The 54,390-nt window shown below is 71.7% G+C and carries 58 protein-coding genes and 1 tRNA gene (2 of these 59 cut by a window edge); 25 read left to right on the top strand and 34 right to left on the bottom strand.

All coding sequences use genetic code 11. The features are described 5' to 3' along the window. On the bottom strand, positions 1-235 hold the 5' portion of the coding sequence (locus HQQ88_RS01550) for an ROK family transcriptional regulator (protein WP_173168445.1). It extends 1,046 nt beyond the left edge of the window; 235 of the gene's 1,281 nt are visible here — the first part of the coding sequence; the start codon lies at positions 233-235; the stop codon falls past the left edge of the window. A gap of 254 nt (positions 236-489) precedes the next feature. Between HQQ88_RS01550 and HQQ88_RS01545 the strand changes: the two genes are divergently transcribed. Genes HQQ88_RS01545 through HQQ88_RS01525 form a run of 5 tightly spaced genes read left to right on the top strand, consistent with a single transcriptional unit; the run spans position 490 to position 5,820 of the window. Beyond that, positions 490-1,368: a carbohydrate ABC transporter permease gene (locus tag HQQ88_RS01545; RefSeq protein ID WP_173168444.1), complete on the top strand. Its 879-nt coding sequence runs from the start codon at positions 490-492 to the stop codon at positions 1,366-1,368. Between the two features lie 3 nt (positions 1,369-1,371). Beyond that, on the top strand, positions 1,372-2,316 hold the full coding sequence (locus HQQ88_RS01540) for a carbohydrate ABC transporter permease (protein WP_111085649.1): 945 nt from the start codon (positions 1,372-1,374) through the stop codon (positions 2,314-2,316). Beyond that, positions 2,313-3,704, top strand: coding sequence for an ABC transporter substrate-binding protein (locus tag HQQ88_RS01535; RefSeq protein WP_173168443.1), 1,392 nt, complete (start codon positions 2,313-2,315; stop codon positions 3,702-3,704). The genes HQQ88_RS01540 and HQQ88_RS01535 overlap by 4 nt, the downstream gene beginning before the upstream one ends. A gap of 44 nt (positions 3,705-3,748) precedes the next feature. After that, positions 3,749-4,753 (top strand): Gfo/Idh/MocA family protein, encoded by a 1,005-nt coding sequence (locus HQQ88_RS01530; RefSeq protein ID WP_173168442.1) that lies wholly within the window; start codon positions 3,749-3,751, stop codon positions 4,751-4,753. Positions 4,754-4,797: 44 nt separating this feature from the next. Then, the gene (locus tag HQQ88_RS01525; RefSeq protein WP_173168441.1) at positions 4,798-5,820 is read left to right on the top strand and encodes a Gfo/Idh/MocA family protein; all 1,023 of its coding nucleotides are present in this window, start codon (positions 4,798-4,800) and stop codon (positions 5,818-5,820) included. Positions 5,821-5,932: 112 nt separating this feature from the next. On the opposite strand, the gene HQQ88_RS01520 is transcribed toward HQQ88_RS01525, so the two are convergent. Beyond that, a complete protein-coding gene (locus HQQ88_RS01520; RefSeq protein WP_123938218.1) occupies positions 5,933-6,940 on the bottom strand; it encodes a transporter in 1,008 nt (335 codons plus the stop codon). A 79-nt stretch (positions 6,941-7,019) separates the two neighbouring features. Between HQQ88_RS01520 and HQQ88_RS01515 the strand changes: the two genes are divergently transcribed. Then, positions 7,020-8,246, top strand: coding sequence for a cobalamin-independent methionine synthase II family protein (locus HQQ88_RS01515; RefSeq protein WP_173168440.1), 1,227 nt, complete (start codon positions 7,020-7,022; stop codon positions 8,244-8,246). Positions 8,247-8,449: 203 nt separating this feature from the next. Here HQQ88_RS01515 and HQQ88_RS01510 read toward each other — a convergent pair whose 3' ends face one another. After that, on the bottom strand, positions 8,450-9,409 hold the full coding sequence (locus HQQ88_RS01510) for an SDR family oxidoreductase (protein ID WP_173168439.1): 960 nt from the start codon (positions 9,407-9,409) through the stop codon (positions 8,450-8,452). Positions 9,410-9,485: 76 nt separating this feature from the next. Between HQQ88_RS01510 and HQQ88_RS01505 the strand changes: the two genes are divergently transcribed. Continuing rightward, the gene (locus tag HQQ88_RS01505) at positions 9,486-9,749 is read left to right on the top strand and encodes a hypothetical protein (protein ID WP_123672725.1); all 264 of its coding nucleotides are present in this window, start codon (positions 9,486-9,488) and stop codon (positions 9,747-9,749) included. Between the two features lie 45 nt (positions 9,750-9,794). Here the strand turns inward: HQQ88_RS01505 and HQQ88_RS01500 are convergent, their stop codons facing one another. Further along, a complete protein-coding gene (locus tag HQQ88_RS01500; protein WP_111085656.1) occupies positions 9,795-9,998 on the bottom strand; it encodes a hypothetical protein in 204 nt (67 codons plus the stop codon). A 144-nt stretch (positions 9,999-10,142) separates the two neighbouring features. Here HQQ88_RS01500 and HQQ88_RS01495 point away from each other — a divergent pair, with 144 nt between their 5' ends. After that, positions 10,143-11,141, top strand: a complete 999-nt coding sequence (locus HQQ88_RS01495; RefSeq protein WP_123292630.1) for an alpha/beta fold hydrolase — start codon at positions 10,143-10,145, stop codon at positions 11,139-11,141. On the opposite strand, the gene HQQ88_RS01490 is transcribed toward HQQ88_RS01495, so the two are convergent. Next, the gene (locus HQQ88_RS01490; RefSeq protein WP_173168438.1) at positions 11,135-11,389 is read right to left on the bottom strand and encodes a Rho termination factor N-terminal domain-containing protein; all 255 of its coding nucleotides are present in this window, start codon (positions 11,387-11,389) and stop codon (positions 11,135-11,137) included. The genes HQQ88_RS01495 and HQQ88_RS01490 overlap by 7 nt on opposite strands. 79 nt (positions 11,390-11,468) lie before the next feature. Continuing rightward, positions 11,469-11,810, bottom strand: a complete 342-nt coding sequence (locus HQQ88_RS01485; RefSeq protein ID WP_134193622.1) for a DUF3140 domain-containing protein — start codon at positions 11,808-11,810, stop codon at positions 11,469-11,471. 108 nt (positions 11,811-11,918) lie between these two features. Here HQQ88_RS01485 and HQQ88_RS01480 point away from each other — a divergent pair, with 108 nt between their 5' ends. Next, the gene (locus HQQ88_RS01480) at positions 11,919-12,818 is read left to right on the top strand and encodes an SDR family oxidoreductase (RefSeq protein WP_123938225.1); all 900 of its coding nucleotides are present in this window, start codon (positions 11,919-11,921) and stop codon (positions 12,816-12,818) included. On the opposite strand, the gene HQQ88_RS01475 is transcribed toward HQQ88_RS01480, so the two are convergent. Beyond that, a complete protein-coding gene (locus HQQ88_RS01475; protein WP_173168437.1) occupies positions 12,808-13,551 on the bottom strand; it encodes an alpha/beta fold hydrolase in 744 nt (247 codons plus the stop codon). The genes HQQ88_RS01480 and HQQ88_RS01475 overlap by 11 nt on opposite strands. A 30-nt stretch (positions 13,552-13,581) precedes the next feature. Between HQQ88_RS01475 and HQQ88_RS01470 the strand changes: the two genes are divergently transcribed. After that, positions 13,582-14,547: an isoprenylcysteine carboxylmethyltransferase family protein gene (locus HQQ88_RS01470; protein WP_173168436.1), complete on the top strand. Its 966-nt coding sequence runs from the start codon at positions 13,582-13,584 to the stop codon at positions 14,545-14,547. On the opposite strand, the gene HQQ88_RS01465 is transcribed toward HQQ88_RS01470, so the two are convergent. Further along, positions 14,528-14,944 (bottom strand): VOC family protein, encoded by a 417-nt coding sequence (locus HQQ88_RS01465; protein ID WP_123672882.1) that lies wholly within the window; start codon positions 14,942-14,944, stop codon positions 14,528-14,530. The two genes, HQQ88_RS01470 and HQQ88_RS01465, sit on opposite strands and share 20 nt — an antisense overlap. A 149-nt stretch (positions 14,945-15,093) precedes the next feature. Then, entirely contained in the window at positions 15,094-15,681 is a 588-nt protein-coding gene (locus tag HQQ88_RS01460) for a DapH/DapD/GlmU-related protein (protein ID WP_173168435.1), read from the bottom strand. 200 nt (positions 15,682-15,881) lie between these two features. Here HQQ88_RS01460 and HQQ88_RS01455 point away from each other — a divergent pair, with 200 nt between their 5' ends. The 3 genes from HQQ88_RS01455 to HQQ88_RS01445 all read left to right on the top strand — a co-directional run bounded on the left by HQQ88_RS01455 (position 15,882) and on the right by HQQ88_RS01445 (position 20,889). After that, on the top strand, positions 15,882-16,751 hold the full coding sequence (locus HQQ88_RS01455; protein ID WP_173168434.1) for a mechanosensitive ion channel domain-containing protein: 870 nt from the start codon (positions 15,882-15,884) through the stop codon (positions 16,749-16,751). Positions 16,752-16,880: 129 nt separating this feature from the next. After that, positions 16,881-19,223: an arylsulfatase gene (locus tag HQQ88_RS01450; protein WP_173168433.1), complete on the top strand. Its 2,343-nt coding sequence runs from the start codon at positions 16,881-16,883 to the stop codon at positions 19,221-19,223. A gap of 1 nt (position 19,224) precedes the next feature. Beyond that, positions 19,225-20,889 carry a SulP family inorganic anion transporter gene (locus HQQ88_RS01445; RefSeq protein ID WP_173168432.1) on the top strand — a complete coding sequence of 555 codons (1,665 nt, stop codon included), beginning with the start codon at positions 19,225-19,227 and terminating at the stop codon, positions 20,887-20,889. An 8-nt stretch (positions 20,890-20,897) separates the two neighbouring features. On the opposite strand, the gene HQQ88_RS01440 is transcribed toward HQQ88_RS01445, so the two are convergent. After that, the gene (locus HQQ88_RS01440; protein ID WP_173168431.1) at positions 20,898-21,851 is read right to left on the bottom strand and encodes a formylglycine-generating enzyme family protein; all 954 of its coding nucleotides are present in this window, start codon (positions 21,849-21,851) and stop codon (positions 20,898-20,900) included. Positions 21,852-22,023: 172 nt separating this feature from the next. On the opposite strand from HQQ88_RS01440, the gene HQQ88_RS01435 reads away from it, so the two are divergent. Then, positions 22,024-24,579 (top strand): LuxR C-terminal-related transcriptional regulator, encoded by a 2,556-nt coding sequence (locus HQQ88_RS01435; protein WP_173168430.1) that lies wholly within the window; start codon positions 22,024-22,026, stop codon positions 24,577-24,579. A gap of 144 nt (positions 24,580-24,723) precedes the next feature. Beyond that, complete coding sequence (locus HQQ88_RS01430; RefSeq protein ID WP_123292622.1) at positions 24,724-24,924, top strand: hypothetical protein; 201 nt, start codon at positions 24,724-24,726, stop codon at positions 24,922-24,924. A 67-nt stretch (positions 24,925-24,991) separates the two neighbouring features. On the opposite strand, the gene HQQ88_RS01425 is transcribed toward HQQ88_RS01430, so the two are convergent. From HQQ88_RS01425 to HQQ88_RS01385, 9 genes are all read right to left on the bottom strand, one after another. Then, the gene (locus HQQ88_RS01425) at positions 24,992-26,629 is read right to left on the bottom strand and encodes a SulP family inorganic anion transporter (protein WP_254066819.1); all 1,638 of its coding nucleotides are present in this window, start codon (positions 26,627-26,629) and stop codon (positions 24,992-24,994) included. Further along, positions 26,629-27,306, bottom strand: a complete 678-nt coding sequence (locus HQQ88_RS01420; protein WP_173168429.1) for a GAP family protein — start codon at positions 27,304-27,306, stop codon at positions 26,629-26,631. The genes HQQ88_RS01425 and HQQ88_RS01420 overlap by 1 nt, the downstream gene beginning before the upstream one ends. Continuing rightward, on the bottom strand, positions 27,303-28,460 hold the full coding sequence (locus HQQ88_RS01415; RefSeq protein WP_173168428.1) for an AI-2E family transporter: 1,158 nt from the start codon (positions 28,458-28,460) through the stop codon (positions 27,303-27,305). Before HQQ88_RS01415 ends, HQQ88_RS01420 begins: the two co-directional genes overlap by 4 nt. A gap of 104 nt (positions 28,461-28,564) precedes the next feature. Continuing rightward, a complete protein-coding gene (locus HQQ88_RS01410; protein ID WP_173168427.1) occupies positions 28,565-29,923 on the bottom strand; it encodes a hypothetical protein in 1,359 nt (452 codons plus the stop codon). A 31-nt stretch (positions 29,924-29,954) separates the two neighbouring features. Continuing rightward, positions 29,955-30,674, bottom strand: coding sequence for a GAP family protein (locus tag HQQ88_RS01405; protein ID WP_173168426.1), 720 nt, complete (start codon positions 30,672-30,674; stop codon positions 29,955-29,957). Positions 30,675-30,750: 76 nt separating this feature from the next. Further along, positions 30,751-31,245: a DUF1269 domain-containing protein gene (locus tag HQQ88_RS01400; RefSeq protein WP_123292617.1), complete on the bottom strand. Its 495-nt coding sequence runs from the start codon at positions 31,243-31,245 to the stop codon at positions 30,751-30,753. A gap of 28 nt (positions 31,246-31,273) precedes the next feature. Next, positions 31,274-31,774 (bottom strand): DUF1269 domain-containing protein, encoded by a 501-nt coding sequence (locus HQQ88_RS01395; RefSeq protein WP_173168425.1) that lies wholly within the window; start codon positions 31,772-31,774, stop codon positions 31,274-31,276. 57 nt (positions 31,775-31,831) lie between these two features. Further along, the gene (locus tag HQQ88_RS01390) at positions 31,832-32,134 is read right to left on the bottom strand and encodes an SHOCT domain-containing protein (protein ID WP_173168424.1); all 303 of its coding nucleotides are present in this window, start codon (positions 32,132-32,134) and stop codon (positions 31,832-31,834) included. Positions 32,135-32,142: 8 nt separating this feature from the next. Next, positions 32,143-32,571: a DUF6325 family protein gene (locus tag HQQ88_RS01385; RefSeq protein WP_173168423.1), complete on the bottom strand. Its 429-nt coding sequence runs from the start codon at positions 32,569-32,571 to the stop codon at positions 32,143-32,145. 179 nt (positions 32,572-32,750) lie between these two features. On the opposite strand from HQQ88_RS01385, the gene HQQ88_RS19785 reads away from it, so the two are divergent. Together HQQ88_RS19785 and HQQ88_RS01375 are read left to right on the top strand one after the other, a co-directional pair. Beyond that, complete coding sequence (locus tag HQQ88_RS19785; RefSeq protein WP_123340453.1) at positions 32,751-33,005, top strand: DUF6458 family protein; 255 nt, start codon at positions 32,751-32,753, stop codon at positions 33,003-33,005. Positions 33,006-33,022: 17 nt separating this feature from the next. Next, a complete protein-coding gene (locus HQQ88_RS01375) occupies positions 33,023-33,685 on the top strand; it encodes a GAP family protein (protein ID WP_173168422.1) in 663 nt (220 codons plus the stop codon). 69 nt (positions 33,686-33,754) lie between these two features. Here HQQ88_RS01375 and HQQ88_RS01370 read toward each other — a convergent pair whose 3' ends face one another. Next, a complete protein-coding gene (locus tag HQQ88_RS01370) occupies positions 33,755-34,690 on the bottom strand; it encodes an AraC family transcriptional regulator (RefSeq protein WP_254066867.1) in 936 nt (311 codons plus the stop codon). 104 nt (positions 34,691-34,794) lie between these two features. Between HQQ88_RS01370 and HQQ88_RS01365 the strand changes: the two genes are divergently transcribed. Beyond that, positions 34,795-35,127, top strand: coding sequence for a hypothetical protein (locus HQQ88_RS01365; protein ID WP_123938229.1), 333 nt, complete (start codon positions 34,795-34,797; stop codon positions 35,125-35,127). A gap of 68 nt (positions 35,128-35,195) precedes the next feature. On the opposite strand, the gene HQQ88_RS01360 is transcribed toward HQQ88_RS01365, so the two are convergent. Continuing rightward, the gene (locus HQQ88_RS01360; protein ID WP_123672695.1) at positions 35,196-35,510 is read right to left on the bottom strand and encodes a hypothetical protein; all 315 of its coding nucleotides are present in this window, start codon (positions 35,508-35,510) and stop codon (positions 35,196-35,198) included. 207 nt (positions 35,511-35,717) lie between these two features. Here HQQ88_RS01360 and HQQ88_RS01355 point away from each other — a divergent pair, with 207 nt between their 5' ends. Beyond that, a complete protein-coding gene (locus HQQ88_RS01355) occupies positions 35,718-36,554 on the top strand; it encodes an alpha/beta fold hydrolase (RefSeq protein ID WP_133938270.1) in 837 nt (278 codons plus the stop codon). A gap of 172 nt (positions 36,555-36,726) precedes the next feature. Here HQQ88_RS01355 and HQQ88_RS01350 read toward each other — a convergent pair whose 3' ends face one another. Genes HQQ88_RS01350 through HQQ88_RS01320 form a run of 7 tightly spaced genes read right to left on the bottom strand, consistent with a single transcriptional unit; the run spans position 36,727 to position 45,573 of the window. After that, positions 36,727-38,352 carry an ABC transporter ATP-binding protein gene (locus HQQ88_RS01350; protein ID WP_173168420.1) on the bottom strand — a complete coding sequence of 542 codons (1,626 nt, stop codon included), beginning with the start codon at positions 38,350-38,352 and terminating at the stop codon, positions 36,727-36,729. Beyond that, positions 38,349-39,245, bottom strand: a complete 897-nt coding sequence (locus HQQ88_RS01345; protein ID WP_123938233.1) for an ABC transporter permease — start codon at positions 39,243-39,245, stop codon at positions 38,349-38,351. The genes HQQ88_RS01350 and HQQ88_RS01345 overlap by 4 nt, the downstream gene beginning before the upstream one ends. Then, a complete protein-coding gene (locus HQQ88_RS01340) occupies positions 39,242-40,225 on the bottom strand; it encodes an ABC transporter permease (RefSeq protein ID WP_173168419.1) in 984 nt (327 codons plus the stop codon). The genes HQQ88_RS01345 and HQQ88_RS01340 overlap by 4 nt, the downstream gene beginning before the upstream one ends. Continuing rightward, on the bottom strand, positions 40,222-41,784 hold the full coding sequence (locus HQQ88_RS01335) for an ABC transporter substrate-binding protein (RefSeq protein ID WP_123292605.1): 1,563 nt from the start codon (positions 41,782-41,784) through the stop codon (positions 40,222-40,224). The genes HQQ88_RS01340 and HQQ88_RS01335 overlap by 4 nt, the downstream gene beginning before the upstream one ends. Positions 41,785-41,840: 56 nt before the next feature. Next, positions 41,841-43,163, bottom strand: coding sequence for an NtaA/DmoA family FMN-dependent monooxygenase (locus HQQ88_RS01330; RefSeq protein WP_173168418.1), 1,323 nt, complete (start codon positions 43,161-43,163; stop codon positions 41,841-41,843). After that, the gene (locus HQQ88_RS01325; protein WP_173168417.1) at positions 43,160-44,536 is read right to left on the bottom strand and encodes an LLM class flavin-dependent oxidoreductase; all 1,377 of its coding nucleotides are present in this window, start codon (positions 44,534-44,536) and stop codon (positions 43,160-43,162) included. The genes HQQ88_RS01330 and HQQ88_RS01325 overlap by 4 nt, the downstream gene beginning before the upstream one ends. Further along, positions 44,533-45,573: an LLM class flavin-dependent oxidoreductase gene (locus HQQ88_RS01320; RefSeq protein ID WP_173168416.1), complete on the bottom strand. Its 1,041-nt coding sequence runs from the start codon at positions 45,571-45,573 to the stop codon at positions 44,533-44,535. Before HQQ88_RS01320 ends, HQQ88_RS01325 begins: the two co-directional genes overlap by 4 nt. A gap of 235 nt (positions 45,574-45,808) precedes the next feature. Here HQQ88_RS01320 and HQQ88_RS20035 point away from each other — a divergent pair, with 235 nt between their 5' ends. Next, a complete protein-coding gene (locus HQQ88_RS20035; protein WP_123292601.1) occupies positions 45,809-46,819 on the top strand; it encodes an AraC family transcriptional regulator in 1,011 nt (336 codons plus the stop codon). Positions 46,820-46,937: 118 nt separating this feature from the next. Here the strand turns inward: HQQ88_RS20035 and HQQ88_RS01310 are convergent, their stop codons facing one another. Beyond that, entirely contained in the window at positions 46,938-47,270 is a 333-nt protein-coding gene (locus HQQ88_RS01310; RefSeq protein ID WP_173168415.1) for an ASCH domain-containing protein, read from the bottom strand. Positions 47,271-47,273: 3 nt separating this feature from the next. Then, positions 47,274-48,263, bottom strand: coding sequence for a hypothetical protein (locus HQQ88_RS01305; RefSeq protein WP_132100536.1), 990 nt, complete (start codon positions 48,261-48,263; stop codon positions 47,274-47,276). Positions 48,264-48,393: 130 nt separating this feature from the next. On the opposite strand from HQQ88_RS01305, the gene HQQ88_RS01300 reads away from it, so the two are divergent. Further along, positions 48,394-49,080 (top strand): HAD family hydrolase, encoded by a 687-nt coding sequence (locus HQQ88_RS01300; protein ID WP_173168414.1) that lies wholly within the window; start codon positions 48,394-48,396, stop codon positions 49,078-49,080. 88 nt (positions 49,081-49,168) lie between these two features. Continuing rightward, complete coding sequence (locus HQQ88_RS01295) at positions 49,169-50,335, top strand: N(5)-(carboxyethyl)ornithine synthase (protein ID WP_173168413.1); 1,167 nt, start codon at positions 49,169-49,171, stop codon at positions 50,333-50,335. Between the two features lie 110 nt (positions 50,336-50,445). Here HQQ88_RS01295 and HQQ88_RS01290 read toward each other — a convergent pair whose 3' ends face one another. Continuing rightward, positions 50,446-51,024, bottom strand: a complete 579-nt coding sequence (locus HQQ88_RS01290) for a TetR/AcrR family transcriptional regulator (protein WP_123292596.1) — start codon at positions 51,022-51,024, stop codon at positions 50,446-50,448. Positions 51,025-51,105: 81 nt separating this feature from the next. Here HQQ88_RS01290 and HQQ88_RS01285 point away from each other — a divergent pair, with 81 nt between their 5' ends. After that, a complete protein-coding gene (locus tag HQQ88_RS01285; RefSeq protein WP_173168412.1) occupies positions 51,106-51,987 on the top strand; it encodes an NAD-dependent epimerase/dehydratase family protein in 882 nt (293 codons plus the stop codon). Positions 51,988-52,136: 149 nt separating this feature from the next. On the opposite strand, the gene HQQ88_RS01280 is transcribed toward HQQ88_RS01285, so the two are convergent. Together HQQ88_RS01280 and HQQ88_RS01275 are read right to left on the bottom strand one after the other, a co-directional pair. Continuing rightward, complete coding sequence (locus tag HQQ88_RS01280) at positions 52,137-52,334, bottom strand: hypothetical protein (RefSeq protein ID WP_173168411.1); 198 nt, start codon at positions 52,332-52,334, stop codon at positions 52,137-52,139. 26 nt (positions 52,335-52,360) lie between these two features. Beyond that, a tRNA-Val gene (locus HQQ88_RS01275) sits at positions 52,361-52,433 on the bottom strand. 111 nt (positions 52,434-52,544) lie between these two features. Between HQQ88_RS01275 and HQQ88_RS01270 the strand changes: the two genes are divergently transcribed. Next, on the top strand, positions 52,545-53,189 hold the full coding sequence (locus HQQ88_RS01270) for a SatD family protein (RefSeq protein WP_123292593.1): 645 nt from the start codon (positions 52,545-52,547) through the stop codon (positions 53,187-53,189). Beyond that, a complete protein-coding gene (locus HQQ88_RS01265) occupies positions 53,189-54,046 on the top strand; it encodes a hypothetical protein (protein WP_131878886.1) in 858 nt (285 codons plus the stop codon). The genes HQQ88_RS01270 and HQQ88_RS01265 overlap by 1 nt, the downstream gene beginning before the upstream one ends. Before the next feature lie 192 nt (positions 54,047-54,238). Here HQQ88_RS01265 and HQQ88_RS01260 read toward each other — a convergent pair whose 3' ends face one another. After that, positions 54,239-54,390, bottom strand: partial view of a hypothetical protein gene (locus tag HQQ88_RS01260; protein WP_173168410.1) — the final stretch only. Its footprint extends 748 nt past the window's final position; 152 of the gene's 900 nt are visible here — the last part of the coding sequence; the start codon falls outside the window, past its right edge; it ends in the stop codon at positions 54,239-54,241.

The following is a 54,390-nucleotide window of genomic DNA, read 5'->3' as shown; positions in this document are numbered from 1 at the left end:
CGCCGCCCGGTGCTTCGCGCACGAGTCCCGCTGCCACGAGTCCGGCCGCGATGTTCGACACCGTCTGCGCGCTGAGCCCGGTCGCACGCATCAGCTCGGCGCGGGCGAACGGTCCCCGGCGACGGACGAGATCGAGCACCAGCGCACGGTTCTGGACCCCGACGCGCACGAGGTTCGTGCCGCCCGTTCTGCCCTGCACCACGGTGTCAGGAAGGGGTTGACGCGGCTCGGACATGGTCCCTAGCATCTCTGGTCATACGAATTTGTCAATCAATTGGATTGAAACCGCGACGGTGCGATCGGTTCGCCCGTCCGACGACGGATTCGCCCGTGCCACACCGGCGTGGCACGGGGTCGGAAGGGACGCTCGTGACGACGACCGCACGATCCGGAACCACTGCACCACCACGGACGCGCACGGGCGGTGACGTCGCGGTCCGTCGACGACCACGCGAGAAGCATCCGTGGACCCCGGCCGAGAAGCGCCGGATGCGCGTCGGCATCGCGTTCATCTCGCCGTGGATCCTCGGCGTGCTGGTGTTCATCGCCTACCCCCTGATCTACTCGTTCGCGATCAGCCTGACCCGGTACTCGGGCATGGCCGACATCACCTGGGTCGGGTTCGCCAACTACGTCGCCGCGTTCATCGACCCGCTCGTGCACACCGCGGTCGGCAACACCCTGTTCTACGCCGTCATCGCGGTGCCCGTCGGGATCGTCATCGCCATCGTGATCGCCATCGCGATGAACCAGGACGTCCGCGAGATCGGCTGGTACCGGACGGCCCTCTACATCCCGTCGCTCATCCCGACCTTCGCGCTGGCGTTCATCTTCGTGGTGCTCGTCAACCCGCAGACCGGCCTCGTCAACCAGGTCATGAAGCTCGTCGGGATCCCGGCGACGAACCTGCTCGGCGACCCGACCACGGCGAAGCTCGTCATCGTCGCACTCGCGCAGATGGGTGCCGGCAACGCGGCACTGATCTTCCTCGCCGGGCTGCGCGGGATCCCGAAGACCCTGTACGAAGCCGCTCGCGTGGACGGGGCCGGACCGCTTCGGCAGTTCTTCGCGCTGACGCTGCCGCTGCTCTCCCCCGTGATCCTGTTCAACCTGATCACCGGCATCAGCAACGGCCTGCAGGTCTTCACCGAGGCGTACGTGATCTCGTCCGGCACCGGAGGACTCGGCAGCCCGGACAACGGGACGTTGTTCTACATGCTCTACCTCTACAAGAACGCGTTCAGCTACGCGCAGCTCGGGTTCGCCAGCGCCATGGCCGTGCTGCTGTTCCTGGCCGGCATGATCCTGTCCGGGCTCGTGTACTGGCTGTCCAAGCGCTTCGTCAACTACGACGTGACCGGGGAGTGACCGATGACACTGCGCACTGAACGACACCCGGACCGCGACACCGTCACCTCGTCGATCGAGTCCGTCCGGCCCCGCGGTCGCAAGGGGGCCGACGACCGCTCCCGGAACGCCGACGGCTCGATCCGCTCACCGTGGTCGTCCGTCCTCGCCCGCGTGCTCCTCATCGCGATGAGCCTGCTGTTCCTCATCCCCATCTACTGGATGGTCATCTCGGCATTGAAGGGCAACTCCGAACTCGGTGCCTTCCCGCCCACCTGGTTCCCGCAGTGGCTCGACTGGTCGAACTTCGGCAAGGCGATCGACGCGATGCCGTTCTTCACGTTCTTCCGGAACACGCTCATCATCACGGTCTGCGTGACGCTCTTCTCGATGGTCTCGAACCTCGTGATCGCGTACGGGTTCTCGTGCCTCGAGTGGCGCGGCCGCGACAAGGTGTTCTACGTCGTGCTCGCCACGCTGTTCATCCCGTTCCCCGTCACGCTCATCCCGATGTTCGACCTGTACGCCCGACTCGGCTGGATCAACACCTTCCTGCCCCTCATCGTGCCGAGTCTGTTCGGGTCCGCGTTCTACGTCTTCCTGCTGCGGCAGTTCCTGCTGCAGATCCCGAAGGACCTGCTCAATGCGGCGCGGATGGACGGCGCTTCCGAGTGGGGCATCCTCTGGCGGATCGTCTTCCCGCAGGCCAAGGCGGCGCTCGTCACGGTCGGGATCTTCGCGGCGGTGGGTGCCTGGAACGACTTCCTCGGGCCGCTCATCTACCTGCAGGACGAGAACGTGCAGACGCTGTCCATCGGGCTGCAGATCTTCCGACTCAACAACTCACAGGACTTCCAGTTCAACCAGCTGATGGCGGCATCGGTGCTCATCATCCTGCCGCTCGTGGTCCTGTTCTTCGTGTTCCAGCGGACGTTCATCAAGGGCGTCCAGATCGGGAGCTTCAAGTGAGCAGCGCATTCGACCGACGAACGTTCCTGCGCGGTGCGGCCGCGACCGGCGGTGCGGGGGCGCTCGCGCTCCTCGCCGCATCGTGCGCCTCCGGCTCGAGCGGCCGGAGCAACCCGAACCAGGTCACGATCTGGGGTGTCACCGGTACGTTCGTGCCGTTCCAGACGAAGGTGATCAAGGACTTCAACGAGATCCACCCCGAGGTCGACGTCAAGGTCAACGTCGTGCCGTCGCAGGGCACCGGCGACGCCACGAGCATCATCACCGCCGTGCGCGGCGGCACCGCCCCCGACCTGTGGCTCCTCGACCGGTTCAGCGCGGCGCAGTACGCGGCGATCGGGCTCATCGAACCGATCGACGACATGATCGAGGAGTTCGAGGACCAGCCGAAGGACGAGTTCCTGGCGCAGTGGCTCGGGTTCACGATCGGCGAGGTCAGCTACCAGGGCAAGACCTACGGTCTCCCCCACGACACCGACGCCCGCGGCATGTTCGTGAACCGGAAGATGCTCACCGGCGCCGGGATCGACCCGGACGAGTTCGACTGGGAGCACAACGGCCCGGTGAGCATGGACCGGATGTGGGACGTCAGCGAACGCATCACGAAGAAGTCCGGTGGCAACTACACCCACATGGGACTGCTCCCCTGGTACGGCGAGGGCTGGCCGTTCACGTGGGGGCTCGGCCTCGGTGCGTCGTACTTCGACCAGCAGGACTCGAAGATGACGATGGACTCGAAGAGCGTCCGCAGCATCTTCGAGTTCTACGAGGACTGGGCGAAGCGGTACGGCTACAAGGACGCCGACACCTTCATCGCGACCTACGAGCCGACCGGACACCCGCCGGGACAGACCGCGTTCATGGCGGACCGGATGGCGTTCATGGTCAGCGTCCCCTCGACGATCCAGACGTTCGACAACTACGGGCCGAAGGACCTCGACTGGGGCACCGCGTACCTGCCGACCCAGCAGGACGGCGGCGACAAGTACACGTGGTCCGGTGGCTTCGCGCTGTGCGTGCCGAAGGGCTCGAAGAAGAACAAGGCCGTGTGGGAGCTCATGAAGTACTTCACGAGCAAGCAGGGCCAGGAGACCTACATGGTGCCGGCCACGAGCGTGCCGTCGAACATCGCGGCGCTCAAGGACCCGAAGGGCTCCGCGAAGTCGATCCGCTTCTTCACCGAGTCGATCGGCGCGTCGACCTGCCGCCCACCGCTGCCCGTCGGCGGCGCGTGGTGGGACTCCCTCGCCGACGCGCGGTCGAGCGTCCTGCTCGGCACCGCGAGTCCGCAGGAAGCCGTCGAGCGGGCGCAGAACCGCGTCGACCCGATGATGCAGACCTACTCGCCGTTCAAGTTGCCGAAGGACTACGACAAGGTCCAGATCTGAGCGGGACCGCTCTGGTCGTCCCCCACGAAAGGAACCACCGACACATGCCCTCCACCCCCTTGCGCGTCGCCGTCCTCGGCTTCTGGCACGTCCACGCCGGCGACTACGCACAGCAGACCGTCGACCACCCCGGCACCGAGCTCGTGGCCGTCTGGGACGACGACACCGAGCGCGGCCGAGCCGGCGCCGAACGGTTCGGCGTCGAGTACACCGACGACCTCGATGCGCTGCTCGCCCGCACCGACGTCGACGCCGTCACCATCACGACCTCGACCGACGTCCACCGTGACGTGATCGAGCGCGCGGCAGCGGCCGGCAAGCACGTCTTCACCGAGAAGCTCCTCGCCCCCACCGTCGAGGAGTGCGACGCGGTCATCGCCGCCTGCGATGCCGCCGGGGTCACGCTCGTGGTCTCGCTCCCGCGGCTCTACCACGGCTACACGGCCGCGATCCGGCGCGAGCTCGACGCGGGCCGCCTCGGCGACGTCACGTACACCCGCGTCCGGCTCTCGCACGACGGTGCCGTCGCACCGTGGCTGCCGGAGCGCTTCTTCGACCCGGCGACGGCGATCGGCGGCGCCCTCACCGACCTCGGCTGCCACCCCGTCTACCTGACGCAGCTGTTCCTCGGTGCCCGCCCCGACACCGTCGAGGCCGTCTACCGCTCCTACACCGGCCGCGCGGTCGAGGACCACGCCGTGGTCACCGTCGGCTACGCCTCGCAGGCGATCGGCGTCATCGAGGCCGGCTTCGTTGCGGGCACGCCGTTCACGATCGACGTGGCCGGCACCCGGGGCTGGCTCGCGTACTCCGACCAGGAGGCCCGGCTCACCGCCGGCGGACCGGCCTACGGCGACGAGCCGGTCACCCTCGACGTCCCCGCCGACGCCCAGGACGCCTTCGGTCAGTGGGTGGACCACATCGCCGCCGACACGCGTGCCGACGACAACCTCGCCCGCGCCGTCGAGCTCACCCGCCTGGTGGTCGCCGCGAACGACGCCGCGGGCCAGCCCGCGACGAGCGACGCCCTCGTCGGCGCACCCGCCTGACCGCCCCAGCAGTCCAGCACCTCGAACCAACCACAGGAGTCACCATGTCCAGCGACATCATCCGCGTCGGCCTCATCGGCGGGGGCGGCATCGCGTCCGCGCACATCGCCGGCTACGCCGAGCACCCCGACACGATCCGCATCGCCGCGGTCGCCGACGCATTCGCGGCCACGGCCGAGGAACGCGGGGCGGAGCTCGGCGTCCCGTTCTTCACCGACTACCTCGCCATGCTCGAGCAGGCCGACATCGACGCCGTCGACATCTGTCTGCCGCACCACCTGCACCGCGACGCGATCGTCGCGGCGGCGAAGGCGGGCAAGCACGTGCTGTGCGAGAAGCCGCTGTGCCTGAGCCCCGACGAGGCCGCCGACGTGCAGCGCGCGGTGTCCGAGTCCGGCATCACCCTGATGTGCGCGCACAACCAGCTGTTCATGCCCGCGGTCGCCAAGGCCAAGGAACTCATCGACGGCGGGGCGCTCGGCACCGTCTACGAGGTCCGCACCACCGACTCGTTCCGCAACGAGTTCGACCCGTCGAACATGGGGTGGCGTGCCCACGCGTCGACGAGCGGCGGCGGCGAGCTCATCGACACGGGGTACCACCCGAGCTACCTGCTCATGCACCTGGCCGGTGGCGTCCCGGTGCAGGCCACCGCGATGCTGTCCACGCACCGGCTGGCGTTCATGGAGGGCGAGGACTCGGCGCAGGCCCTGTTCCGCTTCGACAACGGCGCCGTGGGCCAGCTCGTGACGAGCTGGGCGTACGACCCGGCCGCCGGCACCGAGCGGTTCAGCGTCGTCGGCGAACACGGCGCCCTGACGAGCGACGGCACCACGCTGCGGTGGGACCTGCGCGACGGCACGAGCGAGTCGGTCACCTTCGACGAGGTCGACACCTTCGCGGCCGAGGTCGGCGCGTTCGGGGCGTGCCTGCGCGACGGTACGCGGCCGATCCACACGGAGCGCGAGGGCATCGCGGTGCTCGGCATGATCCTGGCGGCGTACGAGGGTGCCCGGACGGGGACCATCGCCCCGGTGCTGACGGCGGACGAGACCGTCAGCGCCTGATCCGCGCGGATCCGTCGCACCGCGCACCCGTTCTGCGACGAACCACGAGTCGTTCGACGCGTGGTTCGTCGCAGAACGGGTGCTGACGCACCGCGCCACCGTCGGCACCACGTCAGTGCGTCGCGGGTGCCGCGTCCTCGTCGTCGGCGGCGTGCAGCACCGACTCGGCCTGCCCGAGCAGGTGCCGCGCGGCCAGGCTCAGCGACCGCACCCCGACCACGACGACGAGCAGGGTGAGCAGCACGAGCAGCACGGTCGTGGGCACCCACGCCACCGGCAGGTCGAGCACCCGGAACCACTCGATCGCCGCCGTCGCGACCGCCGCAGCCGGGAAGACGAACGACCAGAACCCGAGCGAGAACCCGAGCCGGACGTACCGGGGCAGCAGGGCGAGCTGCACGAGGAGCATGAGGACCCCGAGGCCCGCGATGGCCTGCACGGGCAGGGTTCGGGCGTCGTCCGTGAGCGCGAACAGGGACACCGTCGCCACCGCGGGCGGAGCCACGAGGATCGCCATCGTGGGGACGAGCGGGTCGGGCAGTGCAGGGCGGAACGACAGCCGGATGAGGAGCAGCCCGGTCATCACGCCCCAGAAGAACACGCCGACGCCGAAGCACGCCCAGGACAGCCAGCCCACACCGACCTCGTGCGTGGCGACGGCGGCGACGAGGGCCGCGGCGACCGTCGGCAGCAGGTAGCCGCCGTGCACGGCCTCCAGGGTCAGGCGCCCCTCGAACCACGTGCTCAGCAACCACGCCGCGAACCCGGCAGCGACCGCCACCGCGAGCAGCACGAGGACCTGCCCCCCGATCTCCCAGAACCGCGCGAGGTCGACGCCGAGGAGCATCGCCGTCGCGGGGACCAGGGCGGCGATCGGGCCCTGCGCCGGATGGCGGAGCTGGTCGACCAGGCGTTCGTCGACCCGGACGCCCCGCAGGACGTGCGCGCCGAGCAGCCACGACCACGCCACCGCCGCGACCACCCAGAACACCTGCGGGACGACGGCCGGCACTCCGAGGACGGGCGCCGCGTACGACCAGGTCTCCGCGAAGCCGGCCAGGCCGAACGGTGCGGCGAGGGTGTTGAGCGGGATGCGGGAGGTCGGACGTGCGCTGGGCATAGGGGTTCCATTCTCCCCGGCTCGCGTCGCGCCGCGTAACGCCCCGGCCACCGTGCCGCCACAGTGGCAGATTGGGCCGATGCCCTTCGAGAACAGCGACCACGTCCAGGCCACCACCGCCGGGTCCCTCCCGCGCACGCCGGAGCTCATCGCCGCGAACGCCGCTCGCCCCGTGGGCGCCGACGGCTTCACCCTCGAGACCACCGACGAGGTCCGCGCGATGACGAGCGCGGCCGTCGACGACGTCGTCGCCCGCCAGACCTCCCTCGGCATCACGCAGCCGGGTGACGGCGAGTTCGGCAAGGCGATGTCGAACAGCGTCGACTACGGCGCGTGGTGGGGCTACTCGTTCCAGCGCGTCAGCGGACTCTCGCTCACGGACGCCGACATCTTCACGCAGGAGCCGGTCCGCTCGAGCCCGGGCAACGTCCAGCTGACCAGCTTCCCGGACCGTCGCGACTGGACGATCTTCCGCGAGGCCTACACCGACCCGGCGTCGGGCATCGGCACCGGCAAGAACGCCACCGCCTTCCCCACCACGACCGGCCCGATCGCCTACACCGGGCACGAGGCCGCACGCACCGACGCCCACAACCTCAAGCACGCGGTCGAGGCGGCCGGTGCCGAGAACGGCTTCATCACCGCGCTCTCCCCCGGCTCCGCGGCCCGGGTCGCGAACGAGTACTACGCCACCGACGAAGAGCACATCTGGGCCTGGGCCGACGCCCTGCGCGAGGAGTACCGGATCATCCTCGACGCGGGCCTCGTGCTGCAGATCGACGACCCCTCGATCGCCGAGAACTGGGACCAGATCAACCCGGAACCGAGCCTCGAGGACTACCGCGCCTTCACCCGCATCCGCGTCGAGGCGCTCAACCACGCGCTCGAGGGGCTCGACACCAGCCGCGTCCGCTTCCACCTGTGCTGGGGCTCGTGGCACGGCCCGCACACCACCGACATCGAGCTCCGCCACATCGTCGACCTCATGCTCGACATCGACGCCGGCGCGTACTCGTTCGAGGCCGCGAACGCCCGCCACGAACACGAGTGGACCGTGTGGCAGGACGTCACGCTGCCCGACGGGAAGGTGATCGTCCCCGGCGTCGTCGGCCACGCCACGAACGTCGTCGAGCACCCCGACCTGGTCGCGCAGCGCATCGAGCGGTTCGCCTCGGTCGTCGGGCGCGAGCGCGTCATCGCCGGCACCGACTGCGGCCTGGGCGGCCGCATCCACCCGCAGATCGCCGCCGCGAAGCTCGAGTCGCTCGGCGAGGGTGCACGCCGCGCGAGCGCGAAGCTCTTCTGAGCCGCACGTTCCTTCCCAGAACGGCTGCGGTAGCAAGCGAGAACGGGCATACCTGCCACGAAGATCACGGCAGGTACGCCCGTTCTAGCGAGGTACGCCCGTTTCGTGCAGGTACGCCCGGTCTGGGGAGGTACGCCCGGCTGTGCACCCACGCACGGGCGGACGGGAGGCACGGCACGGGCTGGCACCGCGCCTCCAGGCCGTCAGCGGCGTCGGCCCAGGGCGACGGCCGCGATCGCCACGAGCGCTCCGGCCCACAGCACGGGACGCGTGACGCGCCGTCGCTTCGCGACCCAGCCGCCGTTCGTGGCGTTGCCGGCGTCCGCCGGGGCGTAGAGGTTGCCGTCGGTCGGGTCGCCCTTCCCGCGCAGCGCGAAAGTCTCGACCATCGGCTTCGTGATCTTGTGGAACAGCCCCGGGAACACGTACTGCAGCGGGACGAGCGACGCCTGGATGCGGCCGACGTAGCGGTACCGCTTCGGGTGCGTGGCGGCGGTCACGACGGCACGACCCGCGCGCTCGACCGAGACCGTCGGCGGCAGCGGGTGCGAGTTCTTGCCGGTGTAGTTGGCGCCGTTCTGGTAGATCGGCGTGTCGATCGTCGACGGCAGCAGCGTGGTGAAGCGGATGCCGGTGTGCGCGAACTCGTCACCGAGGACGTCGACCAGGCCGAGCGCCGCGTGCTTGCTCGTGACGTAGGCCGACTGGTAGGGCGCCGACAGCAGCGACTGGATCGAGCCGACGAGCACGTAGGTGCCCGTGCCGCGCTGCTTCCAGTGCGGGAGCAGGTGCGTGATCGCGTTGAGGTGGCCGTAGAGGTTCGTGTCGACGACCCGCTTGAACGCCTCGGTGGGGGTCTGCTCGAACAGGCCGTAGACGAACAGGGCCGCGTTGCCGACGAAGACGTCGATCCGCCCGTGCCGACTCGTCACCGTGCCGATGAGGTCCTCGACCTGGTGCTCGTCGGCGACGTCCGTCGGGATCGCGACCGCATCGGCCCCGAGTGCACGGCACTCGGCGGCGGCGGCCTCCAGGGAGTCGTGGCCGCGTGCGGCGAGCACGAGCGTGGCACCCTGTCGGGCGAACTCGTGCGCCGCGGCCCTCCCGATGCCGCTCGATGCTCCGGTGACGACGACGATCTTCCCGCGGTACCGATGTCCCATGCGTCCTTGGTACGCGCCTGCTGGTCCGTTCCCGCACAGACGGGCCGTACCCCTCGCCCCGGTGCGAGGATGGAGCATGCGCAAGGACGACCTGACCGTCGACGAAGCCACGGTCATCGCCGAACACGCCCGGTCCGGTGCCCTCGAGCTGGACGACCCCGAGGTCCGCAAGGTCGTCGAGCAGGCGAACCGGGTGCTGGTCCGTGCACAGATGTGGGGCGAGGAGCGGAGTCCGAAGCTGCGTCGTCGCCGTCGGTTCATCGCGATCGGTGCGCTCGTGATGGTCCTCGTCTGGGTGGCCGGACTGCTCGTGCCGCTGGCGCTGCGCTTCGGCGTGTAGCCGGAGCCGAGCCGAGACCGGAGACGAAGCGTCGGCCCCCTCGGTTCAGCGGCCGGTGCGGGCGTTCCGGGCGAGGAGCCAGAGGTACGTGCTGTGCCCGACGAGCGCCAGGCCGAAGAAGATCGCGGCGACGGCGTAGACGCGGTCGAGCTTCCCCTGCCCGATGACGAGCATCACGATGCAGAACGCCACGGCGATCGCCAGCACGCCGACCTGCACGGTCGACCAGATCCGTCGGAAGCGCGGCATGCCCGTCTCGTTCACCCGGCCATTCTCCCCCATGCCGCGCCCGCCGTGCGGTCGCCCGACGTCAGCCCGCGGTACGACGCGGGCGAGGCACGTCGGTACCGTGCTCCGATGTGCTGCCCCGCAGGCCGGACCTAGCGTGCAGGCATGGACACGCACCACCCCACGGCCACCCCCACCAGCACTCCGGCCCGCCCTGCACGCCGACGCCGTCGCCCGCTCCGGATCATCGGCTTCTCGCTCGTCGGGCTCGTCGGCCTCGGCGCCCTCACGCTCGGCGGCACGGCCACCTACGACGCGATCGCGACGGCGGCGGAACGGGACGACATCCGCCCGTACGGCGAACTCGTCCCCGTCACCGGCGGCCGGGTCAACGTCGCCGTCACCGGGTCCGGGGCGTCGACCGTCGTGCTGCTGCCAGGCTTCGGCACGGCATCCCCCGTGATCGACTTCGCCCCGCTCGTCGACCGGCTGCAGGACACGCACCGGGTGGTGGTCGTCGAGCCGCTCGGGTACGGCCTGAGCGACGGCACCGACCGGCCCCGGACCAGCGCGAACATCGTCGACGAGGTGCACCAGGCACTGTCGACCCTCGGCATCGACCGCTACGTGCTCGCGGGGCACTCGGTCGCCGGGATCTACGCGCTCGAGTACACGAACGCGTACCCGGACGAGGTGCAGGCGTTCGTCGGCATCGACAGCAGTGTGCCGACACAGCCCGGCATCGACGAAGCCGTCGGGTCCGGCCTGTTCCGCTTCGTGAAGGCCACCGGGCTCGCCCGTGTGCTCACGGCCGTGTCCGGCGACGCGTACGCCGGGTTGCCCTACACCGATGCGCAGAAGGAGCAGATGACCCTGCTGTCACACCGCACCAGCATGCGCGCGACGTACCTGGACGAGTACGAGCACCTCGGCGCGAACTTCCGACACGCCCGCAGCCTCGCGTTCCCCGCCGATCTGCCGGTCCGCCTGTTCGTCGTGGGCGACGACCCGGAGGTGCCGGGGTGGGAGCGCCTGCACCGTGAGCAGGCGGCGTCGGTGACCGACGGCCAGGTCGTCCTGCTCGATGGCGGGCACTACCTGCACCACACGCACGCGGCGGAGATCGCCGAGGGCATCGACGCGGTCGCCGACCTCGGTCAGTGATCCCGCAGCGCCCCGACGAGCTCGGCCTTGCGCTTCGACGAGTACCCGGTCAGTCCGAGCTCCTTCGCCCGCTTCCGGAGGTCCGCGACGGTCCAGTCGTCGTACGAGCCGGACTCGCCGCCCTTCCTCCCGACGGCCTCCTCGCCGCGGGCCGCTGCGGCGTTGCTGATCCGCGCGGCCTTCTCCTTCGAGTTGCCCTCCTTGCGGAGCTCCTCGTACATGTCCGGCTTCTTGAGTTGGTTCGGCATGGTGCGTCACGGTACGCGCGCCGGCCCGGCGTCGTTCCGAGCCGGCGGCGGCCCGGCGTCGTTCCGCGCCGCCGGCGACTCAGCGCTTCTCGGGGTCGTGGCCCCAGTTCATCAAGGACCACCGCCACGGGGTGTCGTGCACGTCACCGTCCGGCCGCTGTTCCGAGTGCCGGGCGACGTAGCCGACCACCTTCCGCATGTGGGCGTGGTCGTCGTCGGTCCGGTCCGCCTTGTGCTTCTCGAGGATCCGGATGACGTGCCGCCCGCTCTCGTGCCCGGTCGACTCACCGCCGCCCGGGGGCTTCTGCCCGACGTGCTTCGACTCGTCGGTGTCGAGCCACTCGCGGAGCTCCGACGGGGTCATGTTCACCGCGTCGGCGAAGTCGCGCTCGGTCTGCTGGTCGTCGTCGTCGTCACTCATGGCCCCGAGGCAACCCCGCCGTCCTGGACGGGTGCGCAGGGCGGATGGCGCTCCGCCGCCGTCCAGCCGGGACGCGTTCCGTGGAGGCACGAGCAGGAAGGAACTCGCATGCCCACCGACCAGTACGAACACGGCGACCCGCGCACCCGCTACCCCGACGTCAAGCCGGAGCCGCAGACGCAGGACGAGCCGGGCCTCCAGTCCGCCATGGACCCGGTCCCCGACCTGGGCGAGACGAGCTACCGGGGCACCGGCCGGCTCGCCGGCCGCAAGGCCCTGATCACCGGCGGTGACTCCGGCATCGGCGGCGCCGTCGCGATCGCGTTCGCCCGCGAGGGCGCCGACGTCGCGATCGCCTACCTGCCGGAGGAGCAGTCCGACGCCGACCACGTGCTCGAGCAGATCCGTGCCGCCGGACGCACCGCCGTGGCGATCCCCGGCGACCTGCGTGACAAGGCGTACGCGCAGGAGCTCGTCGACCAGGCGGTCGCCGGACTCGGCGGTCTCGACGCCCTGGTGAGCGTCGCCGGCAAGCAGCGCTGGCAGCCGGACGTGCTCGACATCACCGACGACCAGTTCGAGGCCACGTTCGACGTGAACGTCTTCGGGCTGTTCCGCCTCGTGAAGGCGGCGCTGCCGCACCTGGAGCCCGGTGCGACGATCACCACGACGGCGTCCATGGAGGCGTACAAGCCGGCACCCGACCGCCTCGACTACGCAGCGTCGAAGGGCGCGATCAACAACCTGTCGAAGGGACTGTCGCAGCTGCTCGTCGAGCGCGGCATCCGCGTCAACGTCGTCGCTCCCGGGCCGACGTGGACGGTCCTGCAGCCGAGCGGCGGCGTCGACCCGTCGACGCTGCCCGAGTTCGGCAGCAGCGAGTCGCCGATGGGCCGCGCCGGACAGCCAGCCGAACTCGCACCGGCCTACGTCTTCCTGGCGTCGGACGAGTCGAGCTACGTCGTCGGCGAGACGCTCAACGTGAACGGCGGCATGGTCACGCCCTGACCTGCGGATCCCGCCTCCGTGGTGCGACGCCGTCCGTCTTGTCCGCCACGTGGAAGTCGCGCAGGAGCGCTGCGACGAGTGCGGGCTTCTCGACGATGAGGCCGTGGGTGGCCCGCGGGACCACGGCGAGCTCGGCGTCGGGCAGCACGTGGAGTGCGGCGGTGACGTGGTCGATCCGGACCTCGTCGTCGTCGCCGTACAGCAGCAGCACGGGGACCGCGAGCTCGGCGAGCTCGCGCTTCCCGAACGCGGGCTCGGTCTCGTGCAGCGCCCGCGACTTCTCGGTGACCTCCGCCCAGTGCGCGGCTCCGTCCGGCGACACCTCGGCGTACGCGTCGGCCATGAACTGCGGCGGCACGCCGTCGAGCACACCCGGGTGCCACCCCGTCACGTCGAACGGTGCACCGCCGTGCACCAGCGTCCGCACCAGGTCGGGTCGGGAGAGCGCCAGGCGCAGTCCGACGAGTGCGCCGTCGCTCCAGCCGAACACGTGGACCGGACCGACACCGAGCGTCTCGATCACCACGGCCATCTCGGCCGCCGCGTCCGCGAGGTGCCAGGGGCCCTCGACGTCGGCGGTCCGACCGTGCCCGGCGCGGTCGGCGAGCACGACCCGGTAGTCGGACAGCGCGTCAGCGAGCGGCTCCATCGCCCGCGAGTCGGTCCCGCCGGGGTGCAGCAGGAGCAGGACGGGGCCGGTTCCCCCGCGGTCGGACGTCCAGGTGTGTCCCATGCGTGAGTCTCCCACTGCTAGCGTGCAGACGTGTCCTGGGGCCGGCTCTACTTCGCACTGCAGGCCGTCGGCGGCACCGCCTGGTGGATCACCGTCGCGACCGTCCCCGCCGTCCGGACGCTCACGCTCGGCTCGCTGGACCCGCTGGTCGTCGCCGCCCTCGACGTCCCGCTCTTCGTCGTGGCCTCGGCGCTCGCGGCGGTCTCCGCTGGCACGGTCGGACGGATCGCGGCGACCGTCGCCACCGTGTGGACCGCGCTCGTCCTCGCCGGACTCGCCGTCTGGGCGACCCTCTCCGGCGAGGCCGGCTGGGGTGTCGTCGTCATGACCGCGGCAACCGTCGGCTCCGTGCTGGCCCTCGCCCTCGTCCTGCTCGGCCGGGTACCGACCGAGTGGTTGACGTCCGGTCCGCTGCGGTTCCGCACGGCCGACCCGGGTGCCGCGACGTCACGGCACGTGGTCGCGACGACCGTGCAGATCGTCGTCTTCTGGGGGCTGTTCCTCGGGGTGTTCCCCGTGGCCATCGCCGTCGCCGAACACCGCTGGCGGCTGCACCCCGCACTGCCCGGACCGGTCGTGACCGCGCTGCTGGTGGTCGGGCTCGTCGTCCTCGCGCTCGCCAGCGCGCTCGGCATCGCGTCGGCCGCGGCGATGTCGACCAAGGGCGCTGGCACCCCGCTGCCGTCCGCCAGTGCGAACCGGTTGGTCGTCGCCGGACCGTACCGCTCGGTGCGCAACCCGATGGCGCTCGCCGGCATCACGCAGGGCGTCGCGGTCGGGCTGCTGCTCGGCTCGTGGATGGTCGTCGTCTACGCACTCGCCGGGTCGATCGTGTGGAACTGCGTCGTCCGGCCGCTCGAGGAAGCCGACCTCGAGGCCCGCTTCGGCGACGACTTCCGCCGCTACGCCGCCCGGGTCCGGTGCTGGGTGCCGCGGTGGCCGATCGCGGCGAGCGTCGGCGGGGTCCCCGTCTCCGTCAGCTCGCCGCGCCGGTGATGTTCACGAGCCACGTGACCCGGAACCGGTCGGTGAGCATCCCGAAGGTGTCGCCCCACGGGGCCGTCGTGAGCGGTTCGATGATCGACGCGCCCTCGGCGAGCCCGTTCCAGTAGCGGGTCAGGGCCTCGTGATCGTCGCCGCTGAGCGACAACGAGATCGTGCTCTCCGACGGCGTCTCCATGCCCGTCGGCGCGTCCGAGGCCATCAGCAGCAGGCCGTTCTCGCCCTCGAGCTGCCCGTGCATGACCTTGTCGGCGTCGGCGGGGTCCTGGCTCATGCCGGCTTCGCCGAAGGTGCCGATCGTGAGCTCGCCGTGGAACACCGAGTGGTAGAAGTCGAGGGCTTCGCGGGCCCCCGAGCGGAAGCCGAGGTACGGGTTGAGACGCACGGACATGGTGGACTCCTCACGACGGGCGGGCGTCGTCGCCCGCTGCGCGCCCATCGTCGCAGACGCGACGTGCCCGCGGAAGGGCACCGCGCCTTGGACGGGCGTGCGATGCGGCCTGGAGGCCCGTGGCGGCGCCGCCCCGCGCCTCCAGGCCGTCAGGCGGTCGCTCTGCGGTCCGTGGCCGGGTCTGCCCCGGCCAGGTCACGGATGCGCTTCGCCGGCACGCCGGCGTAGACGCCGTGCGCCAGCAGGCGCCCGGTGACGACCGCGCCGGCCGCGACGACCACGTCGTGCTCGATGTGCGCGCCGGGCAGGATCGTCGCACGGCCGCCGATCCACACGCGGTCCTCGATGACGACCGGACGGCCGGTCGCGGTGTCGCTCCACCGGCCGTCGGCGTCGATCGCGTGGTGGCTCGTCATGATGAGGACCTGCATGCCGATCGCGGCGTTCGCACCGATGCTGACGGGGGCGATGGCCTCGATGGTCGTCGCGCGGTTGAAGTAGACGCCCCGCGCGACCGACAGGTTGCGCGGGTCGCCCGTGAGCGAGAAGCCGACGCCGGGGGCCGACTCGGCGTGCGCGCCCGCGGCGTTCAGCAGCAGCCGTCGCACGACCCGCGGCAGGAACGGCGAGCCGAGCAGGGCTGTGAGCAGGACGTGCTCCCGGGCGTGCGCGACGTCCTCGCGGAGGCGTCGGGAGAACGTGGAGGGGACGGGGACGGGGACGGCTGGCGTGGCCATGCGGCCTCCTGGGTTCGGGGGACGGTGCGGGGTCGCACAGCCGAAACGTAGGCGCTGCAGGGCCGCTCGACAACGGACGCACTGGTGGTTGCGCGATCCTTGCGGTATCGCCCGCCGGCCGGCACGACGGCGATCTCACCCGGTCGGTGCGATCCGCGCAGCGCCCGTGCACGCCTACCGTGCTGCGGCTGGGAGGCGACATGCAGGAATTCGTGAGCGGTCTGGTGCAGAACTCGTCCTTCGGCGCCTGGGACGTGGTCCTCGCCGTCGTCGTCCTGGTCGTCGGGTGGTTCGTGTCCGTGTGGGCCCGGCGGGGCGTCGTCGTGGCGCTGGCGAAGTGGAGCGGACTCGGGCCGAGCGGGACGAACCTCGCGGCGCGTCTCGTGCGCTACTCGGTCCTCCTGCTCACGATCGGCATCGTCCTCACCGTGCTCGGAGCGCCGTTGCAGCCGGTGCTCGCCGCGGTGATCATCATCAGTGCGGTCGCGTTCCTGGCCCTGCGCGGGATCGCGGCCAACTTCGGCGCGGGGCTGGTCATCCAGGCCCGACGACCGGTGCGGATCGGCGACTCGATCGAGGTCGAGGGCGTGGCCGGCCGCATCGTCGAGTTGACGGGGCGTTCCGTCCTGCTGGCTACCTCGGACGGCAGGACGATCCGGATCCCGAACACCATGCTGCTCGAGAACCCGCTCTGGAACGCCAGCGAGTCGGGGGCGGTCCGGAGCGAGGTCCGGGCGCGGCTGCACGGGTCACCGGACCTCGACCGGGTCTGCCCGGTGCTGCTGGACGCGGTGGCTTCGGTGTCCTCGGTGGCTTCGGTGGCTTCGGTGGCTTCGGTGGCTTCGGGGTCCTCGGTGTCGTCGAAGGATCCCGAGGTCTTCCTGCACACGATCACGCCGGCCTGGGCGGACATCACCATCCGGTTCTGGTCCGCGTACGACGACCGCGAGGCCGCCCGGTCGTCGGTGGTGCGCGCGGTCGCGGTGGCGCTCGGCGGGGCCGGCCTGACCTGCTCGGTGTCGTCGGACGGACCGCGGTTCCTGACCGCGCTCGTCGACGCCGTGGACTGACGGTTCTGCCGGGTCGTGCGGGGTCATGCGGGATCGTGCGGGGTCGTGCGATCTCACCCGTTCCGGGCGTGCACGTCGACGCGCCGGGCGGTGAGGCTCGTCGCGCAGACCAACGAACAGGAGCGGACCATGGCCAAGCAGTTCTCCGGCAAGATCGAACTCGACGTGCGCGACTCCGTCGCCGACTGGGACGCGTTCATCCCGTCGAAGGCGCCGACGGGATCCCCGAACGTCCTCGTCGTGCTCTACGACGACACCGGGCAGGCAGCGTGGTCACCGTACGGCGGCCGGATCCAGATGCCCACGATGGAGCGGCTCGCCGCAAACGGCCTCACCTACTCGCAGTGGCACACCACGGCGCTCTGCTCCCCCACGCGGTCGACGTTCCTGACCGGCCGGAACCACCACGCGAACGGGTTCGCGTCGATCTCGGAGTCGTCGACCGGGTTCCCCGGCTACAGCTCGCACATCCCGCCCGAGAACGCGACGATGGCGAACGTGCTCCGTGACGCCGGGTGGTCGACGTTCTGGGTCGGCAAGAACCACAACGTCCCCATCGACGAGTGGACGGCCGGCGCCTCCAAGAAGAACTGGCCGCTCGCGCAGGGCTACGACCGGTTCTACGGCTTCATCGGCGGTGAGACGAACAACTGGTACCCCTCGCTCGCCGAGGACAACCACTACATCGACCAGCCGTCGCTGCCCGAGGACGGCTACCACCTGTCGAAGGACCTCGCCGACCAGGCGCTGAAGATGATCCGCGACACGAAGCAGACCGAGCCGGACAAGCCCTGGTACCTGTGGTTCTGCCCGGGCGCGAACCACGCGCCGCACCACGCCCCGCAGGAGTACATCGACAAGTACAAGGGACAGTTCGACGACGGCTACGAGGCCTACCGTGAGTGGGTGCTCCCCCGGATGATCGAACGCGGCATCCTCCCGGAGGGCACCGAACTCACGGAGCTCAACCCGATGACCCCCGGCACGTTCTCGGACTCCGACGTCGTGCGTCCGTGGGACGAACTCGACGCCGAGGAACGCGCGATGTTCAGCCGGATGGCCGAGGTCTACGCCGGGTTCTCCGAGTACACCGACGCGCAGGTCGGCCGCATCGTGGACTACCTCGAGGAGTCCGGGCAGCTCGACAACACCATCGTCGTCTACTGCGCGGACAACGGCGCGTCGGGCGAGGGCAGCCCGAACGGTTCGGTCAACGAGGGCAAGATCTTCGGCGGCTACCCCGACGACCTCGCGCAGAACCTGACGATGGTCGACGAGCTCGGCAGCCCGGACACCTACAACCACTACCCGACCGGATGGGCGGCGGCGTTCTCGACCCCGTACCGGATGTTCAAGCGGTACGTGTACCAGGGCGGGATCTGCGACCCGCTGGTGATCTCGTGGCCGGCCGGCATCGCCTCCCGCGGCGAGGTCCGGAACCAGTACCACCACTCGACCGACATCGTGCCGACCATCCTCGACGCCTGCGGCGTGACGTTCCCGGACACGTACGCCGGCGTGGAACAGCGACCACTCGACGGGGTCTCGATGCGGTCGTCCTTCGACGCAGCCGACGAGCCGACGTCGAAGCACACGCAGTACTACGAGATGTTCGGCAACCGCGGCATCTGGCACGAGGGCTGGAAGGCGGTGACCGAGCACGGACCGGGAGCCGGGACGAGCGGTTTCGACAGCGACCGGTGGCAGCTGTTCCACACCGACGTCGACCGCTCCGAGGCGCACGACCTCGCCGCGGAGCACCCGGACAAGGTCGAGGAACTCGTGGCGCGCTGGTTCGCGGAGGCGAAGGCCAACAACGTGCTGCCCCTGAACGACCTGCAGATCCTGGGGAACCCCGAGGACTTCGAGACCTTCATCACGATGGAGTTCAAGGTCCCCGTCCCGCCGAGCGGGCAGTACACGTACTACCCGGGCACCACCGAGGTGCCGGAGCGTTCCGCGGCCAACGTGCACGGGGTGTCGTACAAGATCGTCGCGGACGTCGACTTCACGCCGGACACCGAGGGCGTCGTGTTCGCGCACGGATCCCGGTTCGGCGGCCACGCCCTGTACGTCAAGGACGGGGAGCTGTCCTACGTGTACAACTTCCTCGGCATCCCGCCCGAGAACGTCGTCTCCACCCCGGCTCCCACCTCCGGGCGGCACCTCGTCGGGGTCTCCTTCACGAAGGAGGGCACCGGGGAGTACCGCGAGGCCACCGGACCGCTCGCGCTCTTCGTCGACGACGAGCAGGTCGCCGAGACGCCGATCAGGACCGTGCTCGGGCACTTCTCGCTCTGCGGCGAGGGACTCTGCATCGGCTACGACAGCGGCGACGCCGTCACGCAGGCCTACGCGGGCGAGCGGTTCGAGTTCCACGACGGCACGATCCACAAGGTCGTGTTCGACATCGCCGACGACGCCTACGTCGACCTCGAGGCGCACCTCGCCGCCGCGATGTCGCGCGACTGAGATGGCGACCCGGCAGGTGGGGGCGGCACCGGCGCGCAGCCGGACGTGGTTCGCCCCCACCCTCCGGGGCTACGACCGCCGGTGGCTCGGGCGCGACGTCCTCGCCGGCCTGAGCGCCGGCGCGGTCGTCGTCCCCCAGGCCATGGCCTACGCGAGCATCGCGGAGCTGCCAGCACAGGTCGGGCTCTACACGTGCATGGCGCCGATGGCCGTCTACGCCCTGCTGGGCGGGTCGCGCGCGATGAGCGTGTCGACGACGTCGACGATCGCGACGCTCAGCGCCACGACGTTCGTCTCCGCGGGCGTCGCGGTCTCGTCCGACGACGCGCTCCGCGCACTGTCGACCCTCACCCTGCTCGTCGGCGTCGTCCTCGTCGTCGCCCGGCTGCTCACCCTGGGCTCGCTCGTCGAGAACATCAACAAGTCGACGCTGATCGGCGTCCAGATCGGGGTCGGCGCGACCGTCGCGGTCGGGCAGATGCCGAAGCTGCTCGGGCTCACCGACGACCCGACCGGCACAGGGTTCATCCGCTCCGTGGTGGCGGTCGTCGAGGCGCTCCCCCGTGCGCACGGCCCGACGGTCGCGCTGTCCGTCGCCTCGGTCGCCGTGCTCCTGCTGCTGCGCCGCTTCGTGCCCGCGGTGCCGGGTCCGCTCGTCGTGGTCGCCGGCGGCATCGCGGCCTCGGCCGTCCTGCACCTGACCGACCTCGGCGTCGAGGTGATCGACCCCGTCCCGAGCGGTCTCCCAGTACCCGTGCTGCCCGACCTGACCCTCGTGCCGGCGATGCTCCCCGGTGCCCTCGGCATCGCGATGATGGCGTTCCTCGAGTCCGCAGCGGTGGCACGTGGGATCCGACAGCCGAGCGAGCCGCCGATCGACAGCGACCGCGAGCTGCTCGCGGCCGCCGCGGCGAACCTCGCCGGGTCCCTGACCCAGACGCTGCCGGCCGCCGGCGGGTTCTCGCAGAGCGCGGTCAACCAGCGGGCCGGCGCACGCACCCAGGTGTCGACCCTGGTGACCGTCGCGCTCGCGGTGTTGGTCGCGCTCGTCCTCGGACCGGTCCTGGCCCTGATGCCCACGGCGACCCTCGCCGCGCTCGTCGTCACCGCCGTCGTCGGACTCATCGACGTCCCCGCGCTCCGGAGGCTGGCCCGCATCAGCCGACGCGACTTCTGGCTCGCCGTGGTGACCGCGGCGGTCGGACTGACCGCCGGACTGCTGGCAGCCGTCGTCGCCGGGGTCGCCGGGACGTACTTCCTGGTCCTCCGCGAACTGCAGCGCGTCCGGCTGGCCCCGGGCCCCGTCGTCGGCACGACGATCAGCGCACGGATCGAGGGCGCCGTGTACACCGCGAACGTGCTGGCGTACGAGAACGCCGTCCTCCGGCTCGCCGACGACGAGGACGGGGCCGACGCCGTCGTCCTCGACCTGTCGCGGATGCACGAGGCGACCGTCACCGTCCTCGACGGCCTCGCCGACCTCGATCACGAGCTCGCACAACGCGGCGTCGTGCTCCTGCTCGTGGGCCTCCCCGGGTCGGCTACGGCGACGGCGACGCGGACCGCGTGGTTCCGCGGGCTCGTCGACGACGGCAGGGTGCTGCCGACGGTCGACGCCGCGATGGCCGCGCGGACGACTCAGGCTGCGGCTGCCGACCCGGGCTGAGGCCGGGATCAGCCGTCCCAGACCACCCGGAAGCCGATGTGGGTGGCGGCGGAGTCGCTGGTCTGCGGCGAGCGAGCCGCCGGCCGGTACCGCAGGCAGTACTCCGGCGCGCACAGGTGCGACCCGCCCTTGAGGACCCGCGTGACGGTCGACGGCGTCTCCGGGGCGGCGTCGTGGTGGGTGTCCGTCGGGCCGCAGCCGCAGTGCGCGGACGACTCGGTCGCCCGCGCCTCGGCCGGCGGCGTCGGGGTCGTCGACGGATCGTGCCGCTCGGTGTACCGCGAATCGGTCCACTCCCACACGTTGCCGATCATGTCCACCAGACCGAGCGCGTTCGCGGGGAACGAGCCCACGGGCGACGTCCCCGTCCACCCGGCAGCCCCGGTGTTGCGGTACGGGAACGCCCCGTGCCACGTGTTGGCCATCGTCCGCCCGCCCGGGTGCGCCTCCATCCCCCAGGCGAACGGCCACGACGGGTCACCGCCGGCGCGCGCCGCGTACTCCCACTCGGCCTCGCTCGGCAGTCGCCCACCGACCCACGCCGCGTACGCCGCCGCATCGCCGTGCGAGACCTGGACCACCGGGTGCTCCTCGCGTCCGTCCACCGACGACGTCGGCCCGGCCGGGTGCCGCCAGTCAGCACCCGGACACCAGGTCCACCAGGCCCGCCAGTCGCCGAGGTCCACCGGTCCGGTCGTGGGCGCGAACACCAGTGACCCCGGAGCCCGGTCGGCCGGCGCGAGGTCGGGGTACTGCACGGGGTCGAGCGCGCGCTCGGCCTCGGTCGTCCACCCGGTCGCCGCCACGAAGGCGGCGAACTCGGCGTTCGTGACGGGGTGCGCGGCGATCCGGAACGCGGCGACCGTGCGTTCGTGCACCGGCCCCTCGTCGGGGTAGTAGCGGTCCGAACCCATCAGGAACGCACCGCCCGCGACGTCCACGGCCTCGAGCAGGGTCTGCATGCACCCGATCTTCGGGCGTCGGGACCGCGGGCCGCCTCACCCGGAGCGGATGAGGCGGCCCGCCCTCACCCGGATGGGGTGAATGTCCTCAACGCGCACGACGATCCCTCGCCTCAACCGCCCGCCGCACCTATCGTGAGCAACGCAAGCCTTTTCAGGGAAAGGCCTCCACATGCACACCTTCCAACAGACCAGGAGCAGCGGACAGCGCACCGGCACGGGGACGCCGGTCGGGTCGGATCCGACCACGACGGTCCCACCCACCGATGCGTTGGAGCGACCGCGGCTGCTCGACCACCTCCGACGGTTCCGCCGCTCCGACCGACGCCTGCTCACCATGTGGGCGCCGGGCGGTGCCGGCAAGTCCACCGCGCTCGCCGCGTGGGCGGAGCTCCTCACGGCGGACGACGTCGTCGTGCGGTGGCTTGACGCGGACACACTGCTGCAGGAGGACCCGCCGCAGACCGTGCACGACGACACCGAGCAGTGGCTGTTCCTCGACGACGTCGACCGTCTGCTCGGCGGGCTCGGTGTCCCGCCGCTCATCCGGCTCCTGCGCGCGTGCGGTCCCCGGACCCGCGTCGTCGTCGCCGGACGCTTCGAGCCGAGCGGGTTCGCCGCCGTCACGCAGGCGGCAGGCGGGCGGCTCGTCGTCCCGACGCAGGACCTCGCGTTCAGCGTCGAGGACACGCTGGCCCTCGCGCTCCGCTTCGACCTGGTGCTGCCGATCCAGGATGCCGAGACGCTCACCCACCGGACGGCGGGGTGGGCTGCGGGGCTCGCGCTGGCGATGCCGTACCTGCTCGAGCAGTCCGACCGCGGCGCAGCGGTCCGCCACTTCGGCGGCGACCAGCACCAGGTCGCCGACTACCTGGTGGCACGGGTCCTCGACACGCTGGACGACGACCACCGCGACGTCCTGATGCGGACGGCCGTCGGGTCCGAGGTCCCGCTCGCCCTCGCCGTCGAGCTCACCGGGCGTGCCGACGTCGGCACGGTGCTGCAGCGGCTGAGCGCCCGGAACGTGCTCGTGACCACGAGTGCCGACCAGGACGGCTTCCGGTTCCACCCGATCCTCGCCGGCTTCATGCGCGCCGAGTTCCGTCGCCGCGACGAGTGCGGCGCGGTCCGCAACCACGTCGCGGCGGCCGGGTGGTACGAGTCCAGGGGCCTGCACGTCCTCGCGCTCGAACAGGCACTGCTCGCGCGCGACCAGTCGGCGGTGCGCGGGCAGCTGGAGCGGTCCGGCGGTGTCCTGCTCATGGAGGGCCGCGCGGCCATCGTGGCGACGGCTCTGCGAGCGCTCCCACCGAGCCAGGACTCACTGGCCACGCTCACGATCCGCATCGGTATGGACGCCCCGTCGTTCGCGGACCGCATCGGCACCGAGGAACGGTTCGCCCAGGCGGCCGCGCAGCTCGCTGCAGCCGCACCCGAGGACGCACGGGTGTGGCGGCCGGTCATCGAAGCGCTCCGGTCGTTCACCGTCGAGGACCCCGACGACGCCTCGGCGCGGTTGCAGGAACTCGGCGCGTACCTGCGGCAGACGCCCGTCGAGTCGCTCGACGTCGCGCTGCTGCTCCGGGCTGCGGTCGCCTGGTGCCTCGTCGTCGCCGGCCGCCGGCGCGACGCCGACCAACTGCTCCGGTCGATCCAGGCGGCCGCTGCGCACGCCGGGTTCTCGTGGGTCTTCCTCATCGCCTGCGACACCGCCGCGACGCTCGCCGTCCGCACCGGCGACTGGCGGACGGCCTGCGAGTACGAGGCGCGGATGGGCGCACTGCCGTTCGACACCGCGCCGCCCTACAACCGCGCGACCGCCCGCGCGCTGCTGCTCGCGACATCACGCTCCTACCTGCGCTGCGAACCGGTGTCGTTCACCTCGTTGCACCGCATCGACCAGGCCGACCCGACCGGCAGCGAGCTCGGGCTGCTCTTCCAGGTGCGCGCGCTGCTCCTCGTCGCGGCGATCGACGCCTCGTCGGCCCCGCGCGAGGCCCTCGCCCGGCTCGTGCAGCTCGTCCGCTTCGACGGCCGTGACCACCCGCGGGTGGTCGCCGGGGCCGCGACGCGCCTGCACGCCTGGTCGAGCACGCTCCACGGCGCACCCGCAGCGGCCGAAGTCCGCCGCATCGTCGCCGACGTCCTCGGCACCGACTCCCTCGAGGTGAACACGCTCCGGCTGCTGGCCGGCGGGCGGACCGACCACCTCGTCGAACGCGACCTGGCCGCAGCGGTCGACGGCGACGACGCGGCGTGGTCCGGCACGAGCATCGTGAACGCCCACCTCGCCCTCGCCGAGCACGCGTGCACGCACGGCCGGCCCGCCGAGGCAGCCGAGCGGGTCCGCCGCGCGCTCGCCGTCAGCGAGGAGTTCGGCTACGCCCGCGAGTTCCTCGCGTGCCGGGGTGCGGGCGCGCAGCTGGTGTTCCGGCACCACGGGTCGTACGGGGCGCTCGAGCCGTACGCCGACCACGTCCTCGCGCTGGCCGAGCACGAGCGGATCGGCGTCGGACTGGAACGTCCGGAGGCCACGGTCCCGCTGACCCCCAAGGAGCAGGAGCTGTTGCTCGAGCTTCCGGCGCACCAGACCGTCGCCGAGATCGCGGCGAAGCACCACCTCAGCGTGAACACGATCAAGACCCACCTGCGGAGCATCTACGGCAAGCTCTCCGCCGCGGGGCGCACCGAGGCGGTCCAGGCTGCTCGTCGGCGCGGCCTGCTCTGAGGCGGTCCGGCCGCGGACCCGGCGTGCTCGGGCCGGACCCCCGGCGTGCTGCGGACACGACGGAGACCTCACCCGGATCAGGGGAACCCCGCACCGGCCCCCGCGCGGGATGATCGTGGCTCCACGACGAGCAGGAGGCCGACGATGAGCCGCTACGAGGTCCGTCTTCCCTACGCGATGTCGGAGACCCTCGTCGCCGCGTTCCCGGAGTTCTCGCTGGTGCAGATCGGCCCCGGCGAGACGCTGCTCGTCGGCGACCTGTCCGACCAGACCCAGCTGCACGGGCTGCTGGCCCGGATCGCCGACCTCGGGCTCGACATCGCCGAGCTCCGGCAGCTGCGCTGACCGCCGGCGGGCACGCGCGGCTTCGAAGGCCTCGGAGGCTTCGGTGGACTCAGCGGCCTCAATGGCCTCAGCGGCCGAGTTCGGCGACGGCCGCCCGGTTGCTCGGGAAGAAGCGACTGCCCCCGACCAGGTCGAAGTGCTCGAGGTCGGCCCGCGTCGCGGCCCGCGCCCGCGAGAAGCCGACCTCGACCCCGTTGGCGCGGGCCCAGTCGAGCGCCTCGCCCGCGACGTCCGCCGCGGTCGTGTCGATCCCGGTGACCGCGCTGCAGTCGAGCACCAGGGCGTGCACCGGGACGGCCGGGTCGCCGGGGGCGAGCACGGAGCGGACCGCCGATGCGAAGCGCTGGGCGTTGCCGAAGAAGAGCGGTCCGGAGAACCGGAGGACCACGACGCCGGGTGCCGACGAGACGCTGCCGTCTCGGGCGGCCCGGAACACGTCGACCGGGTCGCCGCTCGGCACCAGGACGTCGGCGGGCGGGTTCGCGGCGGACCGGATGACGTTGACGAGCGACAGGACGAAGGCGATCGCGATGCCGATGATCGGACCGAGCAGCAGCACCCCGAGGAAGCAGACGGCGGCGACGGCGAACTCGAACCGTCGGAGCCGCCAGAGCCGGGCGAAGTCGCGGAGGCCCAGGAGCGGCACGACCGCGACGGCGACGATCGCGCCGATCGCCGGCGAGGGGATGTCCTGCAGCAGCTCGGTGCCGAAGCAGACGACGAGCAGGGTGAGCACCGCGGCGATCAGCGACGGCAGCTGGGTCCTGGACCCGCTCTGGTCCATGGCCGCCGTCCGCGAGGCCGACGAACCGACCGTGAACCCGCCGGTGAGGCCGGAGCCGAGGTTCGCAGCACCGAACGCCCAGAGGTCGCGGTTCGCCCGGTCCGTGTAGTCGTGCGCTTCGGCGTACCGGCGGGCCACGAGCAACCCCTCGGCCATCGCGACGAGGGTCAGCGCGACGGCGCTCGGGATGACCTGGACCCACTGGTGCCACGAGATCTGCGGCCACGTCAGGGTCGGGGGTCCGGCCGGCACCTCGCCGAGCACGGCCACGCCGGCGTCGTCCAGCCGGAACACGACCAGCACGACGGTCGTCAGGACGAGGACGACGAGTGCCCACGGGATCGCTCGGAACCGGCGGCCGATGACCAGGACGGCCACCGACCCGACGGACAGGCACACCGACCACACGTTGAGGTGTCCGAGCCCGGTGACGAGTTCCCCGAACCGTGGCAGGAACTCGTCGCCGCTGTTCACCTTGACCCCGAGCATCTTCGCCACCTGGCTGAGCAGGATGTCGAGCGCGAGACCGCCCACGAACCCGACCAGGATGGGCGCGGACAGGAAGTTCGCCAGGAACCCCAGCTTCAGGACGGCGCACAGGGCGAACACGACGGCGCCGACGACTGCCTGCGCCAATGCGAGCTGGACGTACGACGCGCTGCCCGTCGCCGCGAGCCCGGCGAGCGAGGATCCGACGAGCGCGGCCGCTGCGGCGTCCGGCGACGCCACCAGCTGCCGACTCGAAGCGAGCAGGGCGAACAGCACCGCCGGCACGATCAGGGAGTACAGCCCGGCGGTCGGTGGCAGACCGGCGATCTGCGCGTACCCGATGTTCAGCGGGATGGCGATCGCCGCGAGGGTCACGCCGGAGAGTGCCTCCGTGCGCCACGAGTGACGGTCGAGCCCGGCCAGGATGCGCATCAGAACGCACCGATGCCCTTGCCGATGGTCGTCACACCGATGACGAGCAGCAGGACGGCCATGATCGTGGCGTTGTTGGCGGTGAGCCAGTCGCGCAGCGCCCCGAGTGCTCCCTGCACCCGGGTGCTGGCGAGCAGGTAGCCGACCACGGGGACGGCGATGCTCAGCGACGCGAGGACGACGAACACGACGAGCGCCCAGACGACCGACCCGGTGTCCGCGCCGCTGGTGCCGACGGTGACGCCGGCCGCCACGGCCATCATGAGGTTCTTCGGGTTGACGGTGGCGAGCAGGAAGGCCAGTCCGGCGGCGCGCACCGGTGTCATCGAGTCGATCGCGGACATCCACTTCGGGGGCGTCGCGGTGGTTCCAGGGGCTGGCCGGGCCCGCCACTGCCGCACGGCGAGCAGCACGAGCAGCACGCCGAGCACCAGCTTCACGACCCCGGCGACGGGTTGTGACGCGTCGGGGTCACCGGCCGGGATCAGGGACGACAACAGGGTGACGACCACGACGGCCACCGCGATGCCGGAGACCCAGCCGACCAGGAACGCCGTCGCGACCGACCTGGCGCGCGGCGCGAGCAGCATCAGGATCGCGGCGATGATCGGGATCGGGCTGATCGCGATGGTCACGGCCTGCGGCAGGAGCTCGCCGATGAGCGGAGCGGTGTTCACGGGGTGCCCTTCGTCGTCGTGGTGCCGCCGGGAGCGGTCGGTGTGCGGCGGTCCGTCCGCCGAGTTGGGGGCCCGAGGCCGGTCACGTCGCCGAGCACCGGGCGCATCCACCGCGCGTCCGGGTTCGCGTCGACCAGGACCGCGCGGACCAGCAGGGTCAGCGGGATGGCGAGGACGGCGCCCATCGGCCCGAGCACGGCCGACCAGAAGACGACGGACAGGAACGCGATGGTCTGGTTGAGGGACACCGCCGACCCGACGATGTGCGGCTGCAGGCCGGACTGGATGACCCCGTTGATCACGGCGTAGACGACGATGACGACGATCGCGTTCTGCCAGCCGTTCGCGAGCAGGGCGAGGACCACGGGCGGGATGATGCCGATCCAGTACCCGATGTTCGGGATGAAGCCGGTGATGAAGGCCAGCAGGCCCCAGAGCGCCGCACCGGGGACCCCGAGCAGGACCAGCGCGAGGGCGTCGAGCGCGGAGACCGCGGCGCCGAGGACGGCCGTGACGACCATGTACCGGCGGACACTGACGGTGAAGCCGGTGAGCGCCTCGACGAGCTGGGGACGGACCGGCCGGAGCCGGTCGGCGATGAGTCGCCCCCACCCGGCGTCGAGGGTCATGAAGACGATCAGCGCGAGGACGACGACCAGGCCGACGCCGAGGCCGAAGACGCTGCCGACCAGGTCCGACACCGCGCCGATGACGGTGCCGGGGCTGAGCCCCGCCAGCAGTCTCTGCACCTCCTGCTGCCCGACGCCGAGCGACGTCAACCACTGCCCGAGCTGGTCCTCCACCGCGTGCATCTGGTCGGCGTACTGCGGGAACAGCGTGGCGAACTGCGCGACCGAGACCACGAGCGCCAGCGAGAACCCCACCAGCAGCACCAGGATCACCACGATGACGACCGCCGAGGCGAGGCTCCGGGCGAAGCCGAGTCGTTCGAGGAACACCCGGGCCGGCTGGACGCAGATGGTGACGACGAGGGCGAGCGCCGTGGGAGCGATGATGCCGGCGAACCGGGAGCAGCCGACGGCGACGACGACCGCTGCGGCGAGACCGAGCATGATGCGCAGCCCGCGACCGGACCCGACCGCGGCCGCCGGTGCGGCGTCGTGCCCGGCGTCGGGCGCGGCGGCGCTCGGCATCGTCGGATCGTCGGGTCGGCGCGGTCGGCGCGGTCGGCGCTTCCAGAGTGACATCGGGCCTCGTCTCCCTCGCGGCCCCGGTCCCCGGATGCCGTGCTCGGACGCTAGTGCGCCGCGGAACCGACGGGATCGTCAGTTCCGGGTGAGACCCCGGCGTCGCCGCGAGCCCCCTCCGGACGCTGGAGGACCTCGAGCACGGCGACGAGGACGAGCGCGCCGACCAGGGTCCACACGACGAGCGCCGGTTCGAGCGGGCGGCCGAGCACGATGACGGTGGCCGCACCGAGCGCGATGAGGGCGCGGATGACGACCCTGCCCCGGTACAGCTGCACCCCGACCCGTCCGGTGCCGATGCCGAGGGCGTCGCCGCGGCGGCGGAGTGCCCCGGCACCGCGGACGGCGAGGCTCCGCAGGCGTCGGGCCGTGTCGGACGAGCCAGCGAACCACGCGACGATGGCCACGCACGCCGCGAGGACCGCGCCGGCCACGGCGGCGTGCGCGGCGAAGGCCACCACGGTGTCGTAGACGGCTCGAGCTGCGTTGCGGGGCATGAGGTCCGGCGCCAGCGCCCGCACCGCGAACACCCGTCCGATCCCGATCCCGGCGAGCGTGGCGAGCATGGCGAGGGCGACGCCGACCGCGGCGAGGGTGAGCGCCCGGGCCCGGCGTCTGGCCATGACGACGCCGACGGCGATGCAGGCGACCAGGAGCCACGGCAGCCACACGGCGGACACCTGCAGCAGGGTGTACCCGGTCTGCGCCCGGACCGCTGCGTCGGACGTCGCGATGACGATGGTCCGGTCGACCGCGGGGATCCGTTCGGCGAAGATGAGCCCCCGGTCGACGAGCCGCTCCTTGACCTCGGCCACCACCGGCCCGAGCTGGATGCCGATCGACCCGTCCGCTCCGATCGCGACCGCTGCCCGTCGGTCGCCGCTGAGCGACGCCACCATCTGGGTGTGCCCGGTGCGGAGCAGCTGCTTCCACAGGTCGGCGAACTGGTCGGACGCCACGAACCGGTTCACGGTGCCGGAGACCAGGTCCTGGATGCCGGCGGTCGCCGGTGCCTCGAGCGCCGAGAGCGCGGTCTTCGCCCGGGGTGGCAGGTCCAGCCCGCGGATGCCATCGAAGAGCGCCCCGGTCAGCCCGGCGACGTCCAGCTGGTCCTCGATCGCGCCGACCGTGCGGTCCGCGACCAGCGTCTGGACCGCCCGGTCGCGGGCGAGCGGCGCGAACGTCGCCACGAAGGCCTCGGTCGAGGTGACCTCGCGCTGTGCCCAGGTGGTGATCACCACCACCGGTGCGAGCAGCGCCCCGACGACGATCAGTGCGGCGGACGGGATCGCCCAGCCCCACCCGCGGCGGCGGACCGGGGTGTCGTCAGCGGTCTGCCCGGCGAGCCGGAGGCGCAGGTGCTCGTTTTCGGCGCGGAGTGCGGCGAGTTCGTCCTCGGTGGTGGTCATGGGCTGCGGTCCTTCCCGGGAGCGGCGAACGTCAGGAGATCAGGGCGGAGACGGCCTTCTGCAGCTGCAGCACACCGATGACCAGGATGAGCGCCGCGTTCAGCACGTTGGTGTGGCCGGCGATCCAGGTGCGCAGGCGCTCGAGGAGCGGTGCCGCAGCGTCCCCACGCGCGAGCACGAAGAACACCGGGACGGCGATCGGTGCGACCCCGACGACCACGAAGGCGATCGCCACGGCGGCGCCCTGCCCGGCGGTCACCGGGGCGCCGGCGATGTCGAGGCCGGCGATGATCGCGCACGAGGCGTCGACGGGGTTCACGGCGAAGATGCCGAACCCGAGCGCGAGGGACCGCGCCGGCGTGAACTCGCTGACCTTCTGCAGCCAGCCGGGCAGCTGTGGTGCGGCTGCCGCGACCTGCTCGGGCGTCGACGCCTCGGACATCTTCCGCAGGTCACGGCCGCCCCGTCGGAACACCCAGACCGCGGCCGCGAGCAGCCCGAGGGCGATGACCAGCCGGACCACGGCCGTCCAGAGCGGGGTGTCGGTCCGAGGGTGGAAGTCGATCGCGCTGAACACCGCGACGGAGACCCCCACGACGACCACGGTGGCGAGCAGCCAGCCGACGAAGAACGCGAGGCCGTTGGCGCGGTACCGCCGCGAGAGCAGTTCGGCCACCAGGGCCATGATCGCCAGCGGGCTGAGCAGGATCCCGAGCGCCGGCGCGATGAGGCCGACGATGAGCGCACCCATGAGCCCGGTCCTTCCGCTGGGGTGGCGACGCGCCGCCGACGTCAGGTGTCGGCGGCGCGTCACCGGGGGCGCACGCTCAGCGCGCGCCGGTCATGTCGTGCGCGAGCTCGTGTTCGTCGTCCGCCGACAACGAGGTCTGCACGATGGTCCCGCCGAAGCGGGAGAGGGCTGCACCGAACTTGTCCTCGGTGATCTTCGTGGCGTAGATGACGACCGCGGAACGACCGTCCGCGACGGCGCTCTTCACCCGGTCGCGGAACTCGGCGTTCAGCCCGGTCTTGTCGAGCCCGGCGAACAGCGCGCCGAGCGCACCGCCGATCACCAGTCCGAAGAACGGCACGAAGAACAGGAGTCCGAGGAGGGTGCCGAACAGGGCACCTCCGGCGGCACCGGCCCCGACGTTGCCCGCCGGACCGGGGGTCTCGACGTGCGTCTTGCCCTTGTCGTCGACGCGGACGAGCGCGAGGCCGGACAGCTCGACGACGAGGTCGCTCTGCAGCTGCTGGACTTCCTCGTAGGCGGCGACGGCACTGGCGTCGTCGTCGAACGAGATCACGATGAGGTCTGCCATGATCGTTTCCTTCCGTTGGTGGTGGTCGTCACTCGGAGTAGCGGCTGACCCGGACCGGGCCGGCACCGTCGAGGAGGCGGTGGGCGGCGTCGACGGCCTGGCCGTCGCCGTGCACGATCACGAGGTACCGGTCGGCCTTCAGGTCGTCCTCGTACTGCGGGATCTCGTCCTCGGGGACGGCCAGGCCGATGAGTGCGCCGAGACCCGCACCGATGCCGGCTCCGACGAGCGTGCTGGCCAGCCACCCGGCGGCAGCGACCCACCCGATGCCCGGGAGCCAGACGAACCCGAGCAGCAGCCAACCGGTGAGCGCGCCCCACAGGGCACCCCACCCGCCGAACGTGCCGGCCTCGTTGCCGACCGGGATCCAGCCGTGCACCTTCTTGTCGTCCTTGACGCCCTTGCCGACGATCGAGACGACGTCGTCGCCGTACCCGGCGTCCTTGAGTGCCTTGGCGGCGCCGAGGGCCTCGTCACTCGTGGCGAAGACACCGACGGTCGAGTCGGTGGCGGTGGTCGTGGTGGCCATGGGGGTTCCCTTTCCTCGTGGTTGTCGAACGGTCGTACTGCAGGTGGTCGGTGCCCGTCACCCGCCGATGAGGCGCTGCTTGGCGGCGGCGAACTCGTCGTCGGACAGGAGGCCCTGCTGCCGGAGCCGACCGAGTCGCTCGAGCTCGCTCAGCAGGTCGGGAGCAGCGGGGACGTCCGCCACGACGCGTTCCGCTGCGGCGCGTTCCGCTGTCATCCGCTCCTCTGCGGCGCGGTCCTCCGCCACACGCTCCTCGTGCCCGCGCACCGCACCGCCGACCGCCGACGCGGTCCCGGCCACGACCGCGGTCCGTGCAGCGAGCCCGAGCAGTCCGGGTCGGCCGAATCGTCGGAACGGCATGGTGTCTCCTAACCGATGTGCGCCGAGGCGGCGAGGTCGTTGAGTTCCGGTGCGGGGACGCGTGCGCTCCAGAGCAGCTGGCCCCCGCTGTCGGCGAACCGCTCCGCCAGGTCCTTGGCCCAGAGCTGCTCGATCACGACGATCGCGGCCGAGGTCCCGGGCGCGAGCGTGTCCGCGACCTGGTCGACGTCGTCGTTGGCGGCCAGGCCGCGGGCTTCGAGGGCGACCGAGCCCGATGTGCCGGTCCTGGTCACGTCGTCGAGCTCGCGGACGTGGACGGTGCCGTCCTCGGCCCGGCTGATGAGCAGCAGGTCGAGGACCCGGACCGTCTCGGCGTCCGTCAGGTCGACGAGCGCGTCGAGCACGGCGTCGTCGGGCAGCTCGCCCCGGAACGCGACGACGAACACCTCGGCCGGGCCGTACGTGAAGGTGGTCACGGTGCCTCCCCTGTGGTCATGGCACCAGGTGTAGCCGCGGCGGAACCGGTCGGGCACCACCCTGAGCGGGTGATCTGGCACGCCTCCGCAGATCACCCGGGGCGGGTGATGCACCGCCGGCACCGGTCGTCGATCGTTGCGTCCATGAACCCCGTGACAGCACGACCCGCGGTGACGCCGTGAGCATCGGCGGTGGGATCTTCCTGCTCGTCGTCGGCGCGATCATGGCGTTCGCGTTCGACTTCACGGTCGTCGGCATCGACATCCAGCTCATCGGCTACATCCTGATGGTCGCCGGCTTCCTGGTCCTCGTGCTGGGGATCGTCCTCCGGCTCCGGCCGCGCCGTGCCACGACGAGCGTCGTCACCGAGATCGACCCCGTGACCGGACAGCGTGTCGTCCGCCGGGTCGACGAGGACGACCGAGGGGTCTGACCGGCACCGTGCTCGCCGTGATCGGCCAGCTGCTGCCCCTCGCCATCGCCGGTGCGCTGAGCTCCGTCCCCATCGCCGCGGTGCTCACCCTGCTGCTCGGTGGTCGCGGCCTCGGTCCGGCCGTCCTGTTCGCCGTCGGCTCGGTGACCGGGGTCTTCGTCGTCACGGTCGCCGCGACCGCGCTGCTCGGCCGTGTCCTCGTGGTGGACCTGCCGGCGACGGCGTCACCGGGCCTCGGCCTGGGCGAATGCCTGCTCGGGGTCGTCGCGGTCCTCGCCGCGGGGGTCGTGTTCCGGCGCCCCGCCGCAGCGGGACCGAGCCGGACGAGCGCACTCCTGACGACGGCGGTCGGCACCGTCCGACCCGCCGTCGCGCTCGCAGTGGGGGCGGCGCTCGCGCTGCGCCCGAAGGCCCTGCTGCTGGCGTCCGGCGTCGGCATCGTGCTCGCCCCGGCTGAGCTGCCGGCGGTGCCGTCGACCGTCCTCGTCGGGGCGAGCACCTTGCTGATGACGGCCACGGTGACGGGGCCGATCGTCTTCGCGCTGGTCGGCGGGGAACCGGCCCGCGCGGACCTGGAGCGGTTCCGCACCTGGCTGCGGCACAACTCGCGCGCCGTGACCGTCGTCGTCCTCGTGCTCGTCGGCGCGGTCCTGGTCGGCGACGGCCTCGGACGGCTCTGACGCCCCACGCACGAGCCGTCGGGCGACCGACGACGACGACCGACCGACCGACGACCGACCGCCGACTCGCTACTCCCGCGCCGCCAGCGCCGTCTGCCGCGGCAGCTCCCCGAACTCCTGCCGGTAGCTCCCCGCGAACCGGCCCAGGTGCGCGAACCCCGTCGCCCGGGCGATCTCGGCGACGCTGCGGTCGTCGCCGGCCTCGAGCTGCTCCCGGGCGAGCAGGAGCCGGATCCGGCGCAGGTACATCGTCGGCGTGATGCCGTGGTGCCGCTGGAACGCCGCCTGCACCCCGCGGACACTCAGCCCCGCGGCCTCGGCGACGTCGTTGACGGTGATCTGCTCGGTCGCGTGGTCGAGCAGGAACGTCTCGGCACGGGCGAAGCGCGCGGTCGACGCCATCACCGGCTCGTGCTGCCCCACCGGCCAGTGCGGGATCGCGGTCAGCAAGCCGCCGGCCGCGAACCGGGCGAGTTCGCGCTCCCGCTCGAGCGGCACGTCCGTCGGACCCTGCAGGACCTCCTGCGCGACCGACCGGACCATGAGCCACCAGGCGGCGAGCGGCGCACCCTCTGGCACGTGTCGGGGACGAAACTCCAGCGGACCCGGCGCCCAGTCACCGCGCTCGGCGGCGACCTGCTCGACGATCGTCCGGTCGATGCGCAGCACGTCGTGCTGGAAGTCCACCCACCGGAACCGCTGCGGGTCCTGTCGGTAGAGCACGGGGCGGCCGATCTGCACCGGGTTGTCGTCGACCTGCGCCGAACCGGCCTTCACCCAGACGATCATCATCGCCCGCCCGGGCTCGACCGCGCCGCTCAGGGCACCCGTGCACCGCGTCGACTCGAGGGAGAGCAGGGCGGTGCCCCGCACGCGTTCCTCGAAGACGAAGCCCTCTCCGGTCGCCTCCACGGTGAGTCCGTGGGTCACGTGGGTCACCGACAGCGCCTCGGCCGCGACCGACGGCTCGTCTGTCCTGATCTCCCGCTGCGTGCGGTGCATCATCTCGGGCACGTGATGATCCTCGCGACATGTCGGCATCCGCGCAACGCACGACGCGCCGGGTTTCCTGGACGACGACCAGCATCCGCGCGTTTGACTGATGCGACATGAAGTACATCCAGTACGACCGCTCCACGTTCCTGACGAGCGACGACGTCGCCGACGCCGTGATCGAGTACGCCGCGGCGCTCGCCGGCGGCAGTCGCGCCGACGCGATCGCGGTCCCGACGGTGGCGGAGGACGGCACGATGACGACCACGAAGATCCTCATCGGCCCGTCGAGCGAGATCGTCGTCGCCGACGCGGACGAGGACGAGCTCGAGGTCGAGAACGGTGAGTTCGTGGAACGCCTGCGTGCTGCAGCGCAGACGTTCGACCACCCTGAGACGATCCACGCCGACACCCGCTCGGACCTGACGGGCGACGGACCGGTCGCCTGACCGCAGCGCGGTCGGAGCGACACGCACCGCGCGCACAGCGCCCACCGCGCTCACCGCGCGCACCGCGCTCACCGCCCGAGGTCGGTCGGGAACCTGCTGGCGTCGACCGCCAGGACCGCCTCGGTCCGTCGGCTCAGCTCGGCCAGGAACGCCCCACTCTCGGGTTCCAGGTCGTCGTCCGGCGCCGGCTCCAGGGCGACCGCCACCGCTGGTGCGAGGAGCAGCTCCACCGTGCTGGCCGCGCCGAAGTCGTCGGTCGTCGGGACCGACACGACGTCGCTCAACCGGCTCTGGTGCAGGGCGGCCGCGTACCGGATCACCGCGTCGGCGACCGTGTCACCGGTCAGGACCCGGACGGTCCCCGCGTAGTTGACGTACTTCATCGGTGCTCCCTCGTGACGAGGGGCATCCGCCGCGGTGACGGTTCCCTGATCCTGCTGGACAGTAGGCCGTGGTCCCCGCGTGCGTCACAGACACCGAGGCCGACGCCGACGCCGAGGGGTCTGTCCACTCCGCGCTGTCGCTCGGGATCCCGCTGGTAGCAACGAGGTGCGTGCCGCCTCCCGTGCGGCGCGGGAAGGAAGCGACTCTTGACCGAGATCACCGCCCACCACGGGCTCTTCAAGGACACGAACCTGCACGTCGACGACACCGGCGGCTCCGGCCGCACCGTCGTCCTGATCCACGGCTGGCCGCTGTCCGGCGAGTCCTGGAGCAAGCAGGTCCCGGCGTTCGTCGACGCCGGACACCGCGTCGTCACCTACGACCGTCGCGGCTTCGGTCGCAGCGACAAGCCGAAGACCGGCTACGACTACGACCACCTCACCGAGGACCTGCACACGATCCTCACCGAGCTCGACCTGCGAGACGTCACCCTCGTCGGCTTCTCGATGGGCGGCGGCGAGGTCGCCCGCTACTTCTCGAAGTACGGCACCGAGCGGCTGCACAGCGTCGTCTTCGCCTCGGCCGTGCCGCCGTACCTGCTGCAGACTTCGGACAACCCGGACGGCCCGCTGCCGAAGGAGCAGGCGGCCGAGATGACCGCGGGCCTGACGAAGGACGAGGACGCGTTCTACGACCAGTTCACGACCGACTTCTTCTCGGTGGACGGCACCCTGGTCGTCTCCGAGGAGGACCGGCAGCAGGCACTCACGCTCGCGAAGCAGGCATCGAAGACCGCCGCGCTCGAGGCGATGGCGTCCTTCGCGAACACCGACTTCCGTGACGACCTGCCGAAGGTCACCGTGCCGACGCTCGTCATCCACGGTGACGGCGACGCGACCGTGCCGTTCGACGGCTCGGGTGCCCGCACGCACGCCGCGATCGCCGGCTCCGAGCTGCACGTCGTGGCCGGCGGCCCGCACGGCGTCAACGTCAGCCACCCGGACGAGTGGAACCGCGTGGTGCTGGCGTTCCTCGCGAAGTAGCGCGGAACGCTCAGCGTCCGCGGCACGGAACGCGACCGACAGGCGGACGGGAGGCCCGTGGCAGACCCGCCACCCCTCCCTCGCAGGCTCGGTCGGCGCGGCCCGCGTGCCGCTGGCGCGTCACGCTGATCGGCCCGCGCCCGTCCTCCTGTGCGCAGGTCCAGGGCCCCACTCAGGCCGCGGGAGCCACCAGACCGGCGCGCCGGCGCAGGTCGAGCGCGGCCGCGACGAGCTCGCGGGTGCGCGGGTGCGCGCCCGCGTCGAACAGCCGCTCCGCGGGGCCCACGTCGACGACACGACCGCCGTCGAAGACCGCGATGCGGTCGGCGACCCGGCGCACGACGGCGAGGTCGTGCGAGATGAACACGCAGGTCGTGCCGGTGGTGCGCTGCAGGTCGAGCACCAGGTCGAGGATCCGCGCCTGCACCGAGACGTCGAGGGCCGACGTGGGTTCGTCGCACACCACCAGCGGCACCGGTCCGGCGAACGCCCGGGCGATGGCGACGCGCTGCTTCTGCCCGCCGGACAGCTGGGCCGGCCGGCGGTCGAGGACGTCGGCGGGCAGCCCGACCCGCGCCGCGAGCTGCTCGGCGGTGCCGTCGCCGTGCAGCAGCCGGATCGCCCGTCCGAGCACCTGTCGGACCGTCCGTCGCGGGTTGAGCGAGGCGTCCGCGTTCTGGAACACGACCTGCACGGGTGGGGTGCCGGTCGGCGTCCGGTCGCCGGCGTCCAGCGTGATCGTGCCGTCGTGTCGGACCAGTCCGGCGAGTGCTCGGCCGAAGGTCGTCTTGCCGGAGCCGGACTCCCCCACGACGCCCAGCACCTCACCGCGGCGCAGCTCGAGGTCGATGCCGTCGAGGGCGACGGCGCCGTCGTACTCCTTGCGGAGGCCCCTGATCGTCGCGAGGACGTCGTGCTGCGCGGTCTCGGCGGTCGTGCCCGTCGTTCCCGCCTTGCCCGTCGTTCCCGCCTTGCCCGTCGTGATGTCGGGCAGGGCGTCGACGAGCTGCTTCGTGTACGGCTCCGTGGGGTGGAGCAGCACCTGGGTCGCGGTGCCCTCCTCGACGAGTACCCCGTGGCGGAGCACCCCGACCCGTCCGCAGTGCGCCGCGACCAGCGGCAGGTTGTGGCTGATGAGCAGGGTCGCGAAGCCGATCTCGGTCCGGAGCTCGTCGATGAGCGCCATGATGCCCGCCTCGACCGTGCTGTCCAGGCCGGTGGTGGGTTCGTCGAGCACGAGCAGGCGCGGACGGGCCACCAGGGCCATCGCGATCGCGACGCGCTGCTGCTGACCGCCGGACAGCTCGTGCGGGTACCGGACCCCGATCGTCGTCGGCGACGGCAGCCCGACCCGGGTGAACGCCTCGATCGTCGCGGTGTCCGCAGTCGCGCGGCCGGAGCCCGTGGCGCGCAGGACCTCGGCGACCTGGCGTCCGACCGTCATCGTCGGGTTGAGGGCGAGGCCGGGTTCCTGGTGGACGACCGCCACGACGTCGCGCCGGAACCGCCGGAGGCGCTCACCGCGCAGGGACGCGACGTCGACGCCGTCGACGACCAGCGCCGACGACCCGACGGCGGCGTCCGGGCCGAGCGACGCCGTCAGCGTGCCGGCGACGGTGCTCTTGCCGGAGCCGGACTCGCCCACGAGCCCGTACGAGCCACCGGGCTCGATCACGAACGCGACGTCGTCGACCACCCGGGTGCCGCGGTACGACACGGTGAGCCCCTCGACGCGGACCAGTGCGTCGGTCGTGCCGGTGGTCCGGGACTGCTGGCTCGTGCCGGTCTGCTCGGTCACTCGGAGACCTCCTTGAGGTTGTCGGCGATCAGGTTCGCGGACACGACGATCGACGCCACGGCGACACCCGGGAACACGACCGTCCACCACGCGGCCTGCAGGTAGGCGCGGTTCGCGTTGATGTCGAGCCCCCAGTCGGCGGCCGGTGGTTGCGAACCGAGCCCGAGGAACGACAGCGACGCGGTGATGAAGATCGCGGCACCGAGGCTCAGGACCGCCTGGATCACGAAGACCCCGATCACGTTCGGCAGCAACTCGGTGACCATCGCCCGGACGGCGCTCTCGCCCTGCAGCCGTGCGGCCTGGACGTAGGACTTGCCCATCTCGACGAGCACCGCGGCCCGGACGATCCGCGCGATGCCCGGCGCGAAGAGCACGCCGACGATGAGGACGAGCGCGGGCGTCGACACCCCGAACGCACCGACGAGCACGACCAGGAAGATCAGGCTGGGCAACGCGAGCAGCACGTCGAAGAACCGCATCAGGGCGGTGTCGACCCAGCCGCGGTGGTAGCCGGCGAGCAGGCCCAGGGTGCCACCGACGACGGTCGCCAGCGCCGCGCCGAACGGGCCGATGACGAGCGCCGGCCGGGCCCCGGCGGCGACGCGGGCGAAGACGTCGCGGCCGAGCGAGTCGGTGCCGAACCAGTGCGCAGCGCTCGGCGCCTGCAGGAGCTCACCGGTGCGGGCGAAGGGCTGCAGGCCGAGCAGGTGCCAGCCCACGGCCAGGACGACCCACCAGAGCAGGATCGCCACGGAGACCAGGAACGTGGGACGCCGGAGGAGTCCGCGCCACCCGCGGCGGGTGACCCGTGCGGTGCCCGTGGTGGTCGACGCCGACGGCCGACCGGCGAGGGCGTCGGTCTCGACGGCGCCGGGGACGACGGCGGTCATGCGGTGGCCACCCGTTCGAAGCGGATCCGGGGATCGACCACCACGAACAGCAGGTCGGTGAGCAGGAGCGCGCCGAGCGAGAGCGCTCCGGCGAGCATCACCCCGCTCTCGAGCAGCAGGGCGTCCTTGCGTTCGGCGGCCGACACGAGCAGCGCGCCGAGGCCCGGGTAGGAGAACAGGGTCTCGACGATGACGCTGCCGCCGAGCAGGGTGCCGAGGTAGATGCCGAGCACCGAGAACGTCGGGATGAGCGCGTTGCGGACGACGTGCCGGCGGACGACCTGGCCGGTGGTCAGGCCCTTGAGCACGGCGGTGCGGTGGAACTGCGACCGGATCGTCTCGATCGTCCCCGCACGCACCATCCGGGTCAGGACGGCGAGGTACGCCAGGGCGAGCACCACGGCGGGCAGCGTGAGCACCCGGAGCCGCTCGCCGAACCCGGCGTCGAGCGCACCGGATGCCTGCACGGGCACCACCCGCAGCCAGACCGAGAAGACGAGCAGCAGCACGATCCCGACGACGAACTCCGGCACCGCCGAGATCGTCAGCAGCCCGACCGTGACGGCACGGTCGGAGCGGCGACCCTGCCGGTACGCCTGCACGGCGCCGAGCGTGATCGCGACCGGCACCATGATGACGAACGCGTACGCGCCGAGCAGCAGGGAGTTGCCGAGACGGCCGAGCACCAGGTCGCGGACCGGCTCGGAGTAGACGAAGCTCGTGCCCCAGTCCCCCGTGACGAACCCGCCGATCCAGTGCAGGTACCGGCTGACGAGGGGCCCGTCGAGCCCGTGGTCGACGTTCCACGCGCGCACCTGCGCCGCCGTCGCGTACTGCCCGAGGGCGTTCCGGCCCGGGTCCCCCGGCACGACCTGGACGAGCCAGAACGTCAGGACGGAGACCACGACCAGGACGAGCGGGATCTGGACGACCCGTTGCCCGACCAGGGTCAGCAGACGACGGCGGCGCGCGGTGCTCATGACGCGGTGACCCCGATGCCCCGGAAGTCGAACCCGCCCGGGAAGTCCTGCCCCGACCGGAAGGTGCCCGTGACGCGCTTCTGCAGCAGGATGCTGCTCGACGCGAACGCGGGGACGATCACGGGCAGGTCGGTCCACTCGATCTCGGCGATCTGGTTCGCCAGGTCCTGCCGCTCCGACTCGTCGGTCGTCGACTCGTACCGGTCGGTCAGCTGCTCGAGCTCCGGGCTCGAGTACTTCGAGGCGTTCCAGACGGCGCCGTCGCGGTAGATCAGGTCGACGTACTGCGCGGGCAGGCGCTGCGCCCAGTTGGTGATCGTCACCGGGGCGTTCAGCCACGGGGTGTCGTCGCCGTCGGCGTAGTACTGCGCGCTCGTCAGCACCTTGAGGGTGACGTCGAACCCGCCGACCGCCTCGAGCTGCTGCTGCACCACCTGGGCGAGGGCCTTCTCGGCGTCGAGCGTCGTGATCTCGAAGGAGACCGTCCTGCCGCCGAGCAGGTCCGCGACCTTCGCCTTGTCCTGCTCGCGCTGCTCGAGTCCCTTCGGTTGGATCGCCGAACTCGGGAAGAACGTGGTGTCGTTGCCGACCTCGGCTGCGCCGCCGTAGACCGTCTTGACGATCTCCTCACGGTCGAGCGCGAGGGCGAAGGCCTCACGGACCTTCGGGTCGTCGAAGGGCGCCTTGGTGACGTCGAGGAAGATGCCGTCGAACTTGTTGAAGTACGGCTCGGTCTCGGTGTAGTCCGAGGCCTGCAGCGTCGACGTCGCGGTGGGGCTGGCGGCGATCTGGTCGATCTCCCCGCTCTGGAACGCGAGCAGCTGGGCCTGGTCGTCGGCGTAGAACTTCACGTCGACCTGCTGCAGCTCCACGTCCTTCGCGTCCCAGTAGTCCGGGTTCTTCGTGAACGTGGCGCCCTGGCCGGCCGAGTACTTCGTCAGCACGAACTGTCCGGCGCCGACGGGCTGCTTGGCCCAGTTCGCGCCGGCGTCGAAGCCGGCCGGCTGGATGGTCGTGTTCGAGCCCGTGAGCAGGTAGGGGAAGTCGGCGTACGGCTTGGCGAGCGTGAAGTCGATGGTCGAGGCACCGTCGGCGGCGACCGACTGCAGGATGCCGTCGAAGCTCGACTTGCCGGGCGACTGGCTGTCCTTGCCGATGATCGAGTCGAACGTCGCGACGACGTCCTTGCTCGTGAGCGCGGCACCGTCGGAGAACTGCAGGTCGTCGCGGAGCTGCACCGTCCAGGTGCGTCCGTCGGACGACGCCTTCCACGAGTCGGCCAGACGGCCCTCGAGCTTGCCCTTCGCGTCCTGGCTGAGCAGGCCCTCGGACGCCAACCCCACGATGAACATCGCGTTGTAGTCCGAGGTGGTGAGCGGGTTGATCGTGCTGTCGGGCTCCTGGAGTCCGAGCGTGTAGGTGCCGGTGTCCGAGGACGATCCGGGCGAGGCATCGCCGCCGGACGAGCACGCGGCGAGCGTGAGGGCGAGGGCGGACGCGGTGGCCGCGAGGGCGAGGCGCTTGAGGCGACGCCGCCGCGACGTGAGGTCGACGGTCACGGATGACTCCTAGGGGTTCGGGTTGCAGGGGTGCGGTGCTGGGAGGGGTGGTGCGGTCAGCGGTGCGCGCGGTCCGGCACCCGGGGGTGTCCGAAGCGCTCGCGCAGGGTGAGGTCGTCGTACGCCGTGGCGGTCCGGCCGCGGCGCTGCAGTTCCGGCACGACGTGGTCGACGAACCGGTCGATCCCGCCGGGCAGGTACGGGAACTGCACGATGAAGCCGTCGGCGCCACCGTCGTCGGCGAGCTCCTCGAACCGGTCGGCGATCTCCGGTCCGGTTCCCGTCAGCAGGCTGCGGCGGTACGACCACGCGTAGACGTCGCGGGGCGTCGCGGGGCCGTCGGCGAGCAGCCGGTCGACCGCGGGCTTCGGCGAGCGGGTCTCGTTCGAGGTGTCGAACTCCTCGGCGTAGTCGAACGGCACGTCGACGTCGCGGCCGGACAGGTCCTGCCCGATCTGGTGCGACACGTCCTCGAGGATGAGGGCGTCCGGCGTCAGGGCGAGGATCGCGTCCGCCTCGGCTCGGGCGTCGGCGGCGGTCTCCCCCACGACCGGCATCACCGACGGCATGATCTTCACCGCGTCGGCGGAGCGGCCGTGCCGGACGGCGCGGGCGCGCAGGTCGTCGACGAAGCGTCGGACGTCCGCGGTGGAACCGCCACGGGTGAACACCGCGTCGGCCGTGTCGGCGGCGAGTTCCAGCCCGGACTCGGACCCGCCGGCCTGGAACAGCAGCGGGTGGCCCTGCGGCGGCCGGGCGATGTTGAGCGGCCCGCGCACCCGGAAGAACTCGCCCTCGTGGTCGAGACGGTGCAGGCCGTCGCGGCGCGCGAAGACCCCGGACGCCGGGTCGGCCACGATCGCGTCGTCGTCCCAGCTGTCCAGCAGCCCGTTCACGACGTCGACGAACTCGCGACCGCGCTCGTACCGTCGGGAGTGGTCGATGTGGGCGTCACCACCGAAGTTGCGGGCCTCTTCGTCGTAGCGGCTCGTGACGAGGTTCCACGCGGCTCGCCCACCGCTGAGGTGGTCGAGCGAGGCGAGGGTCCTGGCCACGTGGTACGGCTCGTTGTACGTCGTCGACACGGTCGCGGCGAGGCCGATCCGCGACGTCACCTGGGACAGCGCGGCGAGCAGCGTGAACGGTTCGGGCCGCAGCGCACCGTAGTGGTCGACGCCCGACGGGTACCGGTCCCAGAAGTACAGGCCGTCGGCGAGGAAGAGCGTGTCGAACACGCCGCGCTCGGCGGTCTGCGCGATGCGCCGGTGGTGCCGGATGCTCAGGTGCTCGGCGGGACGCGAGGACGGGTGCCGCCACCCGGTGACGTGCGCGCCGCCCGGGTGGAAGGCGAAGGCGCCCAACAGGATGCGGTCGCTCATGCGGACGCCTCCTGGTCGACGGCCGCTGGCGCGGGCGCGGCTGCCGAACCGTCGTACCGGCTCGCCGGTCGCGCCAACCCGAGGTGCTCCCGCAGGGTGTCGCCGCGGTACGTGCGGTCGTACACGCCACGACGTTCGAGCTCCGGCACGACCTGGTCGACGAACCGGTCGACGCTCACCGGGATCGACGAGAACGCGAGCATGTAGCCGTCGGCGGCGTCCTGCTGGTAGCGCTCGGCCAGCCAGTCGGCGATCTGCTCGGGCGTGCCCGGCAGGAACCGACGGCGCAGGATCGTCCGGTAGACCTCGCGCAGCGTGGTGGCCTCGGCGGCGATGCGGCGGATCGACTCGTAGACGGACTTCGACTGGTTGATCGCCGTCTCGTCGAAGACGTGCTCGAACGGTGCGTCGAGCGGCCGGTCGGACAGGTCGGTCTGCAGGTAGTGGGACAGCAGGTCGAGCGAGACGCGGTCCGGTGTCAGTTCCTCGATCTCGTCGAGCTGCCGCAGCGCGTCGGCCTCGGTGTCGCCGATCACCGGCGACACCGCCGGCAGGATCAGCATCGACGACGCGTCACGTCCGTGCTCGACGGCGCGGCGCTTGTAGTCGGCGTACAGGGCCTGCGCGTCGGCGAGGTCGTCCTGCCAGAGGGTGAAGACGCCCTCGGCCTTCGCCCCGGCCAGCGCGCGGCCGGCCTCGGACGCCCCGGCCTGGAACAGCACCGGGTGGGCCTGCGGCGGCCGGGCGATGTTGAGCGGCCCGCGCACGCGGAAGAACTCGCCCTCGTGGTCGAGCACGTGCAGTCCGTCGCGCTTCGCGAAGTACCCGGACTCCTGGTCGTACAGGAACGCGTCGTCGTCCCAGCTGTCCCAGAGGCCCTGCACGACGTCGACGAACTCGGCACCCCGGCGGTAGCGGACGGCGTGGTCGAGGTTCGCGTCGCGACCGAAGTTCCAGGCCTCTTCGTCCGAGGCGCTCGTGACGAGGTTCCAGGCGGCCCGGCCCTCGCTCAGGTGGTCGATCGACGCCAGCTTCCGGGCCACGTGGTACGGCTCGTTGTAGGTGGTCGAGACCGTCGCGGCGAGCCCGATGTGCTCGGTCCGCTGCGACAGGGCACCGAGCAGGGTGAAGGGCTCGGTGCGGATGTTCACGGCGTGGTCGATGCCCGACGCGAAGCGGTCCCAGACGTACAGCTCGTCGGCGATGAACAGCGTCGCGAACCCACCGCGCTCGAGCGTCTGCGCGAACCGGACGTAGTACTCGACGTCCAGGTAGGCGTCCGGTTCGCTGCCCGGCAGGCGCCAGCTCGTGACGTGCTCGCCGCCGGGGTAGAACACCATCCCGCCGAGCACCAGGCCGCCGTCGCGGGTCATGCCGTCACCGCCTCGTGGGCCAGGACGGCGCCGAGCTGCGGGGCCACCTGTTCGGCGAACAGCGCGAGGGCGTCCGTCCGTGCACCGACGTCGGAGTAGCCGTCGTCGACCTGCACGTTGAGCTGCGTCGCGTACCGGGAGTACGGCTTCGACGCGATCGACTCCGCGATGTCGTCGGCCGTGCCGTAGTGCAGGTTGAGCGACGCGGCCTTCTCGGCCAGGGTCGTCGCCGGCGGCAGGAACGACTCGCCCCACGCGTACTTCGCCTCGATGCCCGCACGCGCCTCGCGCAGCGCGGTCTCGCGGTCCGGGGCCGGGTAGATCGCCGTCGAGAGCGCGACGCGGGCAACAGCGCCGTCCGGCAGTGCGGCGTGGTAGGCGTCCGCGGTGACCTCGGCCGGCACGGTCTGCGTGGTGCCGATCAGCACCCCGTGCCCCCGACGGGCGGCGATGGCGGCGCTCTCGGCGCTGAGCGTGGCGTCCCAGATCCGGTCGAGCAGCCCGCTGCCGTCCGGGTTCAGGCGTGCGGTCCCCGTGCCGAGTGACGCACCACGCAGCGCGTCGAGCAGCCGTGCGAGCTGCTCGTCGAACGCGGCACGACGGGTGTCGTGGTCGGCCCCGACCAGACCGGGTGCGAAGACGTCGAGGGTCTCCGGGCCGCCACCGTTGGCGACGCCGAGTTCCACGCGTCCGTCGCTGATCGCGTCGAGGACGGCGGCGTCCTCGGCGACCCGAACCGGGTCCTCGTGCGGCAGCGTGACCGCTCCGAGCCCGAGCCGCAGGGTGGACGTCCGCTCGGCGAGGGCCGCGAAGAACACGAACGGTGACGGCAGTCCGCCGCGCGCCGGTGCGTCGTCGTGTCGGAAGTGGAACTGGCGGACCCAGGCCCCGTCGTACCCGAGGCGTTCCGCCGCGGTGAAGAGCTCGAGCTCCTCGCGGTAGGCCCGGGTCGCCGGCGGCGCCTCGGTGCCGTGCGAGAACACCGCGATCCGCAACGGCACCGTGGCCGCGCGGGCGGTGCGTTCGACGTGCGTCATGCAACACTCCCTCGTCAGTGGAGCGATGCAAACACGAGCGAGCGACGCGCACGAGCGTCGACGTAACGGGACGCAGTGATTCGTCACGGAACGTAGGAGAGCGCGCACCGCGCGGAACAGGAGCATCATCGCCGCCCTTGTGCCCGGAGCAGGACCGACGTAGCTTGGCGGCAGCTGCCCCGGACCCCGGTCGCCGGAACTCCTGTGTTCCTCGAGACGATCAGGGAGTGTCACCGTGCCGCAAGAATCCGTCGACGAGACGTCATCCGCGACCACCACCACCGAACTGAGCACCGCCACCGCCGCCGCACCGGTCCGCCTGGAGGCCTCGGCGTCCTCGCCCGAGCAGGCCCTCGAGCAGTTGCCGGGCCTCGTCACGGGCACCTCCTGGCAGACCCGTCCGACCACCGGGGCGTACTCGTTCCGGTACCTGGCCGTCGGTGACGGCAACGTGACGCTGCGCCGATCGCAGATGCGCGGCTACGTCCGCGGCACCGTGGCCCCCGACGACGCGTACATCGTCGTCTTGGTGCTCGGCGGCGTCGTCACGCTCGACCTCCTGCGCGGCGGCGGGCCGGTCGACAACGGCGTGCCGGCGCTGATGCCCACCGAACGACGCGCCGTCGTCGAGGCCAGCAACCACGACGCCGTCATGGTGCACCTCACCCGCGCGTTCGTGCGGTCCGTCGCCGAGGAGCGCCACGGCCTGCCCTCGGGCGGCCTGCACCTCGACGAGCGCGCGGTCCCCGCAGCGGACGCCGTCGTGCGCTGGCGGCAGGTCCTCGAGTCCGCTCGTCGGGTCCTCGCGGCGCAGGGCGTGGCCTCCACCGCCTGGTCGGACGCCACCCGAGCCGTCGCCGTCGCCTTCCTCGCCCTGTACCCACCGAAGGCCGCCGAACCGTCGAGCGCCCTGTGGGCACCCCGGAACGCCCGGATCCGGCGAGCGGTCGACCACGTGCACGAGCACGCGGCGGAACCCATCGCCGTGTCGGACCTCGCCGCGGTGTCCGGCTTGAGCGTCCGTGCCGTGCAGGAGTCGTTCCAGCGGCTGTTCGGGATGCCGCCGTCGGCCTACGTCCGCTCCGTCCGGCTCCAGCGCGTCCGGGGCGACCTGCTGCGACTCGACACCGCGACCACCTCGGTGAGCGAGGTCGCCCGCAGCTGGGGGTTCGCCCACCTCGGCCGGTTCTCGGCGGAGTACACGAGCCGCTACGGCGAGTACCCGAAGGCCACGCTGCACCGGTAACCGGTCGAGCGCGCGCCACGCGCCCTGGGCAGAGCCGACGGGCGGACGGGAGGCGCGGGGCGGGCCCGGACCGCGCCTCCCGTCCGTCAGGTCGTCCCGTCCACCGCCCTGACGGACGTCACGCGGACGGCGTCGCGTCGAGCGCGATGACCGCGACCTGGACCACCGCGTCGTCCGGCATGTCCGGGTAGTAGTTGGCGCGCAGCTGCCGGGCGAAGTCGACCATGTCGGTGTCGGCCGGCTGGTGCGCCGCCCGAGGGGTGAGCTCCCTCAGGCGGTGGTCGGTCACCTCGGTGACCTGGCCGGCCAACGGCGTCGCCGAGGGGTGCTCGTCGAAGACGAACACCGCGGGGCCGGTGCGGACGTCCTCGTGCCAGCGCACCGTCGTGACCTTCTCGCCGCGCTGGACGGCGTCGTGGTGCTTCTGGTGGAAGTGGATCGTCTGGGACACGGATCAAGTCTGGTCGATGTCGACCAGGTCCGCGTGCCGCGCGGCGTAGGCCGTCGCACGGCGGATCCGGCGGAGCGTCAGCGGGACGATCCAGACGAGCACCGCCACCATGAGCGCGAGGAACACCGGCGGCAGGATCCCGAGGTCGCCGCGGATCCACGTCGACACCATCTGGAACGCGAGCGCTGTGTAGAGCAGCCCGATGTACGCGAGCTGGAACCGCAGCGCGAGTGGGACCACCGTGGCGTACCGGACGGCGCCGACCTGCTCAGCCGGGTCGAGCGGCAGGTCCGCGCCGCGGGCCACGATCTTCGCGAAGCGACGGAGTCGACCGAGGTCGTGGCCGGCGGACGCCCGCAAGAGCCCGTTCAACGGCAGCGACTGGAGCAGGGCCGCGAACGCGGTCGCAGTGAAGACCAGCTGGCCGGCGAGGAAGGCCGCCTGGGTGAGTCCAGCGGGGTCGTCCCCGGTGAGGGCGGCCAGGACCACCACGCCGATCGTCACGACGACGATGGACACGCCGAAGGTCACCGCGATCACCACGATCGTGTGGCGGAGTTCGGCCGGTCCGAACCGGTAGCCGACCGGGTACGCCGACGGCGACGGCTCCGTGCGCCGGAACAGCGCACCGAGTGGACGCGCGATCACCAGCAGCGCCGCCGCTCCCCCGATCAGCACGACCGGCACCCAGACCGGCGCACCGGCCGAGACCGACGCGAGCACGATGACCACCGCACCCGCCACGTCCACGGCGACCACGCCCAGCAGCCACCACCGCAGGTACCGGGAGCTGTCCGTGGACGACCGGTGGTCCCAGTAGCCCGCCAACGACCCGACCACCGCAGGTCCGACGACGAACATCGGGATGCTGACGCTCACCGCGATGATCAGGACGTCCGAAACGTCGCTGAGTTCGAACACCGCCAGCAGGGTGCCCCCGAGGGTGAGCGCCGTGATCAGCACGATGAGCAGGACGTAGCTCAGGACCCGCATGGGGTGACTCCTCTTCCGGCAGGACGACACCTCCCAGTGCATCCTGGCCGAGCTCCGACGGGCCGGCCCACTTCGTGCGGAGAACCGCATCACGTCAGGTCGTCGAGGCGGCCGTCCCTACGCTGAGGACATGGCGCAGCTGCGAGCGGTCGGGTTCGACCTCGACGGGACGCTGTTCGACCACCGTGGCGCAGCGACCACCGGTGCCGCCCGGTTCCTCGAGTCACTCGGCATCCCGGTCTCGGCGTCCGCCATCGGCCGCTGGTTCGATGCCGAAACCGAGCAGTTCGAGCGGTGGCGAGCCGGGCAGATCAGCTTCCCCGAGCAGCGGCGCGAACGGCTGCGGGTCGTCCTGCCCGCGCTCGGCGTGCCGACGCCCACCGACGACCGGAGGCTCGACGAGCTCTTCGACGCGTACCGGCACCAGTACGAGGCATCGTGGCGTGCGTACCCGGGGAGCCTGCCGCTGCTGCGGACGCTCCGTGTGCAGGGGTACCGCATCGGCGTGCTGACGAACGGCACCGAGACGCAGCAGGTCGACAAGCTGCGCCGCACCGGCTTGCTCGACGCGGTCGACGTCGTGTGCACCTCGGAGCGGATCGGGGTGCAGAAGCCAGACCGTCGCGCGTTCGAGACCCTGTCCGCCGAACTCGGCGTCGAGTCGAGCGGCTGCTTGTTCGTCGGGGACAGTGTCGCGCACGACGTCGAGGCGGCCCGGGCCGCCGGGATGCACGCTCTGTTGATCGACCACGGGGCCCAGGACGGCCCCGACATGGAGACCATGGTGCTCACGGCGCTCGCCGACCGCCGCGGGTGACGTGGCCGCTTGGTTGCTCGGCCGCTCGGCGGCTCGGCGGCTCGGCGGCTCGGCCGCTCGGCGGCGGCAAGCGGCCGTAGAGTGCACCATGACCCAAACACCGGCAGCATCGCCGCTGCTGCACCTCGGGGTGCTGGCCGAGTCGCGGAAACCCGACGAACGCCGCCTCCCGATCCATCCCGCCCACTTCGAACGCATCGACCCCGACCTGCGCGCGAACATCATCCTGGAACGCGGGTACGGTCGCCGCTTCGGCGTCACGGACGACCAACTCGAACCCCTCGTCGGCGCCATGGCGGACCGAGACGAAGTCATCGCCGCGTCGGACGTCGTGCTGCTGCCCAAACCCCAGGTGTCCGACCTCGAGGACCTGCGGGACGGACAGGTCCTCTGGGGCTGGCCGCACTGCGTGCAGGACCCCGCCCTCACCCAGGTCGCGATCGACAAGCGCCTGACCCTCATCGCGTGGGAGTCGATGAACCACTGGCGGTCGGACGGCGGGTTCAGCCTGCACGTGTTCCACAAGAACAACGAACTCGCGGGCTACTGCTCGGTCATCCACGCCCTGCAGCTCTGTGGTTCCACCGGGGACTACGGCCGCCGCCTCACCGCGGTCGTGATCGGCTTCGGGGCTACCGCCCGCGGTGCCGTCACCGCGCTGAACGCCCACGGGATCCACGACGTCCGCGTCCTGACCAACCGCGACATCGCCGCCGTGGGATCGCCGATCCCGTCCGTCGACATGCTGCAGATCAGCCAGGACGACCACGACCCCAGCGGCAACACGGTCAAGACCGAGGACGGTCCGGTGCCGCTGGCGCCGTACCTGGCCGAGAACGACATCGTCGTGAACTGCACGCTCCAGGACCCGAACGCGCCGCTCACGTACCTGCGCACCGAGGACCTGGGCGTGTTCCGTCCGGGCAGCCTCGTCGTCGACGTCTCGATCGACGTGGGGATGGGGTTCGAGTGGGCGCAGGCGACGACCTTCGCCGAACCGATGACCACCGTCGGCGAGAGCACGAACTACTACGCCGTCGACCACAGCCCCTCGCTGCTCTGGAACTCGACGACGTGGGAGATCAGCGACGCGTTGATGCCGTTCCTCCGGCCGGTGATGGCGGGCGCGGCCGCGTGGGCCGACTCGGACACGATCCGACGCGCCGTCGAGATCGAGGACGGCCACGTGCGCAACCCGGCGATCCTCGCGTTCCAGGGCCGCTCGGACGAGTACCCGCACGCGGTGGCCGGCTGACCCGGGCGCTGGTCGGGCGCTGGTCGGGCGCTGGTCGGGCGCTGACCCGATGCGGAACGACGAGGTCGACGTCGTGCGACAACGGCCTCGTCGTACCGCGTCGGCGGTGCTCACCGGAGCGCCGCAGCAGCCTCCCGCAGCTCGGCGAACGCTGCGAGCGCATGACCCGCGAGTCCGTCGTCATCAGCGCGTGCCGCACCGGCCCACCGGTCGAACCCCTGCTTGAAGGCGAGCACGCCCATCTCGCTCGCGAGCCGGGCCGTCGGTTCCGCGACCCCGCGCTCGATGAGCGCATCGGTCATCGCGGCGGCCATCCCGACGCTCTTCAGGGCGTCGCGCTCCTGCAGTTCGGCGCTCGCGGCGACCGCGGCCTTGAGTCGCGGTCCCAGCTCGCGGTTCATCGGACCCATCTCGCCCGATGCACGTTCGAGCCCAGCGGCGACGGCGTCGAGCGGTGAACGTTCGGGCGCTGCGTCGGTGATCCCCTCGGACAACAAGCGGCTCAGCGTCTCCTGCCCGGCGACGAGCAGTTCGCGCTTGTCCGGGAAGTGTCGGAAGAAGGTGCTCTTCGTGACCCCCGCTCGCTCGGCGATCTGCGTCACGGTCGTCTCGTCGTACCCCTGCTCGGAGAACAGGTCGACGGCGGCCAGGACCAGCCGTTCCCGAGCTCCCGGTTCCCATCGCGCCATGGAAGCATCCTACGGGACGGGACAATTGTCTCATCACAGGTGTACGGTGACGAGACACTTGTCCCATCACTGGAGGATCTCATGCGCGTCTTCATCACCGGCGGCACCGGCACCATCGGAACGGCCGTCGTCGCCGAACTCATCGCCGCAGGCCACAGCGTCACTGCGCTCGCCCGCTCGGGACGCTCGGCCGCAGCCCTCACCGCGGCGGGCGCAGAACCGATCCGGGGCGGTCTCGGCGACCTCGACGTCCTGCGTGCCGGTGCTCGCGCCGCCGACGGCGTCGTCAGCCTCGCGTTCTCGAGCGACTTCAGCTCGCCGGACGCCCTGACCCGGGGCATCGCCGAGGAGGCGGACGCGATGGCCGCACTCGGCGAGGAACTCGTCGGCTCCGACCGCCCGTTCGTCGTCGTGTCCGGCACCCCGTGGGTCCCGGGCAGGGCGTCGACCGAGGCCGACCCTCTGCCCCTCGAGGGACCGGTCGCCGGCCGCGCTCGGTCGACGCTCGCCGCGCTCGAGCTCGCGGAGCGCGGCGTCCGGGTGTCGGCGATCCGCCTGCCGCGGACCGTGCACGCCGACGGCACGGGCGGCTTCGCGGGCATCCTCACCGAGACGGCCCGAGGCAGCGGTGCGGCCGGGTACCCCGGAGACGGCGAACAGCGCTGGCCCGCCGTGCACGCTCGGGACGCTGCCGTGCTCTTCCGACTGGCGCTGGAGGTCGCACCGGCCGGCACGGTCTGGCACGCCGTGGCCGACGAGGGCGACCGGGTGCGCGACCTCGCCGAGGTGATCGGCCGACGGCTCGGACTGCCGGTCGAGCGCGTCGCGGATGAGACGTTCGGGGCGTTCGCCCCGATCTTCGTGATGGACCAGCCGGCGTCGAGTGAGCACACGCGTCGTACGCTCGGTTGGGAGCCGGTCCACGAATCACTGCTGGCAGACCTGGAACACGTCGAGCGCTGACGTCGAGCGCTGACGTCGCGCCCTGGGCGCGACCGAGGGACGGACGGGAGGCGCGGTGCAGGCCCGCACCGTGCCTCCCGTCCGCCGTCGGCGCGCGTGACCTGCCCCGCGTCGGTCGCGCGGACCGGTGCGGTCGTCAGGCGGTGCGGTCAGTTCCCACACACGAAGAACGCGATGACCCCGCCGACCAAGACCGCGCCGATCGGGACGAGGTACACCCAGTCGTGACGGATCGGACCCTGTCCGGGCTGGTGGTCGCGCTGGAACGGGGCGACCGGGTTCCCACTCGTTCCCGGCAAGAAGTCGACGGAGTGCTGTCGGACCGGCTCGTGTCGTCGGCTGTTCATCGGACCCCCCGTGATCGCGTCTGCGGTGGGCTCTGGCGGGCTCGAACCGCCGACCACTTCGGTGTAAACGAAGTGCTCTACCAACTGAGCTAAGAGCCCGCGACACGATCCTAGAGGTCGATTCCCCGTATCGTTGCGCTGGACATCCCGTCCGTTGGCCAGTTCAGCGCTCGGCTTCATTTCGCCGATAGTAAGCCGTACACTTAACCCATGTCCGACGACCCCGTCTACGCCGTGATCCTCGACCTCGTCGACTCACGAACGCTCGACGACCGCCCCGCCGCACAGCGCGAGGTCGAGCAGGCGTTCCGCGAGACGACCGACGTCACCCCGGTGGACCCGGTGCACGCGACCGTCGGCGACGAATTCCAGGTGATCTACGCCACGCTCACCGACGCGCTCGTCGCCAGCACCGCCGCCATGCTCGCCCTGCCACCGACGGTGCAGGTCCGGCTCGGGATGGGTCGCGGGACGGTGCGGACGGTGGGGTCCGGTACGAGCGGTCCGCTCCAGGACGGCCCGGCGTGGTGGTCCGCCCGCGACGCCATCAACGAGACGCACCGCCGTGAAGACGGCAGGACGTCCTTCCTCCGGTCGTGGTTCCACGCGTCCGACGATCGCCACGGCACCGAGGAGCGACTCGTGAACGCCTACTTCCTCAGCCGCGACCACGTCATGGCCCGCCTGACGCCCCGGGCAAGACGCATCGCGCTCGGCCTCGTCCAGGGCCGGACCCAGGCGCAGATCGCCGCGACCGAGGGGATCACCCCGTCAGCGGTGTCCCAGTCGGTGCAGAAGTCGGGTGTGGCCGCGATCGTCGAGGGCCTCCGGGTCCTCGTGGGACAGGAACGCTGATGCTCGCCGGGATCCTCCTCGCACTCATCGGTCTGGGCGACGTCGTCCGGGCCCGCACCGGTGCCGATGCACACCGGCAGCGCACGCTGACCACCATCGCGGTCGTCGTGCTGTGGGCCGGGGTGTCCGCCGTGGCGTGGCTCGGTCTCGGTGTCCCCGTGTGGGGTGTCCTCGTCACGGTGGTGCTCGCGGCGGCGTGGATCGCCACGACCGCGCCGGTCCGAGCCGGTACCGGGACCGCCGACGACGACCATGACGCGCCGACGACCCGGGGGCTGCTGCGGCGGTCCGGGTCCTGGCCAGCGGTCCTGCTCGCCCTCGCCGTCGCCGTGCTGCTGCTCTGGGGGCCACTGCCCGACGGCACGGGCTTCGTGGTCGACTGGCACGACGGCTCGGGCCTGGCGTTCGTCGACGCCGTTCCGCTCGCCGCCGTCGTGGGCGGTGTCGGCTCGGCGCTGTTCCTCGTCGACTCCGCGAACGTGGTCGTCGCCCAGGCACTCCCGCCGGGACTGCAGCGCGGAGCCACCACGGGCGCCGAGGCCGATGACCTCCGCCGCCGGTTCGGGCGACGCCGACGCGCCGACGCCGACGCCGAACAGTCCGGGGACAGCACGGTGAGCCTCAAGGGTGGACGACTGATCGGCCCGATCGAACGACTGCTGCTGGCCGGGTTCGCGATGGCAGGGGCCTTCCCGGTGGTCGCCGCACTGATCGCGGCCAAGGGCATCGTCCGGTTCCCCGAGATCCGGCGCGAGACGACCGGCTACCAGGCGGAGTACTTCCTGATCGGCAGCCTGGTGAGCTGGGCGATGGCCTTCGCCGCCGCCGGCATGTGCTGGCTCCTGGCGCACAGCTGACGCGCGCGGAGCCCGTCGCGTCCCCCGTCCCCGTCCCCGTCCCCGTCCCCGTCCCCGTCCCCCGAGGTTCCGAAATCTCGGCACCTCGCAGCCCCGAGCGCGCCGCCGTGGAACCTCGGCGATGAACGGGCGGCGAGTCGTGGAACCTCGGCGCAGTAGGTCCGCCCGGCATCGGGGTGCTTCGGAGCCTCGTCAGGCCGCGCGACGGGCCCGACCCTCGACCTGGCGTTGGACGAACGCCTGTCGGAGTCGCTCGAACAGCACGGCCGGACGCCCGGTGTCGGCAGCTGTCGCGTGGATGACGATCCAGCCGTTCACCGCGAACCCGTTCGACCGGCGCTGAT

Origin of the sequence: Curtobacterium sp. VKM Ac-2861, from assembly GCF_013204965.1 — a bacterium.
Taxonomy (GTDB): domain Bacteria; phylum Actinomycetota; class Actinomycetes; order Actinomycetales; family Microbacteriaceae; genus Curtobacterium.
The sequence above is the reverse complement of the archived record's forward strand: the minus strand, read 5'-3'. Positions and strand labels throughout refer to the sequence as shown.

What these genes read in the sequence shown, in the direction of transcription:
- HQQ88_RS01520 (WP_123938218.1), bottom strand. Translation starts at nt 6,940, where the DNA reads ATGCCCAGCGCACGTCCGACCTCCCGCATCCCGCTCAACACCCTCGCC.
- HQQ88_RS01280 (WP_173168411.1), bottom strand. Translation starts at nt 52,334, where the DNA reads ATGAACAGCCGACGACACGAGCCGGTCCGACAGCACTCCGTCGACTTC.
- HQQ88_RS01305 (WP_132100536.1), bottom strand. Translation starts at nt 48,263, where the DNA reads ATGCGGGTCCTGAGCTACGTCCTGCTCATCGTGCTGATCACGGCGCTC.
- HQQ88_RS01325 (WP_173168417.1), bottom strand. Translation starts at nt 44,536, where the DNA reads ATGACCCGCGACGGCGGCCTGGTGCTCGGCGGGATGGTGTTCTACCCC.
- HQQ88_RS01455 (WP_173168434.1), top strand. Translation starts at nt 15,882, where the DNA reads ATGCAGGAATTCGTGAGCGGTCTGGTGCAGAACTCGTCCTTCGGCGCC.
- HQQ88_RS01435 (WP_173168430.1), top strand. Translation starts at nt 22,024, where the DNA reads ATGCACACCTTCCAACAGACCAGGAGCAGCGGACAGCGCACCGGCACG.
- HQQ88_RS01365 (WP_123938229.1), top strand. Translation starts at nt 34,795, where the DNA reads ATGAAGTACATCCAGTACGACCGCTCCACGTTCCTGACGAGCGACGAC.
- HQQ88_RS01300 (WP_173168414.1), top strand. Translation starts at nt 48,394, where the DNA reads ATGGCGCAGCTGCGAGCGGTCGGGTTCGACCTCGACGGGACGCTGTTC.
- HQQ88_RS01510 (WP_173168439.1), bottom strand. Translation starts at nt 9,409, where the DNA reads ATGGGACATCGGTACCGCGGGAAGATCGTCGTCGTCACCGGAGCATCG.
- HQQ88_RS01320 (WP_173168416.1), bottom strand. Translation starts at nt 45,573, where the DNA reads ATGACGCACGTCGAACGCACCGCCCGCGCGGCCACGGTGCCGTTGCGG.
- HQQ88_RS01390 (WP_173168424.1), bottom strand. Translation starts at nt 32,134, where the DNA reads ATGCCGTTCCGACGATTCGGCCGACCCGGACTGCTCGGGCTCGCTGCA.
- HQQ88_RS01345 (WP_123938233.1), bottom strand. Translation starts at nt 39,245, where the DNA reads ATGACCGCCGTCGTCCCCGGCGCCGTCGAGACCGACGCCCTCGCCGGT.
- HQQ88_RS01450 (WP_173168433.1), top strand. Translation starts at nt 16,881, where the DNA reads ATGGCCAAGCAGTTCTCCGGCAAGATCGAACTCGACGTGCGCGACTCC.
- HQQ88_RS01285 (WP_173168412.1), top strand. Translation starts at nt 51,106, where the DNA reads ATGCGCGTCTTCATCACCGGCGGCACCGGCACCATCGGAACGGCCGTC.
- HQQ88_RS01425 (WP_254066819.1), bottom strand. Translation starts at nt 26,629, where the DNA reads ATGCGCATCCTGGCCGGGCTCGACCGTCACTCGTGGCGCACGGAGGCA.
- HQQ88_RS01400 (WP_123292617.1), bottom strand. Translation starts at nt 31,245, where the DNA reads ATGGCAGACCTCATCGTGATCTCGTTCGACGACGACGCCAGTGCCGTC.
- HQQ88_RS01330 (WP_173168418.1), bottom strand. Translation starts at nt 43,163, where the DNA reads ATGAGCGACCGCATCCTGTTGGGCGCCTTCGCCTTCCACCCGGGCGGC.
- HQQ88_RS01530 (WP_173168442.1), top strand. Translation starts at nt 3,749, where the DNA reads ATGCCCTCCACCCCCTTGCGCGTCGCCGTCCTCGGCTTCTGGCACGTC.
- HQQ88_RS01545 (WP_173168444.1), top strand. Translation starts at nt 490, where the DNA reads ATGCGCGTCGGCATCGCGTTCATCTCGCCGTGGATCCTCGGCGTGCTG.
- HQQ88_RS01295 (WP_173168413.1), top strand. Translation starts at nt 49,169, where the DNA reads ATGACCCAAACACCGGCAGCATCGCCGCTGCTGCACCTCGGGGTGCTG.
- HQQ88_RS01475 (WP_173168437.1), bottom strand. Translation starts at nt 13,551, where the DNA reads ATGGGACACACCTGGACGTCCGACCGCGGGGGAACCGGCCCCGTCCTG.
- HQQ88_RS01340 (WP_173168419.1), bottom strand. Translation starts at nt 40,225, where the DNA reads ATGAGCACCGCGCGCCGCCGTCGTCTGCTGACCCTGGTCGGGCAACGG.
- HQQ88_RS01525 (WP_173168441.1), top strand. Translation starts at nt 4,798, where the DNA reads ATGTCCAGCGACATCATCCGCGTCGGCCTCATCGGCGGGGGCGGCATC.
- HQQ88_RS01370 (WP_254066867.1), bottom strand. Translation starts at nt 34,690, where the DNA reads ATGATGCACCGCACGCAGCGGGAGATCAGGACAGACGAGCCGTCGGTC.
- HQQ88_RS01270 (WP_123292593.1), top strand. Translation starts at nt 52,545, where the DNA reads ATGTCCGACGACCCCGTCTACGCCGTGATCCTCGACCTCGTCGACTCA.
- HQQ88_RS01540 (WP_111085649.1), top strand. Translation starts at nt 1,372, where the DNA reads ATGACACTGCGCACTGAACGACACCCGGACCGCGACACCGTCACCTCG.
- HQQ88_RS01290 (WP_123292596.1), bottom strand. Translation starts at nt 51,024, where the DNA reads ATGGCGCGATGGGAACCGGGAGCTCGGGAACGGCTGGTCCTGGCCGCC.
- HQQ88_RS01490 (WP_173168438.1), bottom strand. Translation starts at nt 11,389, where the DNA reads ATGCCGAACCAACTCAAGAAGCCGGACATGTACGAGGAGCTCCGCAAG.
- HQQ88_RS01460 (WP_173168435.1), bottom strand. Translation starts at nt 15,681, where the DNA reads ATGGCCACGCCAGCCGTCCCCGTCCCCGTCCCCTCCACGTTCTCCCGA.
- HQQ88_RS01415 (WP_173168428.1), bottom strand. Translation starts at nt 28,460, where the DNA reads ATGCCGAGCGCCGCCGCGCCCGACGCCGGGCACGACGCCGCACCGGCG.
- HQQ88_RS01410 (WP_173168427.1), bottom strand. Translation starts at nt 29,923, where the DNA reads ATGACCACCACCGAGGACGAACTCGCCGCACTCCGCGCCGAAAACGAG.
- HQQ88_RS01500 (WP_111085656.1), bottom strand. Translation starts at nt 9,998, where the DNA reads ATGCCGCGCTTCCGACGGATCTGGTCGACCGTGCAGGTCGGCGTGCTG.
- HQQ88_RS01430 (WP_123292622.1), top strand. Translation starts at nt 24,724, where the DNA reads ATGAGCCGCTACGAGGTCCGTCTTCCCTACGCGATGTCGGAGACCCTC.
- HQQ88_RS01495 (WP_123292630.1), top strand. Translation starts at nt 10,143, where the DNA reads ATGGACACGCACCACCCCACGGCCACCCCCACCAGCACTCCGGCCCGC.
- HQQ88_RS01485 (WP_134193622.1), bottom strand. Translation starts at nt 11,810, where the DNA reads ATGAGTGACGACGACGACGACCAGCAGACCGAGCGCGACTTCGCCGAC.
- HQQ88_RS01465 (WP_123672882.1), bottom strand. Translation starts at nt 14,944, where the DNA reads ATGTCCGTGCGTCTCAACCCGTACCTCGGCTTCCGCTCGGGGGCCCGC.
- HQQ88_RS01480 (WP_123938225.1), top strand. Translation starts at nt 11,919, where the DNA reads ATGCCCACCGACCAGTACGAACACGGCGACCCGCGCACCCGCTACCCC.
- HQQ88_RS01360 (WP_123672695.1), bottom strand. Translation starts at nt 35,510, where the DNA reads ATGAAGTACGTCAACTACGCGGGGACCGTCCGGGTCCTGACCGGTGAC.
- HQQ88_RS01265 (WP_131878886.1), top strand. Translation starts at nt 53,189, where the DNA reads ATGCTCGCCGGGATCCTCCTCGCACTCATCGGTCTGGGCGACGTCGTC.
- HQQ88_RS01445 (WP_173168432.1), top strand. Translation starts at nt 19,225, where the DNA reads ATGGCGACCCGGCAGGTGGGGGCGGCACCGGCGCGCAGCCGGACGTGG.
- HQQ88_RS01440 (WP_173168431.1), bottom strand. Translation starts at nt 21,851, where the DNA reads ATGCAGACCCTGCTCGAGGCCGTGGACGTCGCGGGCGGTGCGTTCCTG.
- HQQ88_RS01505 (WP_123672725.1), top strand. Translation starts at nt 9,486, where the DNA reads ATGCGCAAGGACGACCTGACCGTCGACGAAGCCACGGTCATCGCCGAA.
- HQQ88_RS01405 (WP_173168426.1), bottom strand. Translation starts at nt 30,674, where the DNA reads ATGGGTGCGCTCATCGTCGGCCTCATCGCGCCGGCGCTCGGGATCCTG.
- HQQ88_RS01395 (WP_173168425.1), bottom strand. Translation starts at nt 31,774, where the DNA reads ATGGCCACCACGACCACCGCCACCGACTCGACCGTCGGTGTCTTCGCC.
- HQQ88_RS01515 (WP_173168440.1), top strand. Translation starts at nt 7,020, where the DNA reads ATGCCCTTCGAGAACAGCGACCACGTCCAGGCCACCACCGCCGGGTCC.